A 57,671-nucleotide genomic window follows, 5' to 3' on the forward strand; every position below is an offset into this window, starting at 1 on the left:
GAAAGCTACCAGAAAAAATAGGAGATTTGGGAGATTACGAAGTCGAAATTACTCCCGAGACCTCTACAACAAACTGGATGGTGATGTAGTAAAAACAGAGGGGGTATATGGTGTATTTGTAGTAATTATTTTGTGTTGTTTTTTTATATTGTTTTCTACAAGAAAGAACTAATAGGGACTTTCTCCAATAACAAAGAAAAAAACGTTTCTACTTAATTCTCACGAATTTAGTACCTTTAGGTTTGATATTTATTACACGATATCATTAAAACCTAAATATTAACTCAATTTAAATTACTCTTAAAACCAATGAAAAAAAACATCATGTTAATGCTGTTGGTGTATTGCACCATGAGCATTTCTCTTTTTGCGCAAAAAAGTAATAAAGAGCTCGCCAATGAATATCTGAACCTAAAGGGTGAAGTAATTTTTAGCTTCACAATCAACAACAAAACAGAATTAAGTACTATTACCAAAGAATTAGCTATTGTTCATTTTGATGAAAATACCAATAGCGTTAAAGTAATGGCAAATAAAAGCCAGTTTTCTTCTTTCTTACAAAAGAATGTTCCTTTTACAGTCACTTCAGAAGATAATATCATAGGATATAAGACCATGACTTCTGATCTAGCGATAAAAGCTGCTACATTTCCACTTACTGCATACCCAACATATGCTGATTATGTAACAATGATGAATGATTTTGCCACTAATAATCCATCTTTATGTAAAGTAGAAAATATAGGAGCCACGGGAGAAGGCGATAAATCGATATTATTTGTGAAATTATCAGATAATGTAAACCAAAACGAGCAAGAACCTCGAGTAATGTATACTTCTTCTATGCATGGTGATGAGATCGCAGGATATCCTATGATGCTTAATCTTATTGATTATTTACTTGGAGCTTATAACAATACAAGTCATCCAAAACATGCCGAGATCAAAAACCTTTTAGATAATAATGAGGTATGGATTAATCCATTGGCAAATCCTGATGGTACATATCGCAATAGTGCAAATAACACATCTGTAGCTAATGCTACCCGAGGAAATGCCAATAATGTAGATTTAAATAGAAATTATCCTGATCCAGATGATGGGGCGCATCCAGATGGTAATAGTTATCAAACAGAAACCGTTGCTTTTATGAATTTTGCAGATACTAAACATTTTGTATTGTCTGCTAATTTTCATGGCGGAATAGAATTAATCAACTACCCGTGGGATACATACGCAGGAGCACATCCCGATGAGGATTACTTTATTTATGTATCTAAAGAATACAGAGATCACTGTCAGGCTAATAGCCCTTCGGGATATTTTACCGGACAAAATAACGGTATTACAAACGGGTATGCCTGGTATGAAGTACAAGGAGGTAGACAGGATTACCAAATATATAATCAGAAAGGAAGGGAGGTAACTGTTGAACTGTCAAACAATAAAACTCCTGCTGCTAGCCAATTAGTAAATTATTGGAACTATAATAGAGAAGCTCTTCTGGCATTTTTAAAACAAATAAATTATGGTATTCGCGGAGTAGTAACCGATGCAGCAACCAACCAGCCAATACAAGCCAAAGTAACCGTTGTAGGTCGTGAGAGTTATGATTCCTGGACACCCACAGAATTACCAGAAGGAGATTATTACAGACCAATAAAAGCAGGAACTTATGATATTTTATACGAAGCAGAATGTTATGAATCACTTACTTTAACCGGGGTAACAGTAGCAGATTATGCTGCAGTGGTTAAAAATGTTCAATTAACACCTATTGCTGGAGTAGCACCAACAGGATTAGCAGCATCAAATATACAACCTACAACAGCAACATTGAACTGGAATGCTAATTCTGGAGCTACATATGATGTAAGGTATCGTGCAACAGGGGGGGCGAATTGGACCACTTTGTCTTCCAATACAAATACAATTAACATAACCGGGTTAATTGCTTCAACTCAATATGAAGCTCAGGTAAGAAGTAATTGCGCAGGAGGAGCAAGTTCTCCTTATAGTACTTTAATAAACTTTACAACTACAGATACTCAGGCTTGTACAGGGATAAATAGTTTCCCATATACAGAAAGTTTTGAAACTGGTTTGGGCCTTTGGACTAATGCTACCGGAGATGATATTAATTGGACACGAGATTCTGGAGGAACTTCCTCATCGTCAACAGGACCTTCGTCGGCTCAAGATGGTACGTTTTATCTATATACCGAAGCATCTACAAATGTTACACCACCAGGAAGTCCAAATAAAACAGCACTTCTTAATAGCCCTTGTATTGATTTGGCAACTCTTTCTGGTATTTCTTTAGAATTTGGATATCATATGTACGGATCTAATATGGGAACTATGGAAGTCTTAGTGAGTACAGATGATGGAGCTAATTATACATCATTATGGACAAAGAGCGGGGATCTGGGCAATAGTTGGAACCAAGCTACAATCGATCTTACTGCTTACGCCGGATCGGTCATAAAACTACAATTTAAAGGCACTACAGGAACAAGTTTTAGAAGTGATATGGCAATAGATAATATTAGCATAAAATCTTCTGCTCCTGATACAGAAGCTCCTTCTGTACCAACTGGACTCTCAACATCGTCGGTTACTTCGACTACTATTGGGTTATCCTGGAATGCTTCGACAGATAATATAGGAGTATCGGGATATGAAGTATACCAAGGCGCTACTTTGATTACAACCGTGACAAGCACCAGTTATACTGTTACTGGATTGACTCCTAATACTAGCTATACTTTTTCTGTAAAGGCCAAAGATGCAGCAGGAAACACTTCTTCATCTAGTAATACAGCTAGTGCAACCACATCAGATGTTTCAATTACATACTGTGCTTCTAAAGGGAATAATGTAAGTTATGAGTATATCGATTATGTAGAATTAGGAGGTATTACAAATGCGACAGCTGCAAATGCGGGGTATGGAGATTTTACCAATTTAGTTGCAAATATTGGAACAGGAACAAATACAATTGTAGTAAGTGCTGGCTTTGCAAATACGGCATACAGAGAATATTGGAGTATATGGATTGATTATAATCAAAATGGGACTTTTGATGCTGCTGAGCAGATTGTATCAAATTTATCTAATAGTAGCGCTAATCAATCTTTTAATTTTGATGTTCCTACCACAGCTGTGGCAGGTAATACAAGAATGCGTGTGTCTATGAAATACAGTACAGCATCTGGACCATGTGATACCTTTACTTACGGAGAAGTAGAAGACTATACCGTAAATATTAGTACTACTTTACTTTCTAAAGGAAATGAACCTTCTTTGATAAATAATTTGGTATTGTATCCGAATCCGATAAAAGATGGAGTGTTATTTTTAAAAAATATAAATCAAAAAAATGTATCCTTTAGAATTGTCAATTATATGGGGCAAACGGTAATGCAAGATCAATTATCTGAAGATAAAATCAATGTAACACGTTTACCTAATGGGATGTACTTTTTAGAGGTTAATACGGGTAACAAAACGATTACCAAAAAGTTTATTATAACTAAGTAATTTTATCTACATAATAAAAGCTTCTGGAAGTAAATTTTCCGGAAGCTTTTTTGATTGTAATATTGATTGTATTTATATTCTTTTCAACTCAATATTTCTAATACTATAGCTAATGGTTAGGGATATTACTACCAGAATAGCAATGCCAGCGAGATAGCTGTATTGGTGATGTAAGCCGCCAAAATAGTCTGTAAATGGTATTGCATTAATATTGGCATAGGTGATCATAAAGAATAAAATTTCAAACAATTTCTTTCCTTTGGTCAAAATCCCAGTTAGAACAGCAAGCGAAACAATAAAAACCCCACCTAATATAATAGAAGTAATATGCATAACATCAAGCTGTATCATATACCTTAATAGTAGTGGTAAAGCAAGTAAAAGAGCCAATAGAATCCCAGATAGTACTTGAGACAACAAGAGCCTTTTAAGAGGTTGATATGAAGCAAAAGTAAAGAAGTGTGTACTAAATATTCGCTCTTTGGTTACCAATGAAGACCATCTGCTTACTTGTAAGAACCAGAGTATGGGCAATATCATTTGATGAGCAATAGATAGAGGAGCAAAACATAATGCTAACATACCTGCAATATTTAATATCCATAACCATTTATGCCCACTTCGTACAAGTAATACAAATTCAGTTTTTATAAGAGGCAATATTTTAAATGAGAGAGAAACTTTTGGAAGCTTGGAAATATCAATATCATTATCAATTTTGGTTTGTAAGAGTGCTTTCTTATTTTTTGATTGAAAACGTCCTTTAACTTTAAACCTATGAAAAAACAGAGAGGCAAGGCCAAGTAAAAGAATTCCGAAAATGATCCACCCTATACGACTTAAAATATAACCTATGGGAAAATCTACTCCATCAAAAAGAAAATGATTAGCTTCAGATACATTCCCTAATACGAATCCAATGTTTAATCCACCTAAATCTTCATGAGTTGCAGTGTTTCTTACTGTTTCTTCCATTTGAGATGTGATTATCTTAGTGCCAAATGCATCCAAATAAAAATTCCTTGATGTATCGGTAGGATCATAAAGGGCCATTATCGAAAAAAGAAAGAAAAAGAGAACATTCTGAAGTATAGATTTTTGAATCAAAAAAACTTCAAATAGTACTGCCAGTACAGAAATGAAAAACAACGAAGGAATGACAATGAGACTGTATGGAGTGATAAATTGAAGTATTTCAAAAGAAAATCCGTCATTGTATAAAAAGAATAATATAATGCTCATTATAAATATAATAAACGCTATAGTACATAAGACTAAAAAATTACTAATTGTTTTAGATAGTAGGTATCCAAAATTAGAAACTCTTGTAGTAGCTATGATCTGGCCTACCTTGCTATTGATATCATTTTTGATTGTTCCGTTAACCAGGTAAAAACCAATTAAAGAAAGAAAGATACTGGTCATAAGTGCTGTTACATAACCTATCCAGGAGGAGTTATAAAAACCTAGATAATCTCCGATTCGAATAGTAGAATAACTAGCACCCGGAGCTGGGATAAATGAATATGCTACAGCAAGACTAATGCATAGTGTAATCAAAAAAGCGTAGCTACGAGTACGTTGTAAATAATCTGATTTTATTATCGTTATAAAATTTTTCATAAGTCGATTGTATTATTTTTTAGTAGTATACAGATAAGCATCCTCTAAGGTTGCTTCACATGGTGTTGCTGATTCTATTAAGGTGTCAGAGATGTATCGTACGATAACGGCCTCTTTTTTACGAATAGTATTTAATATAATATGATGATTTTTGAAGTTAGATACTTCCTCTTTGTTCATTGTCATTTCAAATACTCTATTTTTTACGGTGTCGATTATAGTTTTTTGATTTCCCTGGCATAATAGCTGACCTTCTTTCATTATAGCTACCTGATCGGCAATGGTATCAATATCAGAAACAATGTGCGAGGATAAAATAACAATACAATCATTGGCTAATTCTGAAATTAGATTGCGAAAACGTACACGTTCTTCTGGATCCAAACCAACGGTTGGTTCATCAAATAATAATATTTTTGGATGATTAAGTAATGCCTGGGCAATCCCGATACGTTGTTTCATTCCACCAGAATAATTACCTATAGGTTTTTTGGCTACTTCGGTTAAGTTTAATCCTTCTAGAAGAAATGCGATTCTTTGTTTTAATTGTGTTCCTCCAATACCTTTTAGTGCGGCCATGTATTCTAAGAATTCATAAGCATTCAAGTTGGGATATACACCAAAATCTTGAGGTAGATACCCTAATTGTTTTCGCATATAATTTGGATCTTTTACAACATTGTTCTTGTTTAATAAAATACTTCCATTTGATGGTTTACTAATCGTTGCGATCATTTTTAATAGTGTAGATTTTCCTGCACCATTAGGACCAAGTAATCCCAAAATACCATTCTCGATATTTAAGGTATATTCTTTTAGACCATATTTATTGCTGTTGTATTTTTTGGATACGTTTTGTATATCTAGTTTCATTTTATTATCGTTTTAGTGGTTTTGATATATTTTTTATGATTCACCTTTTTAGATTGCAACAAAAGTTTTTATCATGCTAATAATAAATAGTACAATAAGAAGGCATAAGTTTACGATTGATTCCATGTTGATTGATTTTTGAATTAACACTTCAAAAGTGAGGGTAAGTCAATACATTAAAAAGAAAGAATGATCAATGTGCAGGATTTAATGATCAATAGTACAAAAGGTGTGTTTGTTCCCTTCATCAGCATATTGAAGATGTTTACAATCAAAAGAACTCCTTTGATCATTAATATCTGTGTTTTAGAAGCATTTTCTAGTATTTTTGAGAACATTTAAAGAAAAAATATGTCCAAATTAGATCAATGGATCGATAACCGTTTTGTGCAGAATCTTGTAGTATGGCTTTTTACTACATTAATTCTTGCAATGTCAATTCAGTCAGAAAACAGACTTCTTACTGCTGTATGGGTTACATTATATCTTATTGTCCCTGTGTATATAAACAACCTAAAAATACTACCACTATTTAACAGGAAAAATAAACTTTTGGGAATTGGACTTTTTTGTCTAAATGCTTTTTTATTTAGTAGTATTGCTGTCTTTTTTATGAGTAAACAGTTTCAGAAATTCGAATGGTCGATGTTGTACAATCTTTTTTCTGTAATGGTTTTGGCCTTATTGTTTAGCTCTGCGATAAAGATTGCAAAAGATAGTTTTACTCGTAGGCAAGAAATAAAAGATGCAGAACTAAAACTATTAAAAGCACAGTTAAATCCACACTTTCTGTTTAATACATTAAATAACTTATACGGTTTATCTGTTGTGAATTCTGATAAATTACCAGATTTAATGTTAAAACTTTCAGACTTACTACGATATAGCTTATATGATACCAAAGAACAATTAGTGCCTTTGCAAAAGGAAATTCAATATTTACAAAATTATGTGTCTTTAGAACGCATACGCCTAGAAGATAAAACAGAGATAGTGTTAAGTACTTCTGGCGAAATGAGTACTTTAAATATTGCTCCAATGCTTCTGATTGTGTTTGTAGAAAATGCTTTTAAACATTTGGGAGTATCTAAAAAAGGAGAGAGTAGAGTAGTGATTACTACTCAGATAATCGAAAACGAATTATGGTTTAGTTGTGTAAACACAGCTGATTATAAAAGTCATAATGAATCTGATCTTGAAAAGGGGAAAAGTGGTATTGGTTTGCAAAATGCAAAAAAACGATTGACGCTGATATATCCAGACAGACATACCTTGAATATTGATAAAAAAGAAGAAGAGTTCGAAGTTCAATTAACCTTAAAACTATAAATGGAGATTTTAAAATGCATTATTGCCGATGATGAGCCTATTGCTCGTCAGATATTAGAAAATTATATTGAGCAAATCCCTAATTTAGAAGTATTAGCATCTTGCAAAGATGCTTTTGAGGTTATGAAAATTCTTCAAAATCAATCTGCCGATATTCTTTTTTTAGATATTAATATGCCAAAACTATCAGGTTTAAGTTTGTTAAAAACAATGCAGAAACGACCAGATGTGATTATTACAACTGCGTATCCAGAGTACGCTATTGAAGGATTTGAATTGTCGGTAACTGATTATTTATTAAAACCTTTTTCATTAGAACGTTTTATCCAGGCGGTCACAAAAATTCAGAAAAAAAATATAACAGATACTGTAGGAATACACCTTTCAGAAAAAGAAGAGATAATAACTTCGGTTTTTGTAAAAAGCGATAAGAAATTAATTAAGGTACTTTTTAAAGATATTCAATACATAGAAGCTTATGGTAACTATATTAAGATCTTTACAGATACTATGATTTTAACCCCCAATACGTTATCAGATTTTTTTGATAAACTTCCTAAAGAAGACTTTATAAGAATTCATAAATCGTATGTTATTAATTTTAATGAATTAAAACTAATAGAAGGGAACCAGTTAATACTTAATAATACTACTACTTTACCTATTGGTAAATCCTATCGAAAATTGGTTTTAGACAAAATAGATGGGATGTAGAATAATTATTTAATACTAAACTTTATTTTATGCGTTTTAGGTAAACGGTGAGATATCGTATCGGTAATTTCACTGTCGAATAACCTGTCTAAATTGTTTCCTGCCAAATCTTCAATATGATTGTCGAATAAAACATTGTAACTTCCTTTTTTCCAAGGGTATAATGGTGTAAAAGACAAGGTCGATTCATTATTAATAAGTTGCCAATTTCCATCAATTTTTTCCCCTTTTACATTTACAACGATAACACTGTTTTGCGTACTACCATAATCTAAAGACTCATGACATGAAATTAATACATGTGATTTAGAGTTTACTTTTGGGGACTGTATTTTCCATAAGTTTACATCGAGTTTTACACGATCTTCATTAGTAATTTGAAATGAGTGTGTAAAATTGTCCTGCATAGATATTCCATTTTTGTCCTTCAACTTTTTTAAAACTACGAGTTTATATGCATTTTCATTTTTAAAAACCGGACCTAATTGCCTATTGGGGATTAAATCTCGTTTTTGACGCCCAGGTTCTATCCAAACAGTTAGCAGTTTTCCATGATCACTAATGAGCGCATTCTCTAACGATAAAGCAGCTCTTGGTAATGTATCTCCTGTAGCATTTACAAATCGAATGTAGTCATAAATATGAGTTTCATTAATAGGATGAGAGAACTGAATATACCATTTTAAAAGGTTTGAAGGAAGAGTTTTTGCTGAAGGGTAAATCGACGTTACAGAAAGATATTTGTATTCTTCAGGAATATCAAACGAGAAATATTCTACTGTATCACCATATACTAATGTATATTTTTGATTCCACCCAAAGGGTATTAACGGAGTAAAACGTAACGATGTTTTTTCCTCGATCAGTTTGCCTAACACGGGATTTACATTAGAAAGCTCGTCTTTAGAAATCTCACCTCTATAGATATATAAATTTCCCGATGTTTTTACATCTTTTTTTACAGTAATATATTCTTTATTAAAAGTAAATTCTGGAGATGTTTGAGAATAGATCTCCAGAACAGTAAAGAATATTATTAAAACGAAAAGTATAGGATTTTTCACTTTACTAACAAGTAATATAAATCTTACTGGTGCTATTATTTCTCGAGCCACCAGCTATTTCCTTTTTTTAGAGTGAGATTTCCACTAGATTCTCTTTGAACGATAAGAAAACCAGTGCCTCCAAATTTGTCTAACTGTTGTACATTAACATAAGGCAGGTTTACATAACTTACTCCTTCTGCAGCCCCTTTTTTAACGACCGGAGTAGTAAGAGAACCATTGTAGGACTCAAGGTCAGTAAATTCCATTTTCATAAGAGGTCTGTTATTATTGGCTATAAGTAAGTATCGTTGTCCACCATTTTTGATTTCTACCATATCTACAGGACTGTTACCACTTCCTAATTCTGCAACGGTTCTACCTTTATTATGTTCTCCGGGTTTAATGTTATTCATAGGAAAAATAACAAGAGGAGTACAGGTATAGCCAGCGATGATATGGGAGCTACCTTTTATTTTGGTGGGGATAAATGCTTTTATAGGAGCATGAGTTTCATATTGACCATGAGCGGCATGATAAATCTCTAATGAACCATAATCTTGTTTATCTGTAAAAGGAAAATCAACCGATCTAAAAGTAGAAGCAAATTCTTTATTACTTAAACCAGAAAGCAATACTTTACCAGAAGTATATTTGATATCTGCAACTGCCCACTTACGAAGTTTTCGACCTCGTTTATCCTTCGCTTCTTTATTTACAGGATCGATTAATGAAGTTTTGGTATGAGATATATTATCTAGAGAAACTTTTTTTAATGTATTATGCTCTACACGAAACAATATCACATTACCCGAACTATGATGAACAGAGAGATAAATATTATTATTTTCTGGATTAACCACCATATCTGTGATTTGTATTTGATCGATAGCAGAGCCCAGCATATCGGCAATTAACTTATCAAGAAAATCAATCTTCACAGCGCTATTATCAACTTTTGGATGAGTACTTAGGTCTATTGCAACAATTTGTGCAGATTTACTATCACCAATAAACAAAATACCTTCTGGTCCAAAGGTCATCGAATTGATAGAAGTAATACCGGGATCACCAGTTTTAAAATCTGCTTTTAAAGAAGAATTAGCTAGAATAGGATTTTCTAAAAAAGAAAGGATCAATAAAAGAACGAACGTTATTAATGTTTTCATAATGATTGATTTATAGAATGATCAAAGTTCCTAAATGTAGGAAAAAAGTACTATGCCTACAGTTAAAGAAATGCCAATATGAATTGTAATTTTTTAAACTATTTTAATGGCATTATTTTTGTTTTTATATAATTCATGAATTTGATCTTTTGGAAAGAAAGTTTCTTTTTTTAGTGGTACATTATGATTGCATTAAAAACTAAAGAATTTTTAGGAACAACAACAGAACATTTTTCTTTTAGAAATTATGATATTTCTATGGTGAAATACCATAAACCGGTTTCAGAAGATTGGCATTCTCATGAAAAATATCACCTTTCTTTGGTTTTGCAAGGCGGTAACTTAGAATCTCGAAAGGGAAAGGATATTCAAATTTTTCCGGGAAATATTGTGTTGTATGATAAGCTAGAGGTACATCGTAATAGGCATACGGCATTTCCGTCTGAGAATTTAAATATAGAAATCGATGATTCTTTTTTTATGAAAAATGAACTGCCAACTTCAGATTTTAGGACTTCGATTCTTAAAAATACTGCAGTTCAGTTTCAACTATTAAAAATATATAAGGAATTAAAGATCGATGATGCATCTTCTTCAGATTCGATTCATTCGTCATTACTTACATTATTTTCGGGATATAATAAGATGACCGATTATAAACCTATATGGGTCGATACTATTCGAGAGTTGTTATGCGATAGATGGGATGAATTTATTAGCCTAAAGGAGTTATCAGAAAAAGTACAGATACATCCGGTTACAATTTCTAGGTATTTTTCAAAATATTTTAATTGTACATTGGGAGAGTATATGCGTAGGATTAAAATAGAAAAAGCAATTTTGTTTTTAAAACATACAAACAAACCTCTTACCGAAATTACATTCCTCTGTGGCTTTTCTGACCAAAGTCACTTTTCTAAAACCTTTAAACTTTGTACAGGGTTCAAACCCAATGAATTTAGGCGAATATAGAGAAATGTGCTCTAGAGGTTAATTTCATCCTATTTTTCATGGATTTTTCTTTATTAATTTACACTAGGTAAAAATCACTTGCCAATAATTAATAATTCAGCTTTCATGAAACAAACAGTATTACAGAAAAGTAAAATAGTAATCGCATTTCTTTTCATTACAACATCTTTTTTTGCTCAATCTAATAATGAAATCATCAAAGAAGCGCAAAAATTATTAGAAAAAAACTATATCTTCTTAGATAAAGCAAAAGAAACCAATGCTCATTTGGATGCATTGATGGAAAAAGGTTTTTTTGATAATCAATCTCCCAAAGATTTTGCCAAAACACTCACCCAGGAATTACGAAAAATCACAAAAGACAAGCATCTACGGTTTTTATCTCCCAGGCCACCAGAACAATCAAAAAAAGATACAAAAGCTTCTTTCATACAGAACTTATCTAGATATAGACCTCCTATGCTAAGGGGATTTAAACTTATGAAATCTAATATCGGTTATATCGACCTTGCTTTTTTTGGTGGTTCTGAGGAACATTTGGCAAAAATAGATCAGGTAATGAATGATATGCTTGTTGCAGATGCTATAATTATAGATATGAGAAGAAATGGTGGCGGAAGCCCAACTACGGTAAATTATTTATCGAGTTACTTCTTTAATGAGAAGTTATTGTTAAATACTATTTATTCTCGTGCCAATGATCATACCGAAGAATTATGGGTGGCAGATGTGAAAGGGATAAAAAGACCTAAAGTACCTGTTTATATACTTACCAGTGATTATACATTTTCTGGTGCCGAAGATTTTTCATACACTATGCAAAGTAGAGGTAGAGCCACTGTAATAGGAGAAGTTACGGGAGGGGGAGCACACCCAACCAGAGGTTTCTCTCTACCAAATGGATTTAGGATTGCAATCCCTTTTGCAAGAACAATAAATCCGGTTACTAAGACCAATTGGGAAGGTGTTGGGGTGCAACCTGATATAAAAATATCTGCAAGTAAAGCTTTAGAAAAAGCAAAAAAACTAGCATCAGTACAAGCTGTAATATATAAAGATTCATTTTTTGAACCCTTAGAAAAAACTCTTACAGTTATAGAGAAAAATAAGACAACAAGCCAAGAGTCTAAAAATGATATTTACAAACAACTTGTTTTATTAACCCAAACCGGTATGATAAATGAAAGTGAAATTAATGCAATGGGGTATTATTATTTACAAAACAATAATCCACAAACAGCTTTAATTATTTTAGAATCTAATACTCAGTTATTTCCAGATTCTGCCAATGCCTGGGATAGTCTTGCTGAAAGTTATTTGGGACTAGAAAACAAAGAAAAAGCAATTGAATATTATGAGAAAGCAATTGAAATGGATCCAAAAGGAGGAGTAGGAGAAAATGCAAGAGGAATGCTAAAAAGAATTAAGTCGCAATAGGTATATGAAATAATAGATATGTGATTTTAAAGTGAACTCTAAAATCACTAACAAAATGCCAAATAAGCTCTATTTTTTTAGAGCTTATTTGGCATTTTTTATATCTAAACCAGACGTTGCATTCAATACTTAATTAAATTTTAAGTATGGATTTACCAATATAGAAGAGGAGAAAAAATGAAATTAGTTCTCTTTATAGTCAATAATATCTTTTATTTCTACTCCCATATAATCGGCAATTTTCTTTAGCCGCTCAAAATCTTTTACCAGATCTTTTCGCTTAACCACATAATCTCCTGCCTGAGGACTAACTCCTAAAGCTTTAGATATACCGTATACCGTTTTGGCTCCTTTACTTTTTTTAAGGAGCCTTTTTAATTTCTTATTAATCATAATTACAAACATACATATAACATTTGATTAATCAAATAAATTTTTATTAAAAAAATATTTGATTATTAAAAATATGTTTGTATATTCGTAGCATACAAATTCAAATCATCGAACTATGAAACTTTTATTTGCAACAGTACTATTTTGCGTATCTATAGGAAATGCAACTCCTTCTAAAACAGAGCCTACTACTGATAAAAAAGAAAAAACAGAGCGTAAGAAAGAAGTTGATGAGAAGACATCAAAAAATAAAAATGTCCATTCTCTGAAAAAATGGAAAATGACGATTGAATATGTTAATGGTAATACAATATCGAAGACGATTGTGGTGAGTAAAAACTCACGCCTAAGTGCATTACAAACTGCTTTTGAAGAAGCAGATAAGCACCTAAAGAATATAAAAAATGTAAAAGATTATAGTATCTCTCCTGTAACGAGTTCTTATGTGCTCTTAGCAGGTGATTAAGAATTAATCAGTAACCCCTGAACTTACCTATTTTGATAAAAAAAGAAGCCACATTTTGTGGCTTCTTTTTTTTTATGAACTCTACAGTATACCAGTATCTGCAACACGTAATAAGATTTTTTTATACATAAGCGATTTAATGTGTAACTATTTTTGAACATATTCGTCATATTTTAAACGACCAAAATGTCATCAAAACTTCAACACATAATAAAGTATACCTGGATAGGTCTCGTTGCCTTGTGTTTGTTGATATATTTTATTTATCCAACCCTGTTTACAAAAGAAAAAATTGCTTCTTTTGTAGGGCAGTTTCATAGATACGCTTGGATGGCTTATTTCCTAATACATGTGATAAGAGGTTTCATTTTGTTACCCAGTACACCTTTAATTTTTGCAGGTGTGTTATTGTTTCCTAATAATTTAGTTTGGGTACTCATTATTTCTTTAATAGGAATTCTTGCATCATCATTATTAATCTACTTTTTTTCGAATACATTAGGTTTTTCTAAGATATTTGAAAAAAATAATACCAAGTTTAATGTTATAGAGAATAAGTTATTGGGTAAAAATGGGTATTTATATATTATCCTTTGGTCTTTTATACCGGTAGTACCTACAGATTTAATTTGTTATCTATCTGGTGCAATTAAAATTAAAATCCCTGTATTTATAGCTTCTATTTTATTGGGAGAATTAGTTTTATGTTCAATTTATATCTTTGGAAGCGCATTCATCATCAATTAAAAATCAATCATAATCAAAAAATCATGTCAAACCTTTTCACAATTACTGCTTTAAAAAACCTAAAACAAACAGGGAGTTTATTTCGAAGTTCTAAAACATTAGCAAATAAACTTATTGAACCTTTGGATAGGAATAAAGATTTGGTAGTGATTGAGTTAGGTGCTGGGGATGGAATTATAACAAAACAAATTTTAAATAAAATAGGATTGAATTCTTATTTACATTCCTTTGAAATAAACCTTTCGTTTGTACCTATATTAAAGACTATAAATGATGAGCGCTTAACTATACATAATACATGTGTATCTAATTTGGCTACTATTTTTTCTGAAAACAAAGTGGATTTTGTAGTGTCTTGTTTGCCTTTAGCAAATATTGAACACACATTTAAAAAACAATTAATTGAAGATGTAAAATTTATACTTAAAGATAGCGGAAGCCTAATTCAGTATCAATATTCTAAAAAAGATTTAGAGTTCTTAAAAAACAATTTTACAGACACAAGCACAACACTTTGTATTAAAAATATTCCGCCAGCGTTTATTTATAATTGCAAAAACTAAATACCATTAATTTTTTAGTGTAATACATATTATACTCTAATCATATTTCAAAAAAACAATACATTTCTATCCATTAGAACTATAGAGTTTATATATACTACTCTTATAGGTTTGACCTACAGGTATTTTGTGTGTATCGATCAAGATTCTATTTCCTTCGATAGTTTTTATTTTATCGATAGCAACAATAAAAGATTTATGAACTCTTATAAAATTGTCTTTTAACAGAAGCTCTTCTAAAGATGATATTTTTTCATGGCTAACAATTATATCATCATCATTAAGGTAGAGTTTGGTATAATTTCCATATGCTTCAATAAACAAAATTGTTTCTGTAGCTATTTGGTGGTATTTTTTATCGCCCTTAATAAAGAAACGACTTTGTTTTGCAATAGGGGATGGTGCCGTAGTGGTTGTATTATTTTTTACAACAGTATTAATCGTTTTATTAATAGCTTTTACAAACCGTTCAAAAGAAAAAGGTTTTAATAAATAATCTGTGATATCTAGTTCATATCCTTCGATAGCAAACTCTTTATATGCTGTTGTAACAATAATTTTAGGGGGATTAGATAGTGTTTTTAAGAACTCAAAACCCGATAATTTTGGCATATTAACATCCAAAAACATAAGATCTACTTGTTCTTTATTAAGCATTTGCATAGCCTCGAAAGCATCATAACAATTACCTGCTTTTTCTAAATGCGGTAAATTATTGCAATACCCCTCGATAATACGATGTGCAATAGGTTCGTCGTCTATAATAATATATCGTATCATTGTGTGTCTATCTCTAACGTTGTTTTGTAAATGGTTTTATTTTTTTTGATAAGTAGTTTATGTTTTTGAGGATAAATAAGTTTTAATCTGTCTTTTAAATTATCCAATCCAATCCCATGTTGACCGGTTTCTTTTGGTTCTTCATAATTATTTTCGATACAAAATTTAATGGTATCGTTTTCTGTTGTTAAGTTAATATGAATATAAGCATCTTTTGTTAATCGTTCTACGCCATGCTTAAACGCATTTTCTAGCAAAATGATAAATAACAAAGGTGCAACCTTATCATCTTTATCATAAGTATAATCAAATGTTATAACCACTTTTTTTTGATACCGTATTTTATGTAATTCTATATAGTTCTCTAAATATTTGATTTCATCTTTTAATAATACAACATCTTGTTTACCTTCATAAATAGTATATCGCATCATATCGGATAGTTTTAGAACTACTTCTGGAGCACTATCAGATTTTTCGACTGTTAAGCCATATAAATTATTTAATGTATTAAAAAAGAAATGTGGATTTACCTGGCTTTTTAATAAAGCCAACTCGGCTTTCCCTTTTTCTGCTTTTAATGTCTTTAGCCATTTCCATTGTTCAAATAACCAAAGCATGATTAGAATGGGTATTGGTAATGTAAGAATAATGAATGCAATATCTTTTTCATCATTTAAATAAGTGTCTAAGTTTTTAGAAAACAAGCGAACATAAAAGAAATAGGATATTGCGATGGTATAGATTACTAGAATGAGCAGCTTATACTTTTTAAAAAATGAAGAAAATAACACATAAAAAACACCTAACCAGAACAATGTAATTAGAAATATAACAATAGGATTATCTGGGATTTTCCAATAACTATCTACCGTAATGGCTACTATGAGTAAAAGTATTAGTCCAAGTATTTTATATACTACAATTTTATTTTTTTTGAAATACCTGAATTTATAAATAGGAAGTGATGCAACAAGCCACCAAAATGTAAAAATAACAATAACTTCTATATGATTATCTTCTGGAATTTTGATGAACTCTATATGCTCTAAATACAGTATTGTAAAGAAGACCACAAAAAAACCAATTACAAAAGCTTTATATTTTTTTAGAAATGTAATCATATCTACAAAAATACAGATGTTATAGTGTCTTGACAATAAATTTGATGAACGATACTTTTTTTTGCATATACACCTTTCTTTTTTATATCAATCCTACTTTGTATCTATTATAGATGTTTGTATCGATTTTTTTAGTGTAGTGGTCATAAAAGTTGGTTAGTGATCTCATTTCCGAATAGGTTCGTATTAGAAATCATTAATTAATCAAACCATGAACAGATTACATATTCAAAATTTATCTAAAACGTATCCTAATGGAGTAAGAGCTCTGGATAATGTTTCTCTTACCATTACCAATGGTATGTTTGGCCTATTAGGGCCCAATGGAGCAGGAAAATCATCTTTAATGAGAACAATTGCTTCATTACAGGAACCTACATCGGGTAAAATAACCTTTAATGACAAAGATATTGTTAACCACCCTCAGGAAATTAGAAATCATTTAGGGTATTTACCTCAAGAGTTTGGAGTGTATCCTAAGATTAGTGCTCAAAATCTACTTCATCATATTGCTATTTTAAAAGGAATATCTAATAAAAGCGAATGTAAAGATCAGGTAGAAGCGCTATTACAACAAACAAACTTATATCAACATCGTAAAAAAGCTGTACATACATTTTCTGGTGGTATGCGGCAACGTTTTGGAGTAGCTCAAGCGTTATTGGGTAATCCACAACTTATTATTGTAGACGAGCCTACTGCAGGATTAGACCCCGAGGAACGTAACCGATTTTTGAATTTATTAAGCGAGATAGGAGAGAATGTGATTGTTATTCTATCGACTCATATTGTAGAAGATGTTCGCGATTTATGTGCAAATATGGCTATTATGGGAGAAGGAAAAATTATAAAACAAGGCAATCCCATAGAGCTTACGAAAGCCTTGGCTGGAAATGTCTGGACAAAAACCATTACAAAGGAAGAACTTCAATTTTATAAAGAGCAGTTTAATATAATCTCCACACGACTAGTTTCGGGGAAAACACAGATTCAGGTTTTTGCCGAGACCATTCCCGAAAACGGATTTGAAACTATGCAACCAGATCTGGAAAGCGTGTACTTCTCTACATTATTTAATAATCAACCTATAAACAGCTAAGCTATGATATCTTCTTTATTACGTTTTGAAGCCAGCTACCAACTCAAACAAAAGGCATTTATTGGTTTCATCATTATTTTCCTTCTTTTTGGATTTATGTTGGGAAGTCAGGGTTCTTCTTTGGCTAAAGTAAATTTTAATTCTGGATACCAGATTAGTTATAACATTGCCGTATTATCACTTGGGTGTATGTTTGCTATTATGTTTTTTGCCATTAGTGGAATGCTAAGAGATAAGCAATATCGAATGGAAACTATAATCTATAGCACACCAATAAAGAAATCTCATTTTTTTCTTAGTCGATTTCTTGGAGTATTTGTATTTAGTTTGCTTGTTTTTTCGATGACTTTAGTCGGTTTTGCTTTGGGAACATTTATGCCTAACTTAGATCCAGAACGACTGGGATCTTTTCAGGTGACTCATTATTTGTCGACATGGTTGCTCATAGTTTTACCTAATGTTTTTATTTGTACCGCATTTGTTTTTTCGGTTAGCGCATTTAGCAAAAATAATATCGCTACATATATTAGTGCAATTCTAATATATGCACTATACTGGATTTGCTCTATCTTTTTTAACTCCCCCTTGTTGGTCAATGCAACACCTGCTTCTCCAGAAAATTTGATTATAGCTGCATTAGCAGATCCGTTTGGACTTTCTGCCTTTTTTGAGCAAACTCAATACTGGACTCCTTTTGAAAAAAATACACGATTCCTTTCTTTTTCTGGTAATTTTCTATGGAACAGAGTGCTCTGGATTTCAATATCACTACTAGTTTTAAAAATAACGTACACCTATTTTTCATTTAAGAAATTAAAACAAAAAAGTAAAAGAGTAGCAATTATAGAAGAAAAAGAAATAGTAAAAAAAGCATATTACCCCATTACTACTATAACAACTACGGTAAGAACACATATAGCAAGTTTTAAATCTTTATTAAGAATCGAACTTACCAATGTATTTAAGAGTTTACCCTTTATAGCTATTATACTAATTTGGATTGTTATTGTTGTTACCGAAATTTATACAAGAGTTAATCAAGGTGGGGCATATAATGATAGTTTATATCCAACAACAGATTTACTCATTTGGTTAATTAAAGATCCGTTACCATTTTTGGGGTTATTTCTAATTGTATTTTATAGTGGCGAATTAGTTTGGCGCGAACGTAGCTTGCAATTTGACGGTATAATTGATGCTACCCCAGCTTCGAATATGGTATTTTTTTTATCAAAAGCCATAACACTTATTCTATTGCCAATTATATTGATCACAATAAGTATTCTTATCGCTATTGGGATTCAAATTACAAAAGGCTATTATATTTTTGAAATTTGGCAATATCTCTCTATGTTTTATTACCTGGGGATGAGTTTTCTCTTTTACATTTTATTAGCCTTATTTATTCAAAGTTTATCTCCCAGTAAATATGCAGGTATAGCAATTACAGGATTGATTATTATCTTTTTTGGAAGTTCTATGGCTTCATTTATAGGAATTGAACATTCATTACTTCGAATAGGGAGTTTGCCTGCTACAAAATATACAAATATGACAGGTTATGGGGATTATACTAAACCTTTTCATTATTATGCTGTTTATTGGACTGCATTAGGTTTAGTGCTCACAGTGTTATCTTTTAAATTATGGCAACGAGGTACAATACACAAGTTTCTTTTCAGATTAAAACAACTTCGATATCATTGGAAAAAATGGGAACTTGCTACACTTGTCTTTTTTGGAATACTTTTTATGGCCTCAGGAGCAACTATTTATTATAATAAAAATGTAATAAATGAGTATGTTACAGTAGGTGATACCTTAGATTTTTGCGAGGCATACGAAAAAAAATATAAAAAATATGATGTCCCCAGACAACTCGTTCCTGTAGCAATAAAAACCAAAATGGATATATATCCAGATGAGAACTTCTATACTATTAAAGCCGATTATATTCTCGAAAATAGAGGAAAAGATAGTTTACGAGAAATCTTTATTTCAGAGAGGGTTCCGGTTACTAATATGTCTATAGAAAATGCAATATTAGAAAAACACGATAGTGTTTATGATATTCGAATTTTTAAATTTGAAGAACCTCTGGCTCCAGGAGAACAAATAAAATATACCTATGAATTAACTTATCAAAAAAAAGGGTTTGAAACCAGTAATATTTTGGTCAATAATGGATCATTTATACAGCATAGTAATTTTGAACCAATTTTGGGGTACACTACGAGTTTTGAAATCACAGATTCGTTCGAAAGAGAAAAACGTGGGTTACCAAAACAAATAGAGGATGAAAACAATGCTAGCCATTTTAGTGCTGTTGATGTTTCACATGTTAAATTACCATATGAAACTGTTGTGTCTACACAAAAAGATCAGACCGCTATAGCAACAGGAGAATTAATAAAAACCTGGGAAGAAAACGATAGAAACTTTTACCATTATAAATCGTCTCATGATATTATTCCCTTTTTAGCTTACTATTCGGGAGCCTATAAGATCGAAAAAGAAAACTATAAGGGAGTAGAAATCGAACAATATTATCATCCTGGACATGAGTATAATATCAATACTATTTCAGAAAGTACTAAACAAACTTTAGACTATTGTCAAAAACACTTTACAGATTATAAGTTTGATCACATACGAATTGCAGAAATACCAGGGCATTGGCGATTTGGAGGACAAGCACAACCAGGAACTATTGCAATGGTAGAGAATCGATTATACCTTACAGATAATCGTAATACAGACAATTTTGATCTTGTAGCCAAACGAACTATTCATGAAGTTGCACACCAATGGTGGGGCCATATACTTACTCCTAAAAATGTAGATGGAGGAGGATTAATCACAGAAGGGTTAACCAAATATACCGAAGCAGTTATTATGGAAAAATACTATGGTAAAAAAGCAATTTGGCAATTAAGTAAATCTGCTAATACTAGATATTTTACCGGTCGTTCTTATGCTACCGATCCAGAACCTCCTTTATACATTGGAGAAGGGCAGTCTTATTTGCTTTATGGAAAAAGCTATGTGTCCCTGTTAGCACTTAGAGATTTGATAGGAGAACAGAATATGAACGAAGCTCTTAGAAAATTGGCAATCAAATATAAAGATGAAAAGGAATCTAAAGTTACATCAACAGAATTATTAAACGAGTTTTATGCGGTTACCCCAGAGAAGTACCATATTTTGATAGATGATTGGTTTAAACGTATTATTACATATGATTTACAAATTGAAAATGCAAAGGTTACTGTACTCGATACTGGTAAATACGAAGTTACTATAGAGGTTTTGGCAAAACGTTTTGAAACCAAAGAAAATGGAGAAGCGGTAGCAATTTCAATAGATGAACCTATTCAAATTGGGATGTTTTCAAAAGACCCAAGTACGATAGATCATCAAGATGCTATACTATATTTAAAGCCTCATCAGATCAATACAGATCAAATGCAGATTAAACTTATTGTAGATGAGATTCCACAATATATCTCAATTGATCCTTTTGGTACCCGTTTGGATGCAAATAATGTTGATAATACTAAGAAACCCATAGGTATTTAAATGATTAATTTATGATATGGTGAAAAATAATGGGAGTGTAAAAAAAGAATTCATAACTTTCAAAATTCTATTATATTGAATTTATGAAAAAAATACACTTCCTTATTTTTTTATTAGGTTGCTTTACAGCATCCTTCTCTCAGGATATAAATGAAGCTGATCAATTTTGGAACTCATTACAGAATTTATGCGGAAAATCATTTGAAGGCACTCTAGAACTACCCGTAGATGATAAGCAATTTGGCGGTAAACGATTAGTGATGCATGTGCGTTATTGTAGTGATAACGTTATTAAAATACCTTTTTTTGTTGGAGATGATAGATCCAGAACCTGGGTGTTAACGTATAAAAATGATCGTATTACTTTAAAACATGATCATAGACATGAGGATGGCTCTGAGGATAAAATAACACAATATGGTGGCAAGACAACAAATGTTGGGCAGCAAGGTATACAAGTGTTTCCTGCAGATGAAGAAACTAAAAAAATGATCCCGGCGGCTTCTACTAATATTTGGTGGATTACAATTGATGATACAACTTTTACCTATAACTTAAGACGTTTAGGAACTCCTCGTGTTTTTAAAGTTGTAATGGATATCACAAAACCAGTAAAAAACCCAGATGCTCCTTGGGGGTGGGAAGATAATTAATACATTCTTAAATATAGTATTGTATTATGTTGGACAGTATTGATCATAAAATTATTGATAGACTTAAAGATAATTCGAGAGCATCTTATGTTGAAATTGGTCGACAAATAGGGCTTTCTCCATCTTCAGTTAGGGAGCGTATTCAAAAATTAGAAGACCTTGGCGTAATAAAGGGCTATAGACTAGAGTTGGATAATAAAAAACTAGGCTTTGGTATTGAAGTTCTTATAATGCTCAAATTGTTTAGCGGAAACCTGAATGTGTTTTGTAGCGAATTAGATAAATTTCCAGAAATTGTTGAAGCGCACCGTGTTACAGGTGCACACAATATTTCTATGAAAGTGAAATTAATTGATCAATTACACTTACAACAGTTTATTGATAAACTACTACGATATGGTGATCCTACAACGTATTTAATTTTATCTGATATTTAACTCATTTCACCTTCACCAACAGGTTCATTAGCAGTAGAAATCCTAGAATTATTGAATCCATTATCATTATTGAAATAAACATAGATTGGGCTTTCATTTCTTAGCATATCTATTAAATGTTGTAATTGATCATAATGATAATAAAAGCTATAATTTGATCCAGAAACTGTTGCTACTGGTAATACAGCATTAGGATCTTCTCTAAACCAAACAGAACAGGTTTCCCCACCAGCTCCCTTTAAAATTAGATTGGTTTTTCCTAAGCTTCGGGATGACCAATTGTAATATGAATATGTTTTTACTTGAAAAGATGATTGTGCCATAACTTTATAAATTTATTATGACCAAATATACAATGGAAGGTTTTGAGATAAAAGAGTTAAAAGACTGATAGGTAATAGTTAAAACCCTGTTTTTTTTAAAATGATACGCAAAATTTAATTTTTTGCATTGAAATCATGATTTATAATAGTTTTTTCATCAGGACTTTCAGTAATATTTAGATGATTAATTTCCCCTGCACCCAAAAACCGGTAACGAATACCTACAAATTTCCCTATGGATTTATTGTATTGTCTCGAGTAAATTTCCTTATCATCAACAAAAACAGTCAATTTTTTTTCTATAATATTGATATCGATAGCTTTGAAATCAGAAAAATCTACCCCAAAAGCAGAAAGATCATGTTCTTTACCTCTTAAGTACACATCATTAAGCATTACATTGATATCTGAAACACATCCCGGAATAGAAAATGGTACTATTAAAGCTCCATTGGTACCTAATATAACTATTCTGAATTTTTGACAAACCGCCCATTTTTCCCTATACAGGTTACGAACAGAAGTTTTGATCCTGATATTATCTCCAGACACAGCCCCAAAATCTTTTACCAAGTGAAAAGTAGAGACTACAGGTTCTGTAGTAGACTTAATTTCATTAATGATAGTATTTGAAAAAGATAATCTATCTCGAAACATATCTGTATTTGAGACATATTTTGGGATAGGCTTATAATCTATAGTGCCCATCCAATTATTTGAGGTAATAAACAAATCATGCTCTTTTATAATTTGCCCATCAACCAGAAGTCTGGCACCAAAATACCCTGGAAAATAATAAATACCAGTAGCTTTCTTTTGTCCTGGTTTTATTTTAATAGTTTTTGTAACATCCCAGAATTGTTGAATGTATATACTATCGGATTTAATCGTATTTAAATCAAAATCAAAGACTACAGAATTTGGTAACCCTTCGGTTATTGGTCTACTACTAAAAATGATTTTTGAGGAATCAATATTGGTTACTTCCTCTTTTTTAGCTCCAATCATAGAATAAAACGAAATAAACACAATAGTCATAATCGAGGCAGAAACCATAATAACGCCTAGATTCTGAGTTATTTTTTTCTCTACCCAAGACGGTTTTTTGACATCTTTTTTATTCTTGAAATCTCTCCAATTTGCATATCCAGCAAATTGTGAAAGTGTGTTTAATGTACTAATACTAGGAGCACTCTTATAATTTACTTTACCCCAAACACGTTTTAGAGTCGTTGGACTTAAGAGAATACCTGTGCTTTGCTGAATACTATCACTCAGTTCGATAAATACATCATTATGCCATTGATCAGAGTTTCCCCACTCGAGTTTCTCCTCGATTTCGAGCAAACACTTTTGTACTAATTTATGTTCTGGATACGTATTCATAATATCAAACAAAAGTCATCAAAAATTACGACTTGAACAACATTGAACCGATTTGCACCAACTTGTTTATACTTTATATACTATACATTAGAACTTTGAATGAAATCAAAAAACGAAACTCATGATTAGATATATTGTATTCTCTATAGTAAGTATTTTTTTTATTCAAAAAGGGAATTCTCAAAATATAATTCCTTTAGATACGATTCATTGGGAAATAAATGCCCAATCTTATGTTTTAGAAAATTATAAAGGGAAAGATGCAATTTATATTCAGCGTGGCTTAGCATTTTTAAAAGATACTAAATTCTTGAATGGTACTATTGAGTTTGATGTATATCTTACTAACCGACAAGGGTTCCCTGGTGTTCGTTTTAGAGCTTCTGATAGAAATAATATGGAATCTTTTTACCTGCGAGCCCATCTTTCGGGTAAACCCGATGCCAATCAAGCTGCTCCTGTTATTAATGGTATAACACCGTGGCAACTTTATTTTGGACCTAAATATTCTTTTGCATATGACTATAATTATGATGATTGGACCCATGTAAAAATAGTAGTGAATGGTCGTAGAGCACAGATATACCTGGACTATTCTGAAACTCCAAACCTATCGTGGAATCTGGTTCATGATCCCAAAGAAGGACAGATTGCAATAGGAGGCGGGGGTCCCGCGGCCATGCATTATGCGAATTTCAAAATTGATAAAAGTAAATATGAAATAGTAGATTTTAAGCCTATAAAAAGAAAACCTATTGAAGGATTAATTTCAGAATGGCAAGTGTCTGATATGTTTGAAGAAAAATTAGTAAATAATCCATTGAAGCTAAATGAAGTAATTCAATCTAGAAAATGGGGAAAAACAATCCAGGTAGAAGAAGGTACTGCTGCAAACATTGCGAGAGAAGTAGTTTTGGTTGACGGAACTCCCGGAAATACTGTTTTTGCAAAAATTAAAATTACATCAAACAAAGATCAAATAAAGCTTTTTGAATTTGGATACAGCGATAGAGTAGTAGCTATTTTAAACGGCAAGCCTATTTATAAAGGAACAAATAGGTGGCGTTCTAGAGATTATAGATATTTGGGTACTGTAGGATTGTTTGATGCAATATATCTAAATCTTAAAAAAGGAGAAAACACACTTCTATTGGCCGTTTCTGAAGATTTTGGAGGCTGGTTAGTAACAGGGAAATTTCCCGATCAAAATGGGATTAAAATACAATAAAGCAATCTAGTAATGAAAATTATGATTGTGAATCTTTGATAGAGATGATGCGACCGAATAATAATTAAAATTTAGCTAAGTAAGTTATTAATGTTTGGCTTATATATTTTCCCCACAGGAATTTTATGATCCTTAATTGTTATTCGGTTGCCTTCAATTAATTCTATTTTACTCTTTGCAATAATAAATGATTTGTGCACCTTTATAAAATCTTTTTTAGAAAGTATCTCTTCAAAAGAAGATAAGGTTTGATGCGTAATGATCATTTGATGTTCTAAATATACCTTTACATAATTTCCATAAGCTTCTAAGAATAAAAGATCTTTTAATTTTACCTGATAATGCTTTTTGTTGTCTTTTAAAAAAATACTGGAATCATCGATATTTTTTACGTTTTGCGAATGTAATGACAATGTTCCCTGCACTTTTTGTATTGCTGTAACAAATCGCTGAAAACTAAATGGTTTTAATAAATAATCATCAATATTAAGTTCATAACCTTCTAATGCAAACTCTTTATAAGCAGTAGTTACAATAATCTTAGGAGGATTAGATAATGTTTTTAAAAAATCAAAACCTGTAAGTTTAGGCATATTAATATCTAAAAATACTAAATCTACCTGATGCTGATTTAGGTACTCTATAGCCTCAAAAGCATTATAACAATGCTTTTGAAGCGATAAATAGGGTAAATTACTGCTATAATCTTCAATAATATCGTGTGAAGCGGTTTCGTCGTCTATTATTATGTAAGTGATCATGATTTGTATAATTCTAATTCTACAAAATATACTTGATTTTGATTGTTAATCGTCAATTTATGTTTACCGTTTGGGTAAAGTAAATTAAGGCGATCTTGTAAATTTTCTAAACCAATACCTTTGGACTTTACATGTGTTTCGGGATCATAATTATTTTTGATAGTAAATAGTATTTGACTGTCGTTTTCTAGTAGCTCAATGTGTATAAAAGATTGATTTACAAGTTTTTCTACCCCATGTTTAAAGGAATTCTCTAACAAGATAATAAACAATAACGGAGGGATAGGGTAGTCCTTATTAATAATACTATGTTTAAAATCAATATCGATTGCTTTATGATACCTGGCTGTTTGTAGCTCAATAAAATTGGTTAAATATTTAATTTCTTCTTCAAGATGAACAGCTTCTTCTTTTCCATCATAAATAGTAAATCGCATCATATCTGATAGTTTAAGCACATATTCTTGTGCGGTATCAGGGTCTTTTTTAATTAATGAGTATAAATTATTAAGTGTATTAAAGAAAAAATGAGGGTTTATTTGAGTTTTTAAAAGTTCTAATTCTGCTTTGGCTTTATCATTTTTAAGGGTCTGTATTTTTGCCCACTGTTCAAATGCCCATGAAAAAATGGTATAAAAAATCAATAGTGCTAGTAATATCCCAAATAGATCTGTAAGCCATATATTATGATTAACTACCCAAAAACTTTCTTGATCATCATCTATTCTATTGGCCATATTCATTCCGAAAATCAACAGCCCGATTATAGCTATATATATAATTATTTTTATAGTAGAATTAGGCCAATTTGTTTTTAATTTACCTGTTTTGAATAGATGAAATAATATCATATAAGAAATCACTAAACCGGTAAGAAAGTTTAAAAAAATATGTAATTCACTATTACTATCTTTAAAGATTAAGCTTAATGTAGCCAGAATTACTGCAAGAATGGTTGTAATATAAAATCTCTTTTTTAATGTCATTATTCAAATATATTAAAGATTCACAGAAATTATATTATCAGCCATATTTCTATCTAATCTGGTGTAATATGGATCGATGCCGATATAGACTGGTATTTCTTTGGTAATAATTTTAAAAACCATTTCTTTTTTATTGATCTGTTGAGGTTCTAAATAGAGGATATCTTTATTATTATTGACGGCTTCAGGATGTTTTTTAAATATTCCAATTTTAATAGGTTCGTTAATATTGATTGTGATTTTTTTTCCAGTAGTATCCGTTTCAAAGCGTTGCGCTTTTATATCTATGGTAATTTCGTATGTACCATTATTAAGTTTTTTATAAGAAGTACTCTTAATCCCCAAATCATACGTGATTACACGTTTCATCCAATCATCTATTAAAGTATGATACTCTTTTGGAGTGACTGAATATAACTCTTGAAGAAAATCAAGTGTTGTTGCAATGGGCTTATGGCTGTATTTGTGTATCATATTTTGTAGCGCAATGTTTAGATTGGATTCTCCTATAAGATCTTTTATCGCAGACATAACAATTGCTCCTTTACTATATCCTAGGTATTGTTGTAACTGACTTATGTATAATGGTGGTTCTGTTTCGGTTGCATGAGAACGACCACTAAAATATCTTTTTATCGTATGCTCTGATAGTTGTCTAACCATAGCTTTATCGTATAATTTTTCCATAATTACAGTTTCAGAATATTTGGCTAGAGATTCTGATAGTACCATGAATCCATCAATTCGCTTTGGTGTAAGTAGCCCTCCCCACCATTGATGAGCTATTTCATGAATGATCACTCTAGCAATTACATTAAAGTCCTGTGGGTTTGAAACATCTCTTTTAAAAACTTTTTCATTAATACTAATTACACCTGGCATTGCCTGGCCATTGGCTCCACCACCTCCGAATATTGACATTTCACCGATACGAAGATGTTTATGAGGATATTTTCCAAAATTATCGGTTGCATAATCAATAGTTGCTTTAGCCACTTTTATCATTTCTGCTATGTTTCTGTAATGCTCTGGGAGGTAATATAATTCAATTTGGATGCCCTTGTGGTTTGTTTTTTCAATTTTGTAGCGAGCTGAATGATACGCCACCATACTGTTAATTTTACCTTTAGATTTATAATGATAATAATTTTTATTATCCGATTTCCAGTGTCTTATTAAATCACCAGAGCATAGTACAGATTGATCGTTTGATGTAGAGACTACGGCTTCAAAATCTATATTTTCAAAATTAAATTTCCCTCCGATTTGCAAATAATTGTCATTAACTACTGGTTTTTCTTTTACAGGTAATCCTCGTTTCTCCCGTTCATAAACATGATTAATCTCGTATTCGCTTACATAACCCAAATGAGGACTAAATTGGTGACTTTTAATATAAGATCCATTATTTGTAATACTATTATCGATATTAAACCCAGAAGAACTTTTGGTTAAATTATATTCCATTTTTAGGATCGAACCCTGTTGCAATGGAGTATGAAGTTTAAATAAGTAGGTCCCTATGATGGAATCATGAAAAACTTGTGTGCTATTTTCTATAGATAGTTTTTTTAATGGTATCGGTGCAGTAATAAAGATTTCTTTTATCGGTTGAGTGTTTGTATTCGTTATCAAACAGGAAGCTTTTACTTCATATTTATGTTTATTTGGAAAAATATCTACTGCTGTTTGTACTGAAACTAATTTTGGTACTACCAGATGATCATATTTTTTATAAGCACGTTCATATTTCTCATTAAAATCATATGCTTCATCCGCTATTTCATATTCATTGATGATGTTGGTATTATAGTAGATATAGCTACCGATAGTTACGAATAGAAAAACAAAGCCTATCAATAGTACTCTTTCTTTTTTATTCCATATCGTTTTAGTGTATGTTTTGATAGTAGAAATGGTTCCTCTTTTCCATAATTTAAAACCGAATAGGGCCGTTACTCCTGCAAAAGTGATCCAATACAAGGATAACCAGTTAAATTTTACAACATATTGTCCGTATCCATTAAAATCAGAATATGCTCTGGCCATACTGGGTAGGTTGTTGAAAAGAACCAAAGGATGTTCTAATCCTATGCTATTGCTTAAGGGACCAAATAATAACATAATACCTCCTGAAATTACCATTCCTAAATACTTGTTAGAAACTATATTTTGAATTAATAATGCAAAAATTGTGTATAATAAAACCTGAAGCCCTCCGAAGTACAACATCGAAAAATAATGAGTTAATCCTAAATCGTAATAACCATTTGAAAGCTGAAATGTTATTGCAACAAATATTGATATTAAAATAAGTAGTATGGGGATTATAGCTATTGTAATATACTTAGAAATAAAAAATGTACTATTTTTTATAGGTGTTGCCTCAATAATCTCATGAAACTTGTTAGATCTTGATTTCCATACCACCTCACCAGTATAAAAAACAATAAGTAGCAATCCCATTATTGGTAAGATTTCATGAATCAAACCTATAAACAGGTCTGTAGTAGGGTAACGATTTCCGTAAATCCCAAAACTACGTACGCTATTATTAAATGCCAGTACAATCATAGCAATCCATAATAGCATAATGACAAGAAAAGGAATTCCTGTAATTATCATTTTTGTATCTAATACTACAATCGATCTAATGCGTGCTATTCTAGCTGCTAATGTATCTGAAACAGTAGTTACAGGTGTGTAAGTAGAATTACTAGTTGTACCTTCTATAGATATAGCTTGTTTTTTTATTTTTTGATCTAGTTTCCTGAAATGAAATAACCGATATGATATTAGTATAGATGCAAGGCCAAAAAACATCCAAATAATTCTGTTCCATACAAAATGCCCTGATAGTGAAATAAGAGTTTCGTTTTTTTCTATTGGTGTTAAGAACTGAGTTTGTTCAAAAAAAGCACTTAATCCTATTGGATCTACTAAAGACGCAATTTCTAAAACCTCTGGATCAGAAAGTATAGAGCCACCAACAAGAGGAGAATTAATATAGAACCCCGAAATCCAATGAATAATAATAAGCAGGAGTCCGGTGATATACGTCACTATTGCTTTTTGAGATAGAAGTGTCGCCGAGAATAGAAAAGCAGTACAGATAAAAGCATTAGGCACTATAATTGTTAACCAGGGCCATAGATAATGACTTATGTCAAAATGGTGTAATGCCTCTGGATTTAGATTGGCAATGTTTGTTCCAATAAAGACCCCTAATAACGCACTACTACCAATGAGAAGAGATATCAAAAAGAGGCCTAGAAAACGATTGATTAAAAAGCTATGTTTTTGTATTCCGGTACTAAAAATTATTTCTTTGGTATGAAAAGTTGTATCCCGAAGTAATCCATTTACACAAAAAAATATACTGGCAAATACAACACCTATACTAATAATACCTGATAGAAAACTTAGGTTATAAGCATCGTTATACATGTTGCTAAATTCTAAATATTGAAAAGCTTGTGTAATGGCAAGAACACCATATCCTATAAACAATACTAGAAATAGTATGAAGGAAGTTTGGCGAGTATGATATCGCCATTCGAATTGAAGTAATTTCGTAGTCATGATTAGTATAGTATTGATTGTTTATTAATTGTAGAAAAATAGACATCTTCTAAATCTGGTTTAGAAGCTTTAAATCCTTGTTCTGGCCTATCATCTGCTAATACGCGAAGTTCTATTTTACCACCAAATAATCGAGTTGATAAGACATTAAAGGCATTTTTGAAAGCCAAAACATTTTCTTTGGCGACAACCTTATACCATATTTTACCTTCTAAGTGAGTAATAAGTTCTGAAGGAATGCCTTGTTTTAGTATCTTCCCTTCTCCCATAATTGCCATATGAGCGCATAGATTTTTAATATCTTCAACAATGTGGGTAGAAAGAATGATAATTCTATGTTCTCCTATTTCACTTAGTAAATTATGAAAACGATTACGTTCCTCTGGATCTAAACCTGCAGTGGGTTCGTCTACAATAATAAGTTTGGGATTGCCTAGCAATGCTTGTGCGATACCAAATCGCTGACGCATACCTCCTGAGAAGGTCTTTACAGACTTTTTACGTGCCGTATATAGATTCGTTTGATGTAATAGCCCTTCTATCTGTTCTTTACGTTCTTTGCTATTCAATATGCCTTTTAATATGGCTATATGATCTAATAGTTGAATTGCTGACAATTTGGGATATACCCCAAATTCTTGAGGTAGATATCCTAATTGGTTTCGAATAATTTGTGGTTCTTTACTACTATGTGTATCATTAAATAATATGCTTCCATGAGTAGGCTCTTGTAGTGTAGCTAAAGTACGTATTAGTGAAGATTTTCCTGCCCCATTAGGACCTAATAACCCGAACATACCATTGGTAATCGTTAGGTTGATATCCTGTAATGCTTTTACTCCGTTGGAATAAGTTTTAGATAGATTTTCAATTTTTAAAATATTCATAGGATTCGTTTTAATTGATGGTACGAACCTACTTATAGCATCCATATCTTGCTATTTATTTTGATGAACGTCCTTTAAGTGTTGATGAAAAATCAATATAAAGAGACATAGTTTTATGATTACATGATATTGTATTGTTTTGAAATAAAGATGTTTAATGATATAAAGCATTCAATTAAAAATGAATATAGGTAAGTAATAGGGTATTATTTATATATTAGCCACTATCTATCAAAGTGTAGTTTTTTGATACTGAAGATGTATATTATTAACGATCTAAATACTAGGAGGAAGATAAATTAATGAGATCATCAAAGAAAAAGAGGTTTTCAATTTTATTTGATAAACATTACAAAAAACTCTTCAATTATTCTTTTAAGGTGGTTAAAGAAAGAGATCTTTCTCAAGAATTAGTACAAGAAACATTTATTAAGCTTTGGGAAAAAATAGAGCAAGTTCAATCAAATGATCGTTCGATAGAATCATTTCTTATTGTCACTTTAAAGAATAAGATAATTGATCATAGCAGAAAGCATAAAACCCGGGAAAAACATACCAATTTATATTCACTAAACCGGGATATACAAGAAAACATAGATAATAAATGGGAGCTGTCACAAAAAATAGATAGTATTTATGCTTCACTTCCTCCCAAAACGATAGAAATATTTAGATTATCAAGAGACCAGGGATTTACTTATCAGGAGATTGCTCTACAAAAAAATATTTCTGTAAAAACAGTAGAGCTTCATATTTCCAAGGCTTTAACAGCATTTAGACAAGGGTTACAAGATTATTTATAATTTTTGATAGGGTGTAACTATGCGACCAACGTCTTATAGTAAAATACCTTATTATGGAACAGGATCAAATAACAGAAGTAGACATTTGGGGATATATCTCGAAAAGTGCAGATATAGCTACAAATGAAAGGGTAGAAGAGTGGATGAATTCTGATGATTTCAATGAAAATCTATTTAATAAAATACAGAATATTTACAATGCCACTGGCGAAAAAATCCCAAAGCATAGTGATTTAGAAACAAATGTTGCCAAACAAAAGTTTTTTAATTCAATAGAAAATAAAGAAAGGAAAAACTCTAGTTGGAAAAAGATCATAAAATATGCAGCTATGGCAGCGATTTTGGTATCAACTGCCGTGTATACCTATCAAATAATAATAGCAAATGATATTATAAGCATTGAGACTGCGTATAGTGATCATGAACAAATACATCTTCCTGATGGTTCTGTAGTTTGGTTAAATTCTTCAAGTAAGCTGTCTTACAATCCAAAATCTCCAAGAACACTATTTTTAGATGGTGAAGCTTTTTTTGAGGTAGCAAAAGACAAAGAACACCCCTTTACTGTAGAGACGCCAGATCATATTATCGTAAAAGCTTTGGGAACAAGTTTTAATGTAAAATCGTATGCAAAAAATACATTTACAGAAACCGTATTATTAACCGGTAAAGTCGAAATGAGCTCTAAGGAGTATTTAAAAAACAGCATTATAATGCTTCCAAATGATAAAGTGAAGATTTTTAAGAATGATGGACGCGTACTTGCTTCAAAATCCAGTAATGCTATTAGTAGTATTGCCTGGAGAGAGGGTAAAATACAATTCAATAATAAACCATTTTTAGAAATAGCTAATGATTTAAAAATTCAACATAATGTTAATATACGTTTTGAAAATGAACAAATATCACATTCAAAATTTACCGGATCCTTTGATCAGGATTTACCAATTAATGACATTCTGGAAGTATTGAAAGCTTCAAAAAATTTTAAATATGAATATAATACAAAAGCAAATGAGTGGGTAATAAAATAAAAAAGTGGGAAAACTGCCATTTTCCCACCGATGTGTCAATAGTATTCTAATCGCGAAATCAGTAATAATTAACAACATTCAAATTTATGAAAATAAAACAGTTCGTTCTGTCTTGGCAGGTAAAAAACCCTGGCAAAAAAAGTATTTTATTAATGAAATTATCCTTTTCTCTTTATTTACTAGGTTGTTTACAACTCATGGCTATCAATGGCTTTTCTCAGGATAAGGTTACATTAAATCTCGAGAATACTCAATTAGAAACCATATTAAAACAAATAGAGAAACAAACTTCATATAGTTTTATTTATAATAATGATGAAATTAACGTATCACAAAAACTTGATATTGAAGTAATTGATAAAGATGTTACTAAAACACTTAATGAATTATTGCAAACTACCTCGATCAAATATTTGGTGAAGAATAGTTTTATTATACTTTCTAATCGCCCTCAACAAAAAAATAAGTATACCCTAAGTGGAACTGTTAAAGATGCTGCAACAGGCGAAACGCTACCTGGAGCCAGTGTCTATATAAAAGATAGCGACAAAGGGGTTTCTACAAATGAATATGGCTTTTATTCTATAACCTTTCCCGAAGGTAGTTATAGTTTCCAAATTTCATATTTGGGATATACTCTAAAAGAGATAAACCTAGAATTAACCAAGAATACAAAACTCGATATTCAGCTAGAACCATCTTCGAATGAATTAGATGAAGTAACGATTACTGCTAATAATGAAAATAAAAGCCAGGTAAATACAATTGCATCTGGTATCTCTACGCTAAAAGGTTCAGAAATTAAACGATTACCAGCTTTTTTGGGAGAACCAGATATCATGAGAGCATTATTAACCCTTCCTGGTGTAAATACGATTGGAGAAGGCGCTTCGGGAATTAATGTTAGAGGAGGTAATATAGATCAAAATCTAGTGCTATTAGATGAGGCACCAATTTATAATCCAACTCATGTATTTGGATTGTTTTCGGGATTTAATACAGATGCGATTAAAGAAATGAAATTATATAAAGGGGGGATTCCTGCACGTTTTGGAGGGAGAGCATCTTCTGTTTTAGAGATTAGACAACGGGATGGAAATACTAAAACTTTTAAAGGAGAAGGAGGACTAGGGCTATTGTTTTCGAGGCTTACGCTAGAAGGGCCAATAAAAAAGGAAAAACTAAGCTTTTTGGTTTCTGGTCGTAGATCTTATTTTGATGCGTTTTTTCCAATTATAGGAGGAGAAGTAAAAGATCAAAAAGTTTTCTTTTATGATCTGAGTTCTAAACTTAGCTGGAAAATTAATAAAAATAATACATTGTTTCTATCAGGTTATTTTGGGGCCGATGTCATGAAACTACTTTTTGAAGGAGAAGTTATTCCAGAAGGTAAAGAGCCGGATGACAAAACAGATTTTAGCTGGAAAAATGCTACAGCTACATTACGTTGGAATCACATATTCTCTAACAAACTATTTATGAATGTTTCTGGAATATATAGCCAGTACAATTATAAATTAAAAAGTACAGATGGAGGGCCTTTAGAGACCAATAGTAGTATAAAATGGAAATCTTCTATTGAAAATTTTATCATAAAACCAGATTTTACTTATTATCTCAATCCTAGTACGAAAATGAGATTTGGAATAAATGGTACACTATATCGTTTTACTCCGGCAAAGGCTACCAGTGACGATATTGGTATCAACACTATAAATCTCGAAACAGAAAAAGGGGTAGAAGTTGCACCATATATAGAATATGAAAAAAAATGGAAAAAATTTTCATTTAGTACCGGATTACGGTATTCCTGGTTTGGTAATTTTGGATATAACAAAGTTGCGGTGTACAGCCCCGGGGTTCCGCAAAATGTAACTACCATTATAGATACTCGTGAGTATAAAAAAGGAAAGCTTATTAAAAGTTATACTGGTTTTGAACCTCGAATTTCGTTAAAATATAATTTAAAAAATAATAAAGCATTAAAATTAGGGTACAACAGGATGTTTCAATACATTCATTATATATCAAATACAACTGCAGCTTTTCCTTTCGATGTATGGAAACTATCGGGAGTACATATAAAACCTTTAGAAGTAAATCAGATTTCTGCCGGATATGCATATGATACACAAAATAAACACTATAATTTTACTGTCGAAGGGTATTATAAAACCTTCAAAAACATAGTAGAGTATAAAAATGGTGCAAATTTATTATTAAATGAAAATATAGAAACACAGTTGTTACCTGCAAAAGGGTATTCTTACGGAACAGAATTTGGAATTTATAAAAATACAGGAAAATTAAGAGGAAGTATTAATTATACCTATTCTGTTACCAAAAGAAAAACGACCAGTATTTTTTCTTCAGATAATATTAATGATAGTAGATATTACCCATCAAATTATGATCGACCACATGTTTTTAATATTACTACCGATTATACAATAGGGTCAAAGTGGAATGTTGGACTATTTTTTACATATCAATCAGGAAGACCTATAACAAAACCTACAGGGCGATTTATTTTTGATAACAATCCGTATTTAACCTATTCAGATAGAAATGCATATAGGTTGCCCAGTACGCATAGAATGGATATTTCATTTACATATACTCCAAAAAAACCTAATAAAAAGTGGAAAGGTAGTTGGTCTTTTGGGCTCTATAATCTGTATGCACGTAAAAATGCTTTTTCATCTTTTTCGATATTTAAAAATAATCGATTAAGATCCTATGATTTTTATCTAATTGGTGCACCTGTACCCTTTATCACGTACAATTTTAAATTTTAAGACTATGAAATCATTATATCGAATTATAGTAATCATCCTTTGTTTTATCCCTATATTAAGTTGCCTTAAAGAAACACCGTTAGATGCAGAGTTTGAACCACAGGTTTTTATCTATGGATACCTTATCAATAATACAGATAACATAAAAATCACCATTCAAAGAACAGTTCCGGTTAATAATACCACCCTGGATCCTATTAATGATGCCTCTGTATTTCTATATACCGAAGATTCTGACGGTACTGTTAGACTTGTTACTGATGATTTTCAGGTGTCTGAAGGAGTATATTTAAGTACTGATGCAGTGATTGGTCTTATTGGAAACAAGTATTGGATTGAAGTTATACTTGCCGACGGAACTACTTATGAGTCTGTTCACGAGCCATTAAAAGAACCAGTACAAATCAAAACTATAAGTAAAGTAAATGGTTATCCGAGAGTAATTTTTAGTGATCCAGGAAATGAAACCAATTTTTATCAGGTTCACTTTTCCTTTTATAATAATGGAAGCCTTATTTCCGAAGTATTCGAATTATCTAATGATATTCTTTTTAATGGAAATGAAAATGCATTTATAGAAACTCTAACTAGTGGAGGAGATATTTTAACGGTGAGTCTTTTAAATTTAAATTTTCACACCTACGAGTATTATGTGGCTGCCCATGAACAATACGAAAATCAAGTAGATTTTGGAGACCCAGAAACCACAGAACCTTTTTTAATATTTTCAAAACCTCCTATAAATTTAATAGGGAATATTAGAAATACAACAACAGATAGAAAAGCATTAGGTTTTTTTGGAGTGTTTAGTTTTAGCTATCAAGAGATATCATTTTAGTTAATCTATATAAATGAAGCCAACTAGAATGATGGTTTGCTTGAAATGATTCTAATATCTAAATTTTATAATACGGGAGGAACGTACAATTCTCCCGTATTTTAATTTTAAAAATGAATATTCTCTAAATGACATTCATAGATAAACTAAAGCCATTCATAGATATTAATTACTAGTGCTAGTATCTGGTTGTAGTTTTGAGCCATATCAAAAACAAAAAGTAATGGCTCGATTAATTACAATCATTATTATTCTATTATTGTCTTTTCTCAACTCTTTCTCTCAATCTTTGAAAGGTGAAATTATTGATATAGATACCAATAAACCAATACCTTATGTAACTGTAATTTTAAAAAACCAAGAAGGAGAGTTTTTAGAAGGTGTAACAACTAATGATAATGGTATTTATAATATTGATTATCAAGATGGTAAATATACTGTAGAAGCAAGTTTTATAGGATACGAAACGTATGTATCCTCTGTAGTAATCGATAAAAATACCACTTTGGATATTACGATGAGAACAGAAGCAACAACGCTGGATGAAGTAACACTTGTCGCAGAAGAAACTACCGTAAAACAATTAATCGATAAAAAAGTAGTACATGTAGGAAAAGATTTATTATCTGGCGGGGGGGATGCAGCAACAGTATTGAGTCAATTATCCGAAGTACAGGCAGATCAAAATGGAAATATTAGTCTAAGAGGAAGTCAAAATGTAAATGTACTAGTTAATGGGAAACCTTCGCCATTAAGTACAACAGAATTATTGCAACAAATTCCTTCTGATGAAATCAATAAAATTGAAATAATAACATCACCATCTGCAAAATATCAAGCTAATGGCCTTACCGGAATTATTAATATCATTACCCATAAAAAAGTACGTAAAGGGATTGCCATAACTACAAGTTTAAATGGTAATTCCTTGGGAAGCCACGGTGCAAATGGTGCAATTAATTATGGAAGATCTAAAACTAGTTATAGATTTGGTGGTTCTTACAAGAAGAATATCTTTGAAAATGAAAATACCCAAAATCGATCAGGAACTCAACCATTTACACAGTTAAGCGATTTTAAATTTGATGGAGACGTGTATAAAATTAATGGTGGTATTGACTGGTTTCCTAATGATGATAATGAATTTTCTTTAGGTTTAGACTATACAGATAATGGACATGTTTTAGATAATAAAGCCAATATATTTCAGAATGATATTACTACTTTTCAAAACATTTTGGGTAGTCATTCTCATAAAACATTTAATGCCAATGGTAATTATAGGCGTTATTTTAAGGAGAGAGAAAATTTTCTTGAAATAGATATTCAGTTATCTGATAATGCAAATATTCTAAAAAGTGATTTTAGACCAAATCTGGGAATCACAGATAATGCTACCGATAACGACGTTTTTATCACAAGTATGGCAATGGATTATTCGGGAGTCCTAAGTGAGAAGTTCAAGATTGAAGCTGGAACATTTTGGAATCGACAAAACCTTGATAATTCACGTTCTTTTTTTAATGAAGACAATATTACTATATCACAAGAAAGTTTTGAAAATACACAATCAACGTATGCAGCATACTCCTTACTAAAATATAATCTAAAAGGAATAAACATTCAGGCAGGAGTGAGGGGAGAGTTATTTGTGAGAAAAGCAAATCTTAAAACAGATAACACCAGTATAGAAAGTGATTTTACGAACTTATTTCCCTCTTTGCATTTAAGTTATACAGTACAAGAAGATCAAACATTTATTTTTGGATACAATAGAAGAACATCCAGACCTACCTTAAGCCAAGTAAACCCTATAGCTTTTCAGATTAATGAGTTTTCGATTAGTCAGGGAAATCCAGCTTTGGAGCCAGAGTTTTCAAATAATTTTGATGTTTCTTATCAATTCAAAAAGAAAAGTCTAAAAATAACACCAGCTTTTGCCTATCGTCTTAAAGAGAATGTTATTACAACCAATAATTATGTAAATGATGATGGTATTAATGTATATACTTCTGTAAATAATGGCGCAACGAATGCTTATGGAGTAGAAATGGCGATACACATAAAACCCTATAATTGGTTAAATACTGATTTAAACTTTAATTGGAATTATGAAGAATTTAAAAATGATCAAATTGGCTTTACCCGTAATTTTAACAGAAGCTATAACCTAACTCTAAAAAATCAATTCAAAATATCTCAAAAAACGAACATGGTGGTATCCTGGCGTTATAATGGTCCTTCAAAAGGATTTTTTTATACCCAGGAGACTACCCAAAAAATAGATTTAGGAATCAGGCATAAAATCTTAAAAAATATGGGAAGTCTAAATTTACGGGTAACAGACCTTTTTAATACGCAACGTTTTGAAGGTATCAATTCTGGCACTGGGTTTTTACAAGACTATGCATATAAACCTATTTCCAGGGTTGTACATTTGGCGTTTTCTTATCGCATAGATGGGGGAACTGTGAAACAGCGAAATAAAAAATCAAGACGCTACAATAGTGGTCTCATTGATTAATATTAAATTTACGAGAAGCGTATGAAAAAAGTGTTTGAAATAAAATATTTTGAAATAGGGTTACATATCCTATTTTGGATATTATACTTTACCTATCCTATCATTAAGTTTGGTGATCGTAACAGGTTTTCTTTTGATTTCACTGAAGCAGTCTTGAATACTGTTTTTATTGGAGTTTCGGTATATATTGCTCATTTTTTCTTAGTAAAAAATTACAAAGGCATAAAAGCGTTGATCGTATTTTTAATAATCTTTCTTTGTATAGTATATTTAAACTGTTACCTAAATGGTAAAACTTGTCAATGCAATTTTAGGCTTTGTTTTATTAATAAAACAGTAGAATACTTATTGATAAATGCTTTTTTTCTGGCCATATTTACGATTAAGAAAAATATCATAAGTAACCAAATATTAGAAAGAACAGAACAAGAACGAGTTCAGGCAGAATTAAAGAGTCTTAAAGCACAGCTAAACCCTCATTTTTTATTTAATACCTTAAATATGTTGTATTCTAATGCAATTCTTAAAGATGAAGTGTTGGCAGATAAAATTCTAAAACTCTCTGATAGCTTACATTATTTAATGCATGAAGGAGAAAAACCAAATGTGCCCTTACTACAAGAAATAGAATTTATTAATGGATATATAGAATTGCAAAAAGCCCGACTAGGAAAAAAAATAGATATTAAATTTTCTAATACTCTGGATAATCCAAAACAGGATATACCGCCATTGTTAATGATTCCTTTTATTGAAAATGCATTTAAGTATTCAAGTATGGTAGAAGGGAAGAAAATACCGCTTTGTATCGATGTAAAACTAGCAAATGATGTACTCAATTTATGGGTAGAAAATCGATATGATCCCAGATATTCTTCAAAACAATCAGAAGTATGGAAAGATAGTGGGATTGGTATCGAAAATGTAAAAAAGAGATTAGCTTTATTGTATCCAAATAAACATACGCTTACAATCGAGTCATTAGAAGGTACTTTTAAAGTGAATTTAAAAATTGATCTAAAATGAGATGTATCATTATAGAAGATGAACTGCCCGCACAGCAATTATTGATCAAATATATAGAGCAGTCTTCAGATATCGAATGCATTGGTGTTTTTGAGTCAGTTTCAGAATTACCTTTATATGTCCTTAACGAAGTAGATTTCATATTATTAGATATACAATTGCCAGGAGCTAATGGTTTAGATTTCTTAAAAAGTTTAGAAATAAAACCAAAAGTTATTATTACAACTGCCTATAGAGATTATGCAATTGATGCTTTTGAAGAAGCCGTAGAAGACTACCTACTCAAACCTTTTTCTTATCATAGATTTTTAAAATCTGTAATGCGAATACAAAATACCCTTACAGATAAAAATACGATTCATAATGAAAAAGAACTATTTGTATATACAGATAAAACCTTTTATAAAATAATCAAAACCGATATTAATTATATTAAATCAGAAGCCGATTACGTATATATACACTATAGTGAAAAGAAATTGCTAGTTCAGGATAGTTTGAGCAACTGGGAATATAAACTTAAAGAAGATGGTTTTATAAGGATTCATAGATCATACCTTATTAATTTTAGAAAAATTGATAGAATAGAAGGGAACCTTGTGCACATAGAAAAAGAAGCCGTTCCTATAGGAAAAACATATAGAACATCTTTCTTTAATATTATTAAAAAATAAGAAGGCCATTCAGGAATTAAAAAATACAGTTACAAAGTAATAAAAAGGAGAATAATCGACCTTAATTATTACAGAAAAGTCTTTCGATATGTTAAATATTTAAAGCGTAATTTTTTTAAACTAAAAGATTAAACTTCTGTTAAACAAAATTCGTTAGATCTATTTTTTGTAGATTTGCTATATAAATGAAAAAGTTAATCCATAAAATATTATCTGTTTTAATGGCGATGGTAGTACTTGTATCTACTATATCGTTTACTGTAGATATGCATTATTGTGGAAACACTTTAGTAGATGTTGCTTTGTTTAAAGAGGCAAAAACTTGTGGAATGGACCAACAAGTTTCTAATTCCATCGAATGTTCGATAATGGCCAAAAAAAGCTGTTGTACAGATAAGCAACTTACTTTTGATGGACAGGATGAGCTTCAAAATTCATTGGATAAAATCACTTTAGAGCAACAGGCTTTTGTTGCTATCTTTTATTATTCATATATAAACCTTTTCGAAGGACTTGAGAATAATATCATCCCTTTTAAAGAGTATCCGCCTCCTTTCTTAGTCAAGGATATTCATGTGCTTAACGAAACCTTTCTTATTTGATACATTAGAGTATTAAAATTATGCCCGGTGATGATCCATTTGGGCTAGAATTGTTGTTTGTACTTTACAGATAACGTCTTCTTCTAATTATCAAATAATCAAAGTATATGCTAAACAAAAGCATCAAATTTCTTATCGAGAATAAATTGGTTGCAGTCCTTATGGTAGCTCTCTTTGTAGGGTGGGGCGTAGTAAATGCACCATTTGGGTGGCAAACCGGAATATTACCTAGCGACCCTGTAGCGGTTGATGCCATACCAGATATTGGCGAAAACCAGCAAATTGTATTTACAAAATGGCAAGGACGGTCGCCGCAAGATATCGAGAATCAGATTACATATCCCTTAACTACTTCACTTTTAGGAGTTCCTGGAGTAAAGACCATTCGTAGCTCTTCGATGTTTGGATTTTCTAGTATTTATATCATTTTTGAAGAAGATATAGAATTCTATTGGAGTAGGAGTCGTATTCTGGAAAAACTAAACTCACTACCATCAGGGTTATTGCCAAATGGAGTAAGCCCTGGTTTGGGCCCCGATGCAACTGGTTTAGGTCAGATTTTTTGGTATACTTTAGAAGGACGGGACGAAAACGGTAATGTAACTGGTGGTTGGGATTTACAAGAACTAAGAAGTATCCAGGATTATTATGTAAAATATGCATTATCATCTGCAGGCGGAGTATCAGAGGTAGCTTCTATTGGTGGGTACGTACAAGAATATCAAGTAGATGTGCATCCAGAGTTAATGCGCCAGTATAACATTAGTTTACAGCAAATTGTTAATGCAGTTAAACAATCAAATCGGGATATTGGTGCGCAGACTTTAGAAATTAATCAAGCAGAATACCTTATTCGTGGTTTAGGATACATAAAATCTATAGGCGATATAGAAAATGCCGTAGTGACGTCAGAAGAATTTACCGCAATACGTATTAAAGATATTGCCAGCGTTAGTTTAGGGCCAGAAGCAAGAAGGGGTATTCTAGATAAAGAAGGTGCAGAAGTAGTAGGAGGCGTTGTTGTTGCACGTTATGGAGCAAACCCATTAGAGGTTATCAATAATGTGAAAGATAAAATTAGCGAACTCAGTACCGGATTACCATCTAAACAATTAAAAGATGGTCGTACCTCACAATTAACCATAGTTCCTTTTTATGATCGAACCGAACTTATTCATGAAACAATAGGTACACTTAATGACGCTCTTACCTTAGAGATTTTGATAACCTTTCTTGTTGTCATTATTATGGTATTTAATCTTAGAGCTTCAATTCTTATTTCAGGACTCTTACCAGTAGCCATTTTAATGGTTTTTATAGCAATGAAATTGTTTGGCGTTGATGCCAATATCGTTGCTTTATCCGGTATTGCCATTGCTATTGGTACTATGGTAGATATGGGAGTGATACTTTCAGAAAACATTATAAGGCATTTGGATGAAAATAAAAATCATTTACCAGTGAATACAGTAGTGTATAATGCTACTGCAGAGATTTCTGGAGCGATATTAACAGCAGTACTAACCACCATAATCAGTTTTATTCCTGTATTTACGATGATTGGTGCAGAAGGAAAACTATTTAGACCATTAGCATTTACCAAAACAATGGCACTTACAGCATCAATCATAGTAGCCTTGTTCCTCATCCCTCCATTTGCTGCTTTTCTATTCAAAAAGAAAAATATAAAAACTTCAATAAGTTATATCATCAATGGTGTTTTAATTGTATTAGGAGGTATAGTAATTTTTAATGGTATATGGTTAGGTATCATTTTGATAGCTTTCGCAATAACTGCTATTCTTGGCTTAAGAGGTGTGGTTTCACAAAAGCATATTGATTTGACAAATATTAGTATAGCGGTAATAACTATAGTGTTTTTACTATCAGAGTATTGGAGACCTCTTGGAGTTGATAAAAGTATGTTTGTTAACCTCATTTTTGTAGGAATCATTTGCTTTGGGTTGTTAGGTACTTTTACGCTGTTTAGAAAATACTATACCAGAATATTACGATGGGCGTTGAACAATAAATTACTATTCCTATCTCTACCCACCATTATCGTTATTTTTGGTTTTTTAATCATGAAAAATATTGGGAAAGAATTTATGCCTTCATTAAATGAGGGATCTTTCCTATTGATGCCGACCACATTATCACATGCTGGAGTGGCAGAAAATAAAAGGATATTACAGCAATTGGATATGGCAGTAGCAAGTATTCCTGAAATTAAAACTGTTGTTGGTAAAGCCGGAAGAACAGAATCTTCTCTTGATCCTGCTCCATTATCAATGTATGAGAACATTATTTTGTATAAGCCCGAGTATATGCTTAATGAAAATGGTAAGAGACAACGATATAAGGTTAATGAGGACGGCTTATTTATAAGTAAAGATGGTAATTTGATTGACAATAAAAACTATGATGTTAATCCTGATAAAACCAGTAAAGTATCAAAAAAGAAATATTTCTCGATTAATAGAGAAAGTCTTATTCCTGATAATAACGGTGAATTCTACCGCAACTGGAGACCAGAAATCAAGAGTCCAGATGATATTTGGAGTGAAATCATAAACGTCACAAAATTACCTGGAGTAACTTCTGCTCCAAAATTACAACCGATAGAAACCCGATTGATAATGCTACAAACGGGAATGCGCGCACCAATGGGTATTAAAGTAAAAGGGCAAAACTTAAAACAAATTGAAGCTTTTGGAATCCAATTAGAAGAGATACTGAAAGAGGTAGATGGTGTAAAAGATGAAGCTGTTTTTGCCGACCGTATTGTTGGGAAACCTTATCTACTTATTGACATTGATCGAGAACAATTAGTACGTTATGGAGTATCTGTTGAACAGGTTCAGCAAATTCTGGAAGTCGCAGTAGGAGGGATCTCCCTTACACAAACAGTTGAAGGCAGAGAACGTTATGGAGTTCGAGTACGCTATCCACGAGAACTTCGGGCAAATCCAACAGATCTTGCAACTATTTACGTTCCCATAAAAAAAGGAAGTTCGATACCGTTAAGCGAATTGGTAGATATTCGTTATGAACAAGGACCGCAAGTGATAAAAAGCGAGGATACATTTCTTGTAGGCTATGTTTTATTTGATAAGAAAGATGGTTTTGCAGAAGTAAATGTCGTTAAGAATGCGCAACATCTGATAAAAACTAAGATTGATAATAATGAACTGATTGTTCCAAAAGGAATCACCTATCAATTTACAGGTACTTATGAAAATCAACTTAGGGCAGAAAAGACATTGTCTATAGTAGTACCTCTAGCTTTGGCCATTATCTTTTTGATTCTCTATTTTCAGTTTCGCTCAATAACTACTTCTTTCATAGTATTTACAGGTATTGCAGTAGCTTTTTCTGGCGGGTTTTTAATGATCTGGCTATATGGTCAGGATTGGTTTTTAAACATTAGTTTCTTTGGCGAAAACTTGCGAGATCTGTTTCAGGTTCATACAATCAACCTGAGTGTTGCCGTATGGGTTGGTTTCATAGCACTTTTTGGTATTGCTACAGATGATGGAGTAGTAATGGCTACTTATCTTAAACAGACGTTTGATAAAAATAAACCAAAATCCCTTGATGATATTAGAACATCTGTAATCGAAGCAGGAGAGCAAAGAATTCGTCCATGCCTCATGACCACCGCAACTACAATTCTTGCACTATTACCAATATTAACATCTACCGGTCGTGGGAGTGATATTATGATACCCATGGCAATTCCTTCCTTTGGAGGGATGGGGATTGCACTTATAACACTATTTGTAGTACCTGTATTATTTGGTTGGAAAAAAGAAGTTCAACTTAAACAAATGAATAAATGAAACATTTAAATATCATAATAGGATTTCTTTTCATTTCAGTTTTTACACATGCTCAACAACTTGAATCATATATTCAAGAAGGATGGCTTAATAGTGCTAAAATTCAGTCTTTTGAATTGCGTTATGCTGTTGCAAAAGAAAAAATAAAAGAAGTAAACACGATACCTAATACACAGTTTGGTGTAGGGTATTTTGTAAGCGAACCTGAAACACGTACAGGAGCGCAGCGTGCAAAATTTTCGATCCAACAAAAGCTACCTTGGTTTGGAACAATCACAGCAAGAGAGAATTATTCTACTGCTATGGCAGAGGCAGAATATGTAGATATTGTAATTATGAAAAGAAAATTAGCACTTTCAATTTCTCAATCGTATTATAAATTGTTTGCTATACAAAACAAACAAAAAATCCTCGAAGATAAAATTCTACTATTGCAAACATATGAGAAGCTGGCATTAACATCTGTAGAAGTTGGTAAAGCCTCTGCAGTTGATGTACTAAGGCTACAAATCCGTCAAAATGAATTAAAACAGCATAAAGGAGTACTTAAAGAAAGTTTTCTGGCAGAACAAATAGTTTTTAATGCTTTACTCAATCGAGATTCTGATATTGATATAATTGTTCCCGGTGAAATGAACATACCACTAGAAGATCCTATTACCAATAATGAAAATTTACAACTTAATCCAGAATTACTTAAATACGATAAAATATATGAAAGCATAAAACAATCAGAATTACTTAATCGAAAAGAAAAGGCACCACAAATTGGCTTTGGACTTGACTACATACCAGTATCAGAGAGAAATGATGTTACTATAAGTGATAATGGTAAGGATATTATAATGCCTATGGTGTCTTTTTCTATACCAATATTTAATAAACGTCATGATTCCCGAACTCGTCAAAACGAATTACGTCAGCAAGAAATTACAGCGCAAAAAGAAGAACGATTAAATCGTATGGAAACGATTTTAGGAAAGGCTATTTCGAATAGAAATACTGCAAGAATCAAATACAATACCCAGAAAGAAAATTTAAAACAGGCTAAAAATGCAGAAGAAATATTAATAAAAAGCTATGAAACAGGGACTATAGATTTTAATGATGTATTAGACATCCAGGAACTACAGCTTAAATTTCAGCTCAATCAAATAGAGAGCATACAGTTATACTATATAGAAGCTGCAATAATCAATTACTTAACAAATTAAAAACAATAATATTTAAAAAAAATAAACAAATGAGAAACTTAAAAATTTATGATATTAGAATAATTTTGGGAGCAATACTAGCATTAACAATACTATCTTGCAAAGAGAATGATACATCTAAAACAGAAGAGAAACAAGATCATCATTCTGAGGTGGAGCATAACGAAGATCATAGTAGTCATGATGTAGAACAAACAACAGAGGTTCAGTTTACAGATGCTAAGACAGCAGAAGCTTTTCAGCATTATATCCATATTAAGACTGCTTTGGTAAACACAGATGTTAATGAAGCAAAAACAGGAGCTCAAATGCTTGCCAAAGTGACAGAGAATGAAGTGTTTAAATTGGCGGCTGAGTCAATATTCAATACAGATGACATCGAGGCACAAAGAAAAGCGTTTACAGAAGTTACTACTCAAATGGAAACCTTACTTAACGGAGCATTATCATCGGGAGAAGTTTATAAGCAATATTGTCCAATGGCATTTGATAATACAGGGGCATATTGGTTGTCTAAAGAAAAAGAAATTAGAAACCCATATTTTGGAGATCGTATGTTAAAATGTGGTAGTGTTGCCAAAACTATAAAATAAGTATACTGGCTATTCCATCTGATCTCTAAAACAATACTATTAACAGATGAAGAAAATTTTAATTAAAAATATGGTCTGCAATCGGTGTAAAACTGTACTACAACAGGAGTTTGAAAATGCCAAAATTCCTGTTGAAACAATAGAATTGGGAGAGATCGTCTTTAGCAGTATTGATAGCTCGATTTTTAAAAAAGTAAATGAGATCATTACCCGTAATGGTTTCGAGATCATAAATGATGAAGTAGATCTTATTGTAGAACAAGTGAAATCCTATTTGATAAGCGAATTGTCAAAAGAAAACATATTAAATGAAAATCTATCTGACCTTATTTCAAAATATATGCATAGGGACTATTCTGTGATAAGTAAATTGTTTAGTAGTAATGAAGGTTTGACTATAGAAAAATATTTTATTCGTCTTAAAATTGAAAAAGCGAAGGAATATATTCAAATGGGAAATTTAAGTTTTTCTGAAATAGCATATACATTGAATTATAAAAGCGGAAGCCATCTGGCAAAACAGTTTAAAACAATTACCGGGATGTCTATGAGTAACTTTAAAAACCTACAATTGTGGGATCGCCAACCACTAGACCGAATTGTATAAGAAGAAACCATAATTATCAAATAAAAAGAGATGTGAACTCAATAATTTTGAAGATCAAACAACAATAAATATAGCAGATGAAACACATATATAAAATATCTGGAATGACTTGTAATGGCTGTAGAGGTCATGTAGAGTACATCCTTGATACTATGGATGGTGTGATCAGTGCGTCTGTTGATCTTGAAAAAGCAGAAGCAATTATTGAGACAGAAGAACACATTTCTTTAACTGTTTTTCAAGAAAGATTAGCAAGAGAAGGAGGACGTTATGAAATTCACCTTCCTGGGATGCAAAATCACGATGATAAACCAAAACAGGCTAAACCTAAAGGAAAAGGTGCAGGTGTTTTTTATTGTCCTATGTATTGCGAAGAAGATAAAACATACAATACATTACAGGATTGCCCCGTGTGTGGGATGGATTTGGTTGAAGAAGTAACTATACATACCATTACTAAAGAACAATATGGTTGTCCGATGCACCCAGAAGTAATTAAAGATGCTCCGGGGTCCTGTTCTATTTGTGGTATGGATTTAGTGCTATTACAACCAGATATTTCTGAAGAAGAGAAGAATTATAAAAAACTACTAAAGAAATTCTGGATAGCTGTACTATTTACGGTCCCTATTTTTATAATAGCGATGTCAGATATGTTTTCGAGTAATCCACTTAATGATATTTTAGACTTAAAATACTGGAACTGGATTCAGTTTGTACTTTCTGTTCCTGTAGTGTTTTATGCTACCTGGATGTTTTTTGAACGTGCCGTACGTTCTATAAAAATCTGGAACCTCAATATGTTTACTCTTATTGGTGTTGGGGCAGGTGTTGCATGGTTGTTTAGTGTTTTAGCTATACTTTTCCCTGATTTTTTTCCAGATCAGTTTAAAACAGAATCAGGAACAGTACATGTTTATTTTGAAGCGACCACTGTTATCTTAACGCTCGTGCTTATGGGACAAGTATTAGAATCGCGAGCACATAGCAAAACAAATTCTGCGATTAAGGAGTTATTAAAGCTTGTACCTAACAAAGCAATACGTGTTGTAAAAGGGATAGAAGAAGAAATTTCTATAGACCAGATCGAATTGAGTGATATCTTACGTGTAAAACCTGGAGATAAAATACCCGTAGATGGATCAATCTTTCAGGGGCAAACATCTGTAGACGAATCAATGATTACAGGTGAACCAATACCAGTAGATAAGACTGAAGGCGATCAGGTAAGTAGCGGTACAATTAATGGAAATCATTCTTTTTTATTGAAAGCAGAAAAAGTGGGATCCGAAACGCTTTTGTCAAAGATTATACAAATGGTAAATGATGCAAGTCGTAGTCGTGCACCTATTCAAAAACTGGCAGATATTGTTTCGGGATATTTTGTTCCTATAGTGGTTGTTATAGCGCTAATTACATTTGCCGTTTGGGCATTTTATGGTCCCAATCCTGCTTATGTTTATGCATTTGTAAATGCGATTGCTGTACTCATTATTGCCTGTCCGTGTGCCTTAGGATTGGCTACACCTATGTCTGTAATGGTTGGAGTTGGAAAAGGAGCTCAAAATGGTGTGCTTATTAAAAAGGCAGAAGCACTCGAAATCATGAACAAGGTTGATACCCTTATTGTAGACAAAACAGGAACTATAACTGAAGGAAAACCTACTGTTGAAAACGTAGTACCTGTTGGAGATCGATTTGGTAAAGAAGAAATTCTTCAATACATCATTTCTCTTAATAATTTAAGTGAACATCCATTAGCTCAGGCAACTGTGAAATATGGAAAAGAACAGCATATTAAATTGTTAGATGTAAGCGAATTTAAAGCAGTAATAGGAAAAGGAGTAGAAGGGAGTATTGCAAACCTAAAAGTGATATTGGGTAATGAAAAACTGCTAGAATATGCCAATGTGTCTATTTCAGATGAATTTAAAAAACAAGCTGAATCTTATCAGAAAAAAGGAAAAACTGTGTCGTATTTATCTATTGACCAAGATATAGCAGGTTATATCGTTATAGGAGATAAAATCAAAGAAACTAGTAGTAAAGCTATTAAACAATTACAGGATAGAGGAATTGAAATTATTATGCTTACTGGGGATAATTATAATACAGCCCATGCAGTAGCTAATGAACTTAATCTCACAAATTTTAAAGCAGAGATGTTACCAGAAGATAAACTCGGTGAGGTCGAAAAATTACAACATAGTGGTAGGGTAGTTGCGATGGCTGGAGATGGTATTAACGATGCTCCTGCTCTTGCAAAAAGTGATGTTGGTATTGCAATGGGTACAGGTACTGATGTAGCAATAGAGAGTGCAACTATTACTTTGGTAAAAGGAGATTTACAAGGTATTGTGAAAGCAAAAAAATTGAGTGATAAAGTAATGAAGAATATCAAACAAAACCTTTTCTTCGCACTTATTTACAACGCATTAGGAGTACCTATAGCTGCCGGAGTACTTTTCCCTTTTTTCGGAATTCTGTTATCTCCTATGATTGCAGCTCTGGCAATGAGTTTTAGTTCTGTATCCGTAATAACTAATGCTTTACGATTAAAAACAATACATATTAATTAGATATGGTTAAAAGACAAACAGCAATAAAAATTAGAAAAGTACATAGGTACTTAGGCCTCTTTTTAGGAATTCAGTTTTTGCTATGGACGGTTAGTGGTTTATATTTTAGCTGGACAGATATTGATGATATTCATGGAGATCAATTTAAAAATGAAAATATTGATGTTATATCCTTTAACGACTTGATAAAACCTTCTCAAATAGAAACAAAGGAAGCTATCCAATCATTAGAGCTTAGAGAAATAGCGGGGCAACCATATTATTGGATAAATAAGAAGCAACTTTTTAACGCAACAACCGGAGTATCAAAACCTGAAATTACTGCTTCTGAAGCTTTAAAAATTGCAGAAAAGAATATGTCACCAGAATTAGAAGTAATAGGTATAGAAAAAATAGAAAAAGTAGGTAATCATCATGAATATCGTGAAAGACCACTACCAGCCTATGTTATTTCATATGAGCACTCTCAAAAAGTAAAAGCATATATCTCGGTAAAAGATGGAAATTTCCAAAGAGTAAGACATCGATCGTGGCGTTGGTTTGATTTTCTTTGGATGACTCATACCATGGATTATGAAGGAAGAGATAATTTTAATACAATCATTCTTAGAGCTTTCTCTCTATTAGGATTAATAACGGTATTAAGTGGATTTACATTATGGTTTGTATCCTCGCCAACCATTAGAAAAATAAAAAAAAATAAACGTCATGAATAGGAACATCATTTATATAGGTATAGCAGTTCTTGTGGGACTATTAGGAGGTTACTTTATTTTTGGTAGTAACGATTCTACACAACATAATCACAATAATCATCAGGAAGAAGCTACAACGGATCAAATGTGGACTTGCTCGATGCACCCACAAATCATGCAGACAGAACCTGGTGATTGTCCGATATGTGGTATGGATCTAATTCCGGCAGGAACCAAAACAGATGGTCTATCTGCTGATCAATTTAAAATGACCGAGAATGCTATGGCATTAGCAAATATCCAAACTACTAATATTGGGGACTTAACAACAAGCGATAAAAACGGGATTACGTTATCTGGGAAAATAATGGAAAATGAAGAGGCAAATGCAGTACAAGCCAGTTATTTTGATGGTAGAATCGAACGGTTAAACATTAATTATAAAGGACAAGAAGTTAGAAAAGGACAAAAATTAGCAACTATATATGCCCCTGATCTTATCGCAGCACAGCAAGAACTTATTACTGCAGTATCACTTAAAGAATCTCAACCAATACTATATAAAGCTGTTCGTAATAAATTAAAGTTATGGAAACTTTCAGACAATCAAATCAAAGCAATAGAATCTTCTGGTAAAGTTCAGGAAAACTTTCCCGTTTATGCAACCGTTTCAGGTACTGCTTTAGAAGTAATGAGTGCAGAAGGTGATTATATAAAACAAGGGCAGCCTATTTTAAAAGTGAGTAATCTTAGTACAGTATGGGCAGAATTTGATGTATACGAAAACCAAATTGCACAATTTGAAAAAGGGCAGCAAATCAATATTACTACCACAGCCTATCCCGACAAAAAATTTAAAGGCACAATTTCTTTTATAGATCCGACTTTAAATGCTAAAACAAGAACCGTTAGAATAAGAACTAATCTTAATAATAGTGATCATCTTTTTAAACCAGGAATGTTCGTGACTGGTAGTGTAGCAAGTAAAACCGAAATGACAACGCAGCCCCTTGTTGTTCCGGCAAGTGCTGTATTATGGACAGGTGAACGTTCTGTAGTGTACGTAAAAACAAGTGCTACCGAACCTATTTTTGAAATGAGAGAAGTAGTATTGGGAAGTGCTACAGGAAATACATATACAATTCTAAATGGACTTGATAATGATGATGAGATTGTAACTAACGGAGCATTTACTGTTGATGCAGCTGCACAATTACAAGGTAAAAAATCAATGATGAACAAAGAAGGAGGAAAAGCTATGACTGGCCATGAAGGACATATAGAAATGCAAATGGAGGTGTCAAAATCGTTTCAGAAAGACTTTTTACCAGCCTTTATACCATACTTACAAATGAAAGATGCATTTGTAGATTCTAATGCTTCTCAGGTTTCTACTTTTGCTAAAGCGACAAATAAAATCTTAAAAGCAATTAAAACTTCAAACCTGAGTACCGTAGAAAAAACTCATTTTACAAATAGTATTAACACGTTAGATCATCTTGCAAATACTGAAGAATTAGAAAAACAAAGAACCTATTTTGTTTTATTGAATGAGAATATAGTAGCGTTAGTATCCAACTTTACTGAATTAAATACAGCAATATATGTACAAAAATGCCCGATGGCTAATACTAATAAAGGAGCTATTTGGATAAGTAAAGAAAAAGAAATTCGTAATCCTTATTTTGGTGATGCAATGCTAACTTGCGGTAGTGTTATTAATACAATTAAATAGAGATAGGAAAAAGAAACATCATCTTTTAATACTAACACTATTTTTTAATAGCATTGGTTAAGTTATGTTTATATACATTACCAATGGGAATATCAATTCCTGTTATTTTTAAGCGATTACCTTCAATCGTTTGTATTTTTTTAAGAGCAATTATATAGGAACGATGTATTCTTAAAAATTGATTTTCTGGTAAAGTGTTTTCAAAATTGGTTAACCTGTCTAATGATGTAATGGTCTCATTCTCGAGATGTATTTTGACATAACTTCCTAAACTTTCTAGATATAAAATACTATCTAATTGAATTTGATGCATTTTTTTGTCTCCTTTTACAAATATGCTATCATTTTGGTTTATATTTTTAGTGTTTGATAAAACTTGGTTTTGCGTTCCTTTTTGCATGCTATCCATCATTTTCTTTTGACTTTGAGCTTTATTTATAGCCTTCAAAAACCGTTCGAAACTAAATGGTTTTAAGAGATAATCCAGAATATTTAATTCATAACCTTCAATAGCATATTCCTGATATGCTGTAGTTACAATAATTAGAGGAGGATCACTTAACGTACGTAAGAAATCTAATCCTTTAAGTTTTGGCATATTGATATCTAAAAAAATTAAATCTACCTGATTGTCATTCAAATAATTCATAGCGTCAAATGCTGAATAACATTCTTTAACAACATTTAAAAATGAAAGATTGGTACAATAGTTTTTTATCACTTTATGTGCCAAAGGTTCGTCATCTATAGTTATGCAGTTCATTCTAGATTTAATTTTAAATCAACAGTAAAAACAGTATCTTTTTTACTAATTTTTAGTTCATGTGCATTTGGATAAATTAAAGATAATCTTCTTTTTACATTTTCAAGACCAATCCCACCATCATTTCCATTTTCTGTATCACTAAAATTATTTTCAATATACAGATGTGCTAATTTTTCTGTTGCTTGTAGTTTAAAATTTATAAATGCATTTTTTTCCATGTGATCAAAACCGTGTTTAAATGCGTTTTCTAAAAACACAATTAAGATCATGGGCGCTATTTGTTTTGCTTCATTATCTATATTCTTTTCGAAAGTAATAATTCCACGATTATGATGCCGCATTTTTTGCAATTCAATAAAATTTTCTAAATATGTTACTTCTCCTCCAATAGAAACTTTGGGTTCTTTGCAATCATAAATTGTATAACGCATTATTTCAGACAATTTCAAAATTAACGATGCTGTTTTATCAGATTTTTCAAGTGAAAGCGCATACAAGTTATTTAATGTATTAAAGAAGAAATGCGGATTGATTTGATTTTTTAGTAATGACAATTCTAAATGAAGACGATCATTTTCGATTTGGTTTATTTTAGAGAGTTGAATAAACCATCTATAGGATAAGTTTAATAATGTAGAAATCAGTATAATAACAATCATGCCAGTGATACCTTTTTCTGGTTCCATTTCCTGGTATGGTTGATTAAACCAATAGTGATCCATTAAGGGTTCGCCATATCCTATTATATACCCCCAACCAATGATTACGATAAGAAGTAATATAACATAAATGAAATATCGTTTTTTTACTAAATACCTGGGGATAATCCAATAAATATTGAAATAAACAGGAGGGGCTATTAACAAAAGAATGCTTGTAGTAGCTTGAAGAAAATAATTAGTTAAAGATGATAGTGTAAATGCGTTTTTATCTGAAATAACAAAACCAAATACAACTATCAAAATGATACTAAACAGTACCAAAACATTAATAAAAATGTTTTTTTTCCTAGCATCTAATGTTTGAATTTTCATAGTAATGTATTCTTGGAAATAAAAATATTAAAACTATTGGAGTTTGACTATTCTAATTAATGAATACCATATTTTCATCAATGAAACTATGTTTTTTATCAACGAACAGCATTCATTAATAATAATATACTTTTTAGCTATTTATATAAAGGAGTTGGTTAAAAAAAATTGATTTCTTCTTGCTCTTACCTTCTTTTTGTTCCTGATTTTAAAACAATAATTTATGGAATTAGTAATCAAAAATTTATGCAAGACATATTCGAATGGAGTAAAAGCATTAGATAGCCTTTCCCTAGAAATTTCTAACGGAATGTTTGGTTTGTTGGGGCCTAATGGAGCTGGGAAATCATCGCTAATGAGAACGTTAGCCACCTTACAGGAGGCCGATAGTGGTACAATATATTTGAATGATATCAATATTCTCGAAAACCCAATTGAATTGCGAAAAATATTAGGGTATTTACCACAAGAATTTGGAGTATACCCAAAAATTACAGCAAAGCAATTACTAGATCATTTAGCAATATTGAAGGGAATAACCAATAACAAGGAAAGAATAGAATTAGTAAATTTTTTATTGCAAAAAGTAAATCTGTATGAAAAAAGAAACAAAAGTGTAAAAGGTTTTTCTGGTGGGATGAAACAAAGAATTGGTATTGCTCAAGCCTTAATTGGCAATCCTAAACTAATTATTGTTGATGAGCCTACTGCAGGATTAGATCCCGGGGAAAGAAATAGATTTCATAACCTTCTCGCAGATGTAGCAGAAGATGTTATTATTATTCTTTCTACACATATTGTAGAAGATGTGAGAGAACTATGCCAAAATATGGCGATTATGAATCAGGGAAAACTAATCTGTAAGGGTAGACCGCAACATGTAATTGATGAATTAAACGATAAAGTATGGCAGAAGCTAATTGGGCGAAATGAACTTGAAGAGTATAGTAATGAACATATGATTATCTCGAATAAAATGGTTGGGGGTAAACCTTTAATTCATGTTTTAAGTGACATAAAACCGGGAGTAGGATTTACTCTTGTTCCACCAACTCTGGAAGATGTGTTTTTCTCTAAAATTAATACGACCAGAGAAGTAGTCTAAATACTGTATTCATCAACTAAAAACGTAACACTATGTTTAAAACATTCTTTTTGAAAGAGATTTCTATGGGTATAAAAAGACCCATGACATATATATTCTTTTCCATATTTACAATAATTGCGACTATAGGGGTTGTCAATGAAAATATAGTATTTGGAGGAGCAGTAGGAAACGTCTTAAAAAATGCACCACATATTATCACCATTTATGTAGCGAATATGTCAATTTTTGGATTGCTAATCGCTACAGCATATTTTAATAATGCGGCTTTGAGAGATTATCAAAATCATTTTGATGAAATTATTTTTAGCACACCCATTTATAAAGCTGGCTACTTTTTTGGTCGTTTTTTTGGAGCGCTTTTTCTGTCTACAATCCCATTGTTAGGTGTGTTTCTTGGGTTTTTAATTGGATCAAATATGGGACCCGAAGAAGGAATGATGAATGCCAATAGAGTAGGAGACCTGCAATTGAACGTTTTTGTAAATAATTATTTTTTATATGTCTTACCAAATATGTTTGTTTCGGGAGCCATTATTTATGCCATAGCTCTAAAATGGAAAAGTACTATTATATCTTTTATCGCTACAGTTATCATTATTATTGGATATCTGGTTGCGGGAACATTTTTAACCGATATAAACACCGAATACTTAGCTGCAATCACAGATATGTTAGGAGTTAGAGCATATCAAATAGATTCTAAATACTTTACAAGTGTTGAAAAAAACACAAATGTTATTTCTGTTAATGGTTGGTTATTTATCAATAGAATTATATGGGTAATTATAGCACTTGTTATTATCGTTAGTTCATATATATCTTTTTCATTTATTCAGAAGAATAAAAAAGCAGAAAAAGAAAAGAAAGCCAGTAAAAAGGATCAAACTATCAAAATTTATAGTCTTCCAAGAGTGCAAAGTAGTTTTAATTTCATGACTTCAATAAAGCAGTTTATTAGTTTTTTTAAAATAAACTTTTACACCATTTTAAAAAGTAACACTTTTAAAATAATGCTTATTGTCGGGGCTCTAATTTTGATTAATAAATTACTAAATGGTTTTGATTTTTATGGAGTTAAGTCTTATCATGTTACTTATAAAATGTTGGATTTCAATCGACCTATATGTACGATTGTTGGAATGATCATGTTAGTTTTTTTTAGCGGAGAATTAGTTTGGAAAGAACGATCAAGTAATATTAACGGAGTTATAGATGGATCACCGCACAGTTCAATCGTTTTGCTTCTTGCCAAAATTACTTCATTAATAGTAATTAATGTTGTATTTGATGTATTTCTTATTTTGATTTCTATAAGTTATCAATTATTAAGTGGATACACTAGTCCAGATATCCATGTGTATGTATTAGATTTTATCTACTCTGGATTATTAATGTATATAGCCTGGTCTTGTATTTTGGTATTCATACAAATTATTATAAACCATAAATATATAAGCTATTTTATTTCAATAGTATTACTGTTCTTGTTTGAATTTGTTATT

At 31.6% G+C, this 57,671-nt stretch carries 46 protein-coding genes (2 of these 46 running past the window's edge); 31 read left to right on the forward strand and 15 right to left on the reverse strand.

All coding sequences use genetic code 11. From position 1 onward, the window contains the following. Together NNL09_RS19860 and NNL09_RS19865 are read left to right on the forward strand one after the other, a co-directional pair. A protein-coding gene (locus NNL09_RS19860) for a DUF692 family multinuclear iron-containing protein (RefSeq protein ID WP_025663823.1) crosses the window boundary here: on the forward strand, positions 1-89 show its 3' end. Its footprint begins 1,366 nt before the window's first position; only the last 89 of its 1,455 coding nucleotides appear in the window; its start codon lies beyond the left edge, outside the window; the stop codon is at positions 87-89. Positions 90-309: 220 nt separating this feature from the next. Then, complete coding sequence (locus tag NNL09_RS19865; RefSeq protein ID WP_196910184.1) at positions 310-3,543, forward strand: M14 family zinc carboxypeptidase; 3,234 nt, start codon at positions 310-312, stop codon at positions 3,541-3,543. 72 nt (positions 3,544-3,615) lie between these two features. Here the strand turns inward: NNL09_RS19865 and NNL09_RS19870 are convergent, their stop codons facing one another. Then, positions 3,616-5,166: a hypothetical protein gene (locus NNL09_RS19870; RefSeq protein ID WP_196910183.1), complete on the reverse strand. Its 1,551-nt coding sequence runs from the start codon at positions 5,164-5,166 to the stop codon at positions 3,616-3,618. A 12-nt stretch (positions 5,167-5,178) separates the two neighbouring features. Further along, positions 5,179-6,039, reverse strand: coding sequence for an ABC transporter ATP-binding protein (locus tag NNL09_RS19875; protein ID WP_196910182.1), 861 nt, complete (start codon positions 6,037-6,039; stop codon positions 5,179-5,181). 351 nt (positions 6,040-6,390) lie between these two features. On the opposite strand from NNL09_RS19875, the gene NNL09_RS19880 reads away from it, so the two are divergent. Beyond that, positions 6,391-7,368, forward strand: a complete 978-nt coding sequence (locus tag NNL09_RS19880) for a sensor histidine kinase (protein ID WP_196910181.1) — start codon at positions 6,391-6,393, stop codon at positions 7,366-7,368. Continuing rightward, the gene (locus NNL09_RS19885; protein WP_025663828.1) at positions 7,369-8,082 is read left to right on the forward strand and encodes a LytTR family DNA-binding domain-containing protein; all 714 of its coding nucleotides are present in this window, start codon (positions 7,369-7,371) and stop codon (positions 8,080-8,082) included. Between the two features lie 5 nt (positions 8,083-8,087). On the opposite strand, the gene NNL09_RS19890 is transcribed toward NNL09_RS19885, so the two are convergent. After that, positions 8,088-9,197, reverse strand: a complete 1,110-nt coding sequence (locus NNL09_RS19890) for an Ig-like domain-containing protein (protein WP_196910180.1) — start codon at positions 9,195-9,197, stop codon at positions 8,088-8,090. Continuing rightward, positions 9,182-10,294, reverse strand: coding sequence for a hypothetical protein (locus NNL09_RS19895; RefSeq protein ID WP_025663830.1), 1,113 nt, complete (start codon positions 10,292-10,294; stop codon positions 9,182-9,184). Before NNL09_RS19895 ends, NNL09_RS19890 begins: the two co-directional genes overlap by 16 nt. Positions 10,295-10,477: 183 nt before the next feature. Between NNL09_RS19895 and NNL09_RS19900 the strand changes: the two genes are divergently transcribed. Next, positions 10,478-11,266 (forward strand): helix-turn-helix domain-containing protein, encoded by a 789-nt coding sequence (locus tag NNL09_RS19900; RefSeq protein ID WP_196910179.1) that lies wholly within the window; start codon positions 10,478-10,480, stop codon positions 11,264-11,266. A 105-nt stretch (positions 11,267-11,371) separates the two neighbouring features. After that, positions 11,372-12,703, forward strand: coding sequence for a S41 family peptidase (locus NNL09_RS19905; RefSeq protein ID WP_196910178.1), 1,332 nt, complete (start codon positions 11,372-11,374; stop codon positions 12,701-12,703). Between the two features lie 183 nt (positions 12,704-12,886). Here the strand turns inward: NNL09_RS19905 and NNL09_RS19910 are convergent, their stop codons facing one another. Continuing rightward, positions 12,887-13,108, reverse strand: coding sequence for a hypothetical protein (locus tag NNL09_RS19910; protein ID WP_025663833.1), 222 nt, complete (start codon positions 13,106-13,108; stop codon positions 12,887-12,889). A gap of 103 nt (positions 13,109-13,211) precedes the next feature. Here NNL09_RS19910 and NNL09_RS19915 point away from each other — a divergent pair, with 103 nt between their 5' ends. The 3 genes from NNL09_RS19915 (at position 13,212) to NNL09_RS19925 (ending at position 14,872) form a co-directional block, all read left to right on the forward strand. Continuing rightward, positions 13,212-13,562, forward strand: coding sequence for a hypothetical protein (locus NNL09_RS19915; protein ID WP_025663834.1), 351 nt, complete (start codon positions 13,212-13,214; stop codon positions 13,560-13,562). Between the two features lie 186 nt (positions 13,563-13,748). Next, a complete protein-coding gene (locus NNL09_RS19920) occupies positions 13,749-14,309 on the forward strand; it encodes a TVP38/TMEM64 family protein (RefSeq protein ID WP_025663835.1) in 561 nt (186 codons plus the stop codon). After that, positions 14,267-14,872, forward strand: a complete 606-nt coding sequence (locus NNL09_RS19925; RefSeq protein ID WP_196910177.1) for a class I SAM-dependent methyltransferase — start codon at positions 14,267-14,269, stop codon at positions 14,870-14,872. The genes NNL09_RS19920 and NNL09_RS19925 overlap by 43 nt, the downstream gene beginning before the upstream one ends. 66 nt (positions 14,873-14,938) lie before the next feature. Here the strand turns inward: NNL09_RS19925 and NNL09_RS19930 are convergent, their stop codons facing one another. Further along, positions 14,939-15,652: a LytTR family DNA-binding domain-containing protein gene (locus NNL09_RS19930; protein WP_196910176.1), complete on the reverse strand. Its 714-nt coding sequence runs from the start codon at positions 15,650-15,652 to the stop codon at positions 14,939-14,941. Next, entirely contained in the window at positions 15,649-16,776 is a 1,128-nt protein-coding gene (locus tag NNL09_RS19935; RefSeq protein WP_025663838.1) for a sensor histidine kinase, read from the reverse strand. The genes NNL09_RS19930 and NNL09_RS19935 overlap by 4 nt, the downstream gene beginning before the upstream one ends. A gap of 211 nt (positions 16,777-16,987) precedes the next feature. Between NNL09_RS19935 and NNL09_RS19940 the strand changes: the two genes are divergently transcribed. The 4 genes from NNL09_RS19940 (at position 16,988) to NNL09_RS19955 (ending at position 22,544) form a co-directional block, all read left to right on the forward strand. Further along, positions 16,988-17,875, forward strand: a complete 888-nt coding sequence (locus NNL09_RS19940; RefSeq protein WP_196910175.1) for an ABC transporter ATP-binding protein — start codon at positions 16,988-16,990, stop codon at positions 17,873-17,875. Between the two features lie 3 nt (positions 17,876-17,878). Further along, a complete protein-coding gene (locus NNL09_RS19945; RefSeq protein WP_196910174.1) occupies positions 17,879-21,454 on the forward strand; it encodes a M1 family aminopeptidase in 3,576 nt (1,191 codons plus the stop codon). 83 nt (positions 21,455-21,537) lie between these two features. Continuing rightward, positions 21,538-22,107 (forward strand): hypothetical protein, encoded by a 570-nt coding sequence (locus NNL09_RS19950; protein WP_025663841.1) that lies wholly within the window; start codon positions 21,538-21,540, stop codon positions 22,105-22,107. Between the two features lie 26 nt (positions 22,108-22,133). Then, positions 22,134-22,544: an Lrp/AsnC family transcriptional regulator gene (locus tag NNL09_RS19955; RefSeq protein WP_196910173.1), complete on the forward strand. Its 411-nt coding sequence runs from the start codon at positions 22,134-22,136 to the stop codon at positions 22,542-22,544. On the opposite strand, the gene NNL09_RS19960 is transcribed toward NNL09_RS19955, so the two are convergent. Together NNL09_RS19960 and NNL09_RS19965 are read right to left on the reverse strand one after the other, a co-directional pair. Then, positions 22,541-22,867, reverse strand: coding sequence for a hypothetical protein (locus NNL09_RS19960; RefSeq protein WP_196910172.1), 327 nt, complete (start codon positions 22,865-22,867; stop codon positions 22,541-22,543). The two genes, NNL09_RS19955 and NNL09_RS19960, sit on opposite strands and share 4 nt — an antisense overlap. Before the next feature lie 114 nt (positions 22,868-22,981). Next, on the reverse strand, positions 22,982-24,253 hold the full coding sequence (locus NNL09_RS19965) for a hypothetical protein (protein ID WP_196910171.1): 1,272 nt from the start codon (positions 24,251-24,253) through the stop codon (positions 22,982-22,984). 121 nt (positions 24,254-24,374) lie between these two features. On the opposite strand from NNL09_RS19965, the gene NNL09_RS19970 reads away from it, so the two are divergent. Next, a complete protein-coding gene (locus tag NNL09_RS19970) occupies positions 24,375-25,481 on the forward strand; it encodes a hypothetical protein (protein WP_025663843.1) in 1,107 nt (368 codons plus the stop codon). Positions 25,482-25,552: 71 nt separating this feature from the next. Here the strand turns inward: NNL09_RS19970 and NNL09_RS19975 are convergent, their stop codons facing one another. Genes NNL09_RS19975 through NNL09_RS19990 form a run of 4 tightly spaced genes read right to left on the reverse strand, consistent with a single transcriptional unit; the run spans position 25,553 to position 31,697 of the window. After that, a complete protein-coding gene (locus NNL09_RS19975) occupies positions 25,553-26,242 on the reverse strand; it encodes a LytTR family DNA-binding domain-containing protein (RefSeq protein ID WP_196910170.1) in 690 nt (229 codons plus the stop codon). Then, the gene (locus NNL09_RS19980; protein WP_196910169.1) at positions 26,239-27,228 is read right to left on the reverse strand and encodes a sensor histidine kinase; all 990 of its coding nucleotides are present in this window, start codon (positions 27,226-27,228) and stop codon (positions 26,239-26,241) included. Before NNL09_RS19980 ends, NNL09_RS19975 begins: the two co-directional genes overlap by 4 nt. Before the next feature lie 12 nt (positions 27,229-27,240). Next, complete coding sequence (locus NNL09_RS19985; RefSeq protein ID WP_196910168.1) at positions 27,241-30,810, reverse strand: M1 family aminopeptidase; 3,570 nt, start codon at positions 30,808-30,810, stop codon at positions 27,241-27,243. A 2-nt stretch (positions 30,811-30,812) separates the two neighbouring features. Then, positions 30,813-31,697, reverse strand: coding sequence for an ABC transporter ATP-binding protein (locus NNL09_RS19990; RefSeq protein WP_196910167.1), 885 nt, complete (start codon positions 31,695-31,697; stop codon positions 30,813-30,815). 302 nt (positions 31,698-31,999) lie between these two features. Between NNL09_RS19990 and NNL09_RS19995 the strand changes: the two genes are divergently transcribed. From NNL09_RS19995 to NNL09_RS20065, 15 genes are all read left to right on the forward strand, one after another. Further along, complete coding sequence (locus NNL09_RS19995) at positions 32,000-32,500, forward strand: RNA polymerase sigma factor (RefSeq protein WP_025663848.1); 501 nt, start codon at positions 32,000-32,002, stop codon at positions 32,498-32,500. A gap of 53 nt (positions 32,501-32,553) precedes the next feature. After that, positions 32,554-33,534, forward strand: a complete 981-nt coding sequence (locus tag NNL09_RS20000; protein ID WP_196910166.1) for a FecR family protein — start codon at positions 32,554-32,556, stop codon at positions 33,532-33,534. Positions 33,535-33,686: 152 nt separating this feature from the next. After that, positions 33,687-36,332 (forward strand): TonB-dependent receptor, encoded by a 2,646-nt coding sequence (locus NNL09_RS20005; RefSeq protein ID WP_196910165.1) that lies wholly within the window; start codon positions 33,687-33,689, stop codon positions 36,330-36,332. A gap of 4 nt (positions 36,333-36,336) precedes the next feature. After that, positions 36,337-37,170, forward strand: coding sequence for a DUF4249 family protein (locus tag NNL09_RS20010; protein WP_196910164.1), 834 nt, complete (start codon positions 36,337-36,339; stop codon positions 37,168-37,170). Between the two features lie 223 nt (positions 37,171-37,393). After that, the gene (locus tag NNL09_RS20015; protein ID WP_196910163.1) at positions 37,394-39,694 is read left to right on the forward strand and encodes a TonB-dependent receptor domain-containing protein; all 2,301 of its coding nucleotides are present in this window, start codon (positions 37,394-37,396) and stop codon (positions 39,692-39,694) included. A 21-nt stretch (positions 39,695-39,715) separates the two neighbouring features. Then, positions 39,716-40,720, forward strand: coding sequence for a sensor histidine kinase (locus tag NNL09_RS20020; RefSeq protein ID WP_196910162.1), 1,005 nt, complete (start codon positions 39,716-39,718; stop codon positions 40,718-40,720). Next, positions 40,717-41,394: a LytTR family DNA-binding domain-containing protein gene (locus tag NNL09_RS20025; protein WP_025663854.1), complete on the forward strand. Its 678-nt coding sequence runs from the start codon at positions 40,717-40,719 to the stop codon at positions 41,392-41,394. The genes NNL09_RS20020 and NNL09_RS20025 overlap by 4 nt, the downstream gene beginning before the upstream one ends. A 185-nt stretch (positions 41,395-41,579) precedes the next feature. Next, entirely contained in the window at positions 41,580-41,996 is a 417-nt protein-coding gene (locus NNL09_RS20030; RefSeq protein WP_196910161.1) for a hypothetical protein, read from the forward strand. 107 nt (positions 41,997-42,103) lie between these two features. Next, positions 42,104-45,838 (forward strand): efflux RND transporter permease subunit, encoded by a 3,735-nt coding sequence (locus NNL09_RS20035; protein ID WP_196910160.1) that lies wholly within the window; start codon positions 42,104-42,106, stop codon positions 45,836-45,838. Then, positions 45,835-47,052: a TolC family protein gene (locus tag NNL09_RS20040; RefSeq protein WP_196910159.1), complete on the forward strand. Its 1,218-nt coding sequence runs from the start codon at positions 45,835-45,837 to the stop codon at positions 47,050-47,052. The genes NNL09_RS20035 and NNL09_RS20040 overlap by 4 nt, the downstream gene beginning before the upstream one ends. A gap of 29 nt (positions 47,053-47,081) precedes the next feature. Further along, on the forward strand, positions 47,082-47,645 hold the full coding sequence (locus tag NNL09_RS20045) for a DUF3347 domain-containing protein (protein ID WP_196910158.1): 564 nt from the start codon (positions 47,082-47,084) through the stop codon (positions 47,643-47,645). A gap of 46 nt (positions 47,646-47,691) precedes the next feature. Beyond that, positions 47,692-48,252, forward strand: coding sequence for an AraC family transcriptional regulator (locus NNL09_RS20050; RefSeq protein WP_231389112.1), 561 nt, complete (start codon positions 47,692-47,694; stop codon positions 48,250-48,252). Between the two features lie 77 nt (positions 48,253-48,329). Continuing rightward, positions 48,330-50,831 (forward strand): heavy metal translocating P-type ATPase, encoded by a 2,502-nt coding sequence (locus NNL09_RS20055; RefSeq protein ID WP_196910157.1) that lies wholly within the window; start codon positions 48,330-48,332, stop codon positions 50,829-50,831. A 2-nt stretch (positions 50,832-50,833) separates the two neighbouring features. Beyond that, positions 50,834-51,547 carry a PepSY domain-containing protein gene (locus NNL09_RS20060; RefSeq protein ID WP_196910156.1) on the forward strand — a complete coding sequence of 238 codons (714 nt, stop codon included), beginning with the start codon at positions 50,834-50,836 and terminating at the stop codon, positions 51,545-51,547. Further along, positions 51,540-53,261: an efflux RND transporter periplasmic adaptor subunit gene (locus NNL09_RS20065; protein WP_196910155.1), complete on the forward strand. Its 1,722-nt coding sequence runs from the start codon at positions 51,540-51,542 to the stop codon at positions 53,259-53,261. The genes NNL09_RS20060 and NNL09_RS20065 overlap by 8 nt, the downstream gene beginning before the upstream one ends. A 37-nt stretch (positions 53,262-53,298) precedes the next feature. Here NNL09_RS20065 and NNL09_RS20070 read toward each other — a convergent pair whose 3' ends face one another. Beyond that, positions 53,299-54,024, reverse strand: a complete 726-nt coding sequence (locus NNL09_RS20070) for a LytTR family DNA-binding domain-containing protein (RefSeq protein ID WP_196910154.1) — start codon at positions 54,022-54,024, stop codon at positions 53,299-53,301. Next, a complete protein-coding gene (locus tag NNL09_RS20075; protein ID WP_196910153.1) occupies positions 54,021-55,061 on the reverse strand; it encodes a sensor histidine kinase in 1,041 nt (346 codons plus the stop codon). Before NNL09_RS20075 ends, NNL09_RS20070 begins: the two co-directional genes overlap by 4 nt. A 223-nt stretch (positions 55,062-55,284) precedes the next feature. Here NNL09_RS20075 and NNL09_RS20080 point away from each other — a divergent pair, with 223 nt between their 5' ends. Continuing rightward, entirely contained in the window at positions 55,285-56,166 is an 882-nt protein-coding gene (locus NNL09_RS20080) for an ABC transporter ATP-binding protein (protein ID WP_025663865.1), read from the forward strand. A 32-nt stretch (positions 56,167-56,198) separates the two neighbouring features. Continuing rightward, positions 56,199-57,671, forward strand: the 5' end (the start) of a protein-coding gene (locus NNL09_RS20085) for a M1 family aminopeptidase (RefSeq protein ID WP_196910152.1). Its footprint extends 2,121 nt past the window's final position; 1,473 of the gene's 3,594 nt are visible here — the first part of the coding sequence; it begins with the start codon at positions 56,199-56,201; the stop codon falls past the right edge of the window.

It is taken from the genome of Aquimarina sp. EL_43 (assembly GCF_943422735.1).
Lineage (GTDB): Bacteria > Bacteroidota > Bacteroidia > Flavobacteriales > Flavobacteriaceae > Aquimarina > Aquimarina megaterium.

Coding starts and splice junctions, on each gene's coding strand:
- NNL09_RS19920 (WP_025663835.1), top strand. CDS start 13,749: ATGTCATCAAAACTTCAACACATAATAAAGTATACCTGGATAGGTCTC.
- NNL09_RS19880 (WP_196910181.1), top strand. CDS start 6,391: ATGTCCAAATTAGATCAATGGATCGATAACCGTTTTGTGCAGAATCTT.
- NNL09_RS19885 (WP_025663828.1), top strand. CDS start 7,369: ATGGAGATTTTAAAATGCATTATTGCCGATGATGAGCCTATTGCTCGT.
- NNL09_RS19980 (WP_196910169.1), bottom strand. CDS start 27,228: ATGACATTAAAAAAGAGATTTTATATTACAACCATTCTTGCAGTAATT.
- NNL09_RS19875 (WP_196910182.1), bottom strand. CDS start 6,039: ATGAAACTAGATATACAAAACGTATCCAAAAAATACAACAGCAATAAA.
- NNL09_RS19930 (WP_196910176.1), bottom strand. CDS start 15,652: ATGATACGATATATTATTATAGACGACGAACCTATTGCACATCGTATT.
- NNL09_RS19910 (WP_025663833.1), bottom strand. CDS start 13,108: ATGTTTGTAATTATGATTAATAAGAAATTAAAAAGGCTCCTTAAAAAA.
- NNL09_RS19865 (WP_196910184.1), top strand. CDS start 310: ATGAAAAAAAACATCATGTTAATGCTGTTGGTGTATTGCACCATGAGC.
- NNL09_RS20015 (WP_196910163.1), top strand. CDS start 37,394: ATGGCTCGATTAATTACAATCATTATTATTCTATTATTGTCTTTTCTC.
- NNL09_RS20050 (WP_231389112.1), top strand. CDS start 47,692: ATGAAGAAAATTTTAATTAAAAATATGGTCTGCAATCGGTGTAAAACT.
- NNL09_RS19955 (WP_196910173.1), top strand. CDS start 22,134: ATGTTGGACAGTATTGATCATAAAATTATTGATAGACTTAAAGATAAT.
- NNL09_RS19995 (WP_025663848.1), top strand. CDS start 32,000: ATGAGATCATCAAAGAAAAAGAGGTTTTCAATTTTATTTGATAAACAT.
- NNL09_RS19900 (WP_196910179.1), top strand. CDS start 10,478: ATGATTGCATTAAAAACTAAAGAATTTTTAGGAACAACAACAGAACAT.
- NNL09_RS20055 (WP_196910157.1), top strand. CDS start 48,330: ATGAAACACATATATAAAATATCTGGAATGACTTGTAATGGCTGTAGA.
- NNL09_RS20070 (WP_196910154.1), bottom strand. CDS start 54,024: ATGAACTGCATAACTATAGATGACGAACCTTTGGCACATAAAGTGATA.
- NNL09_RS20075 (WP_196910153.1), bottom strand. CDS start 55,061: ATGAAAATTCAAACATTAGATGCTAGGAAAAAAAACATTTTTATTAAT.
- NNL09_RS20040 (WP_196910159.1), top strand. CDS start 45,835: ATGAAACATTTAAATATCATAATAGGATTTCTTTTCATTTCAGTTTTT.
- NNL09_RS19895 (WP_025663830.1), bottom strand. CDS start 10,294: ATGAAAACATTAATAACGTTCGTTCTTTTATTGATCCTTTCTTTTTTA.
- NNL09_RS20035 (WP_196910160.1), top strand. CDS start 42,104: ATGCTAAACAAAAGCATCAAATTTCTTATCGAGAATAAATTGGTTGCA.
- NNL09_RS20045 (WP_196910158.1), top strand. CDS start 47,082: ATGAGAAACTTAAAAATTTATGATATTAGAATAATTTTGGGAGCAATA.
- NNL09_RS20025 (WP_025663854.1), top strand. CDS start 40,717: ATGAGATGTATCATTATAGAAGATGAACTGCCCGCACAGCAATTATTG.
- NNL09_RS20020 (WP_196910162.1), top strand. CDS start 39,716: ATGAAAAAAGTGTTTGAAATAAAATATTTTGAAATAGGGTTACATATC.
- NNL09_RS20010 (WP_196910164.1), top strand. CDS start 36,337: ATGAAATCATTATATCGAATTATAGTAATCATCCTTTGTTTTATCCCT.
- NNL09_RS19945 (WP_196910174.1), top strand. CDS start 17,879: ATGATATCTTCTTTATTACGTTTTGAAGCCAGCTACCAACTCAAACAA.
- NNL09_RS20005 (WP_196910165.1), top strand. CDS start 33,687: ATGAAATTATCCTTTTCTCTTTATTTACTAGGTTGTTTACAACTCATG.
- NNL09_RS19935 (WP_025663838.1), bottom strand. CDS start 16,776: ATGATTACATTTCTAAAAAAATATAAAGCTTTTGTAATTGGTTTTTTT.
- NNL09_RS19940 (WP_196910175.1), top strand. CDS start 16,988: ATGAACAGATTACATATTCAAAATTTATCTAAAACGTATCCTAATGGA.
- NNL09_RS19915 (WP_025663834.1), top strand. CDS start 13,212: ATGAAACTTTTATTTGCAACAGTACTATTTTGCGTATCTATAGGAAAT.
- NNL09_RS19950 (WP_025663841.1), top strand. CDS start 21,538: ATGAAAAAAATACACTTCCTTATTTTTTTATTAGGTTGCTTTACAGCA.
- NNL09_RS19870 (WP_196910183.1), bottom strand. CDS start 5,166: ATGAAAAATTTTATAACGATAATAAAATCAGATTATTTACAACGTACT.
- NNL09_RS19975 (WP_196910170.1), bottom strand. CDS start 26,242: ATGATCACTTACATAATAATAGACGACGAAACCGCTTCACACGATATT.
- NNL09_RS19965 (WP_196910171.1), bottom strand. CDS start 24,253: ATGAATACGTATCCAGAACATAAATTAGTACAAAAGTGTTTGCTCGAA.
- NNL09_RS20065 (WP_196910155.1), top strand. CDS start 51,540: ATGAATAGGAACATCATTTATATAGGTATAGCAGTTCTTGTGGGACTA.
- NNL09_RS20060 (WP_196910156.1), top strand. CDS start 50,834: ATGGTTAAAAGACAAACAGCAATAAAAATTAGAAAAGTACATAGGTAC.
- NNL09_RS19970 (WP_025663843.1), top strand. CDS start 24,375: ATGATTAGATATATTGTATTCTCTATAGTAAGTATTTTTTTTATTCAA.
- NNL09_RS19990 (WP_196910167.1), bottom strand. CDS start 31,697: ATGAATATTTTAAAAATTGAAAATCTATCTAAAACTTATTCCAACGGA.
- NNL09_RS20000 (WP_196910166.1), top strand. CDS start 32,554: ATGGAACAGGATCAAATAACAGAAGTAGACATTTGGGGATATATCTCG.
- NNL09_RS19985 (WP_196910168.1), bottom strand. CDS start 30,810: ATGACTACGAAATTACTTCAATTCGAATGGCGATATCATACTCGCCAA.
- NNL09_RS20080 (WP_025663865.1), top strand. CDS start 55,285: ATGGAATTAGTAATCAAAAATTTATGCAAGACATATTCGAATGGAGTA.
- NNL09_RS20030 (WP_196910161.1), top strand. CDS start 41,580: ATGAAAAAGTTAATCCATAAAATATTATCTGTTTTAATGGCGATGGTA.
- NNL09_RS19925 (WP_196910177.1), top strand. CDS start 14,267: ATGTTCAATTTATATCTTTGGAAGCGCATTCATCATCAATTAAAAATC.
- NNL09_RS19905 (WP_196910178.1), top strand. CDS start 11,372: ATGAAACAAACAGTATTACAGAAAAGTAAAATAGTAATCGCATTTCTT.
- NNL09_RS19960 (WP_196910172.1), bottom strand. CDS start 22,867: ATGGCACAATCATCTTTTCAAGTAAAAACATATTCATATTACAATTGG.